We start from the raw sequence: 57671 nt of genomic DNA, 5'->3' as shown, positions 1-57671 counted from the left end.
GCCGGCCCACGATCTGGATGGCGAACAGCGAGTTCCCGCCCAGGTCGTAGAAGTCGTCGTCCGGGCCGATCGGGGAGGCACCGAGCATCTCCTGCCACACCCGGGCGACCGACTGGGCCAGTTCGTCGTCCGGCCACACCGTGGCGGGGTCCCAGTCGCCGGCCTCGCCCCGGCCGCTGCCGAGCGCGTTCGTGAAGGAGGCCGCGGTCATGCCCTGCTGGTCGGCCAGGACGTCCTGGAAGTCGGCCCGGGACACCACCAGCTGGGGCAGTCCGGCGAAGAGCGCGGCACGGGCCAGCGCGAGGCCGTCGGCGACGGGGATGCCCTGGCTCACGCGCAGCCGCTCGTACAGCTCGCGCACCTCGGGCAGTCCGGCCATCTGCAGCTCGAACCAGTCGTCCCACTCCCACTGCGACCAGTCGAGGGTGACGGTGTTGCGCCCCTGGGCCGCACCGGCGGCGGCGAAGGCGTCCAGGAAGGCGGCGGCCGCGCAGTTGTCGGCCTGGCCGAAGCCGCCGACGATGCCGGTGGTGGCCGAACCCGACAGGAAGAAGTCCAGCTCGTCGTCGGCGAGCAGCTCTTCGAGCAGCAGCGTGGAGCGCACCCGCGCCCCCAGCACGGCCTCGAAGTCGTCCCGCGACTTGAGCGCGACGAGTCCGGTGCCCCGGGCGTCCGCGCAGTGCAGGACGCCGTCGACGGCGCCCAGCACGGAGCGGGCCTCCTCGACGAGCGCCCGGGCCTGCTCCGGGTCGGCCAGGTCGGCCGCCCGGTAGGTGACGGCACCGGGACGGGCGGCGCGCAGCGCCGCGATCCGCTCGGCGCGGGCCCGCTCGGCCCCCGCGGGCAGCGCGGCCCACTCGGTCTCGGCCGGGAACCGCGGGTCCCCGACGAGCACCAGGCGGGCGCCCGCCGCGGCGAGCTCCTCGGCGAAGCTCAGCCCGGCCTCGCCGGACACGCCCGTGACCAGGTAGCCGGCGTCGGCCCGCCAGGCCCGCTCGACGGGTACGGCCGCCGGCTCGACCGGCGCGAAGGCGCGGCCCAGCCGCTGGGTGCCCCGGTAGGCGACGAGGGTCTCGGTGCCGGGACCGGCCAGTTCGGCGGTGAGCTGCCGGGTCAGACGCGTCCGCGCGGCGGTGTCCGCCGGGGGCAGCACGTCGATGCTCCGGCACGTCAGCCAGGTGTACTCCTGCGGCAGGACGGTGACCGCCCCGTACAGGGCGGCCCGCTCGGGGCGGGTCACGTCCGAGCCGTGCGCGTCCTGCAGCCGGTCGGTGAGGACGTCGACGCGCACCGGGGTGTCGGTGCCGCTCTCGCCGAGGGCCTGGGCCAGCGCGACGAGGCTGTGGAAGCCGGTGGCCACGCCGTCGGCGTAGCGGTCCGCGGCCGCGGCCGTGGCCGGGGCCGAGCCGTCCGGCCCGGTGACGGCCCAGGCGTGCACGATCCGGTCCGGAACCGACCCGTCCTGGCGCAGCTCCGCCAGGACGCGGCCCAGGTGCCCGGCGTCCGCCGGGTCGGCGTCGAAGCCGCGCTCGGAGGTGCGGGCGTAGGCCGCCGCCTTGCGCACGGTGGTGACGCTGTCGCCGCGCTCGCGCAGGGCGGCGGCCAGGTCGTCGGCCAGTCCGCGCTCGTCGGCCAGCACCAGCCAGGTGGCCGGTCCGGCCGGCTCCGGGGCGGCGGCCAGCGGCGCGCGGTGCCAGACCGGCGCGTACGTCCAGCGCGCGCTGTCGGTGCGGACGCCGGTGGTCCTGGCCGGCTTGGGCAGCAGGAAGCTGCGGCCCTGGAAGGGGTAGGGGGGCAGCGGCACCCGGCGGCGCCCGCCGCCCTCGTGCAGGGCGCTCCAGTCGACGCCGGCGCCGTGGCGCCACAGCTCGGCCAGGCCCTCGCGGACCGCGCGGTGCTCGGCGGGCGCCTCGGCGCCGGCGCGCGGCCTGCGCAGCAGGGTGACGACGGGGCCCGGCTCCGGGTGGGTCCTGACGAGCCCGCCGAGCTGGCTGCCGGGGCCGGCCTCGACGAACACGGCGGGGCCGCGCTGGGCGAGGGCGTCGATGCCGTCGGAGAACCGGACGGGCCGGCGGGTGTGGGCGACCCAGTACGCCGGGTCGGTGGCCTGCTCGTCGGTGATCCAGGTACCGGTGACGTTGGACAGGAAGGGGATCTTCGGCGCGTTCAGCGTGACCGAGCGCAGCACCTCCTCCAGGCCGGGCAGGGCGGACTCGACCAGCGCGGTGTGGAAGGCGTGCGAGGTCTCCAGCTCGCGTACGGAGGCGCCCTGGGCCTCCAGGACCCGGCGGGCCTCTGCGACCTCCTCGGGCGTGCCGGCGACCACGCAGGAGCCGGGCGCGTTGACCGCGGCGATCGTCGCGCGGCCCTCCAGCGCCCGGGTGAGCGCCTCCTCGTCGAGGAGCACCGACAGCATCCGGCCGGGCGCGAGGTCCTGCATCAGCTGGGCGCGGCGGGCGACCACGCGCAGGATGTCCTCCAGGCTGAACACCCCGGCCAGGCAGGCCGATACGTACTCGCCCAGGCTGTGGCCGGTCATGGCGGACGGCTCGACGCCCCAGGAGAGCAGCAGCTGCGCGGTGGCGTAGTCGACGGAGAAGACGGTGGGCTGGGTGTAGAGGGTCTGCCGCAGCCGCTCGCGGGTCTCCTCGCCGTCGGCGGCGAACGCCACGTCCCGGACGTCCCAGCCGAGCCGGGGCAGCAGGAGCTCGGCGCACCGGTCGAGAGCCGCGCGGAAGACGGGCTCGGTGCGGTACAGGTCCGCGCCCATGCCCGGGTACTGGGCACCCTGGCCGGGGAAGAGGAACACCACCTCGGGCTTCCCCTCGCCCTGCCCGGCGACCGCGGCGGCCACGGCGGGCCGGTCCTGGCGCAGCGCGGCGGCGGCGCCTTCGAGGCTGTCGGCCACCACGGCGCGGCGGTACGGGAGTTCGGCGCGGCCCGACTGCAGGGTGTGGGCGGCGTCCGCGAGGGCCGCGCCGCTCCCGGTGAGCGCGTCCGCGAGGCGCTCCGCGGCGGCGTCGAGGGCTTCGGGGGAACGGGCCGACAGGGGCAGGACCTGCCAGTCGCCGTCCGTTTCGGGTTCGGTGGCGACGGCGGGGGCCGCCTCCAGGACCACGTGCGCGTTGGTGCCGCCGATGCCGAAGGCGCTCACCCCGGCGCGCGGCGGGGTCGCCGTCCGCGGCCAGGGGGTGCCCTCGCCGGTGACCACGAACGGGCCCTTGTCGAGGGCGAGCCGCGGGTTGGGGGCGCGGAAGTGCGCGGTCGGCGGGATGAAACGGTGCTCCAGGGCGAGCGCGGCCTTGATCAGTCCGGCCACGCCTGCGGCCGCGTCGAGGTGGCCGATGTTGGACTTCACCGAGCCCAGGTGGACGGAGCCGACGGCCGCGTCGGGACCGAACGCCTCGGTGAGCGCCTGCACCTCGATGGGGTCGCCGAGCGGGGTGGCGGTGCCGTGCGCCTCGACGTACTGGACGGTGCGGGGCTCGACGCCCGCGACGGCCAGCGCCTCGGCGATGACCTCGGCCTGGCCGTGCGGGGACGGCGCGGTGAAGCCGATCTTGGCGGCACCGTCGTTGTTGACGGCCGAGCCGCGGATCACGGCGTGGATGTGGTCGCCGTCGGCGACCGCGTCCTCCAGTCGCTTGAGGACGACCAGGGCGACGCCGTCGCCGGAGACCGTGCCGGAGGCGTCCGCGTCGAAGGGGCGGCAGTGGCCGTCCGTCGAGAGGATCGCGCCCTCCTCGTACCGGTAGCCGCGCGGCTCGAACTCGCGCACCGCGACGCCGCCCGCGAGGGCCAGGTCGGACTCAAGGCTGAGCAGCGACTGCACGGCCAGGTGCACGCCGACCAGCGAGGAGGAGCAGGCGCTCTGCACGGTGAAGCTGGGCCCGGTCAGGCCGAGCTTGTAGGAGACGCGCAGCGCCAGCATGCCGGGGTCGTTGCCGATCGCGACCTGGATCTCGTCGGAGATCCGGCCGTCGGCGCCGGTGTCGGCGATCCGCTCGCGCAGGTAGCCGCTGCCCGAGGTGCCGGCGAAGACGCCGGTGCGGCCCTCGAAGGAGCCCGCCGGGTAGCCGGCCCGCTCCAGGGCCTGCCAGGCGGTCTCCAGCAGCAACCGGTGCTGCGGGTCCATCAGTTCGGCCTCGGAGCGGGTCACGCCGAAGAACTCGGCGTCGAACCGGTCGAACCCCTCGACGGGGAAGCCCGACTTCACGTAGGCCGGGTCGGCGAGCAGCCGCTCGGGCACGCCCGCCTCGGCGAGCTGCTCGTCGGAGTAGTCGGTGCGGCCCTCTTCGCCCGCCGCCACCATGCGCCACAGGGCGTCGACATCGCCGGCACCGGGGAAGCGGCCGCTCATCCCGATGATGGCCACGGACTGCTCGGGCAGCGGCAGATCCGCTTCGTACGTCATGCGTTCTCCCCGTGCGGGTTGGTGGTGGACTGTGCGGCGAGCAGCTGTTCCAGGGCCGCCGCGAGTTCTCGGACCGTGGGCAGGTCGAAGAAGATCCGCAGCGTCACGGCGACGCCGAACTGCTCCTTCGAACGGGCCACGACCTGGGTCGCGAGCATCGAGTGCCCGCCGAGATCGAAGAAGTCGTCGTCGAGGCCGACGCGGTCGACCGAGAGCACATCGGCCCAGATCTCCGCGAGGGCCTTCTCCACCGGGGTACCGGCGGCCTCGAAGTCGCCGCCCAGGTCGGGGCGTACGGCCTCGGGTGCGGGCAGGGCCCGCCGGTCGACCTTGCCGTTCAGGGTCAGCGGCAGGCGCTCCAGCGGGACGAAGACGTTCGGCAGCATGTACGCGGGCAGGGTGCGGCCCAGGTGCTCGCGCAACTCGGTGGTTCCGTCGGCCGGTTCCGCCCCCGCGGACACCCAGTACGCGACCAGGCGCGGCTCGCCCACCGAGTCCTCGTCGACGATCACCACGCAGTCCCGGACGTCCGGGTGGCGGGTCAGGGCGTTCTCGATCTCGCCGAGCTCGATGCGGTAACCGCGCACCTTGACCTGGTGGTCGAGGCGGCCGAGGTACTCGTGATCGCCGTCCGCGCCCCGCCGGGCGCTGTCGCCCGAGCGGTAGCGGCGGGCGCCGGGCCCGGCCGCGTCCGGGTCGGGCAGGAAGCGCTCCGCGGTCAGGGAGGGCCGGCCCAGGTAGCCCCGGGCCACCCCGGCGCCGCCGACGAACAGCTCGCCGGCCTCGCCGTCGGCCGCCCGGGTGCCGTCCGCGCCCTTCACGGGGGCGACCTGCATCGTCCAGCCCTCGAAGGCGCCGCCGATCATGGAGCCGGCCCCGGCGTCGAGGTCGGCCGAGGTCATCCGGCGGTAGGTGGAGTGCACGGTGGTCTCGGTGATCCCGTACATGTTGACGAGCTCGGGCCGGTCCTCACCGTGCCGGGCGATCCACGGCCGCAGCATCTCGGGCGGCAGCGCCTCGCCCGCGAAGACGACCAGGCGCAGGGCGTCGAGGGCGGCCGGTCCGGCGCCGGGCGGCTGCTCCTCCTCGTACCGCACCAGCTGCCGGAAGGCGGCCGGGGTCTGGTTGAGGACGGTCACCCGCTCGCGGTGCAGCAGCGCGTGGAACTCCTGCGGCGAGCGCCGGGTCTCCTCCGGTACGACGACGAGCCGCCCGCCGTGCAGCAGCGCGCCCCACATCTCCCACACCGACACGTCGAAGGCGGCGGAGGCGAACATGGACCAGACGTCGTCGGGGCCGAAGCCGAAGTGGCCCCGGGTGCCGGTGAGCAGGCTCGTCACGTTGCGGTGCTCGATCATGACGCCCTTGGGGGTGCCGGTCGAGCCGCTGGTGTAGATGACGTACGCGAGGCTCGCCGGGCCGGTGCCCGCGTCCTCGGGCGCGGTGTCCGGGTGGCCGCTCAGGTCGGTGCCGCCGGGGCCGGTCAGGACGGTGTGCGCGGCGGGCAGGCCCCGCCCGTCCCGGTCGGTGACCAGGACGGCGGCGCCGGCGTCGGCGAGCGTGAAGGCGATCCGCTCGTCCGGGCTCGCCGGGTCGAGCGGCACGTACGCGCCGCCCGCCTTGAGCACCGCGAGCAGCGCCGTCACCAGGGCGGTGGTGCGCTCCGTGCAGACGGCGACCGGCACTTCGGGGCCGACGCCGAGGGAGCGCAGGTGGTGGGCGAGGCGGTTGGCGGAGCGGTCGAGCTCGCGGTAGGTCAGCCGGCCGTCGATGCCGGTCACGGCGATCGCGTCGCCCCGCACCGACGCCTGCCGCGCGAACCAGGCGTCGATGGTGCCCGGTCCCGGGGCGGCCAGTGGGTCAGCGGTCACGGTGGGTGTTCCTCTCGGTGCCGGACACCCGGAAGCGGACCGCTGGGAGATCCAGCACGGGCCCGTCCGGGAAGGTGATTGCGTCGTGCAGCGTCTGCTCGTAGGCGGCCAGCAGCGCGGCCGGGGTCTGGGGCCCGAACAGGTCGGTGTCGTATTCGAGGGTCAGCGCGACCCCCGCACCGCTCTCCTGCACGTACAGGCTGAGGTCGTACTTCGCGGTGTCCTGCGGGCCCGTGAGGTCGAGGGAGCAGTGCTCCAGCCCGGCGAAGACGGGGTCCGACTGCTCCTTGAGGAAGCTGAACATCACCCGGAACACCGGCAGGAAGTCCCGGCTGCGCCGGGAGACCAGGGCCTCGACCAGTTTGTCGAAGGGCAGTTCCTGCTGCGCGGAGGCGTCGAGCAGCGCGGTACGGGTGCGGGCGAGCAGCTCCCGGAAGGCCGGGTCCCCGCCGAGTCCGACGCGGACCGGAACCATGTTGATGAGGCAGCCGAGGAGCTCCTGGAGCTCGGGCCGGGTGCGGCCGGCGACCGGGATGCCCACGGTGACGTCCTCGGTCCCGGACCAGCCCGCGAGCAGCGCCTGGAACCCGGCGAGCAGCGTCATGTTGAGCGTTCCGCGCCCGGCCCGGCCGAACTCCCGCAGGCGGGCGGTGAGTTCGGGGCCGAGGTCGCGGGTGACGACCGCGCCGCGGAAGGACCGGTGGCGGGGCCGGGGGTGGTCGGTGGGCACGGCGAGAGCCTGCGGGTCGTCGCCGAGCACCGCCCGCCAGTGGGCGGTCAGGGCGTCCAGGGTGTCGCCCTGGAGCCGCTCGCGCTGCCAGACGGCGTAGTCGGCGTACTGCAGCGCGGGCTCGCCGCCCGCGCCCGCTCCCGCTCCCGCTCCCGGGTCGCCGTACAGCTCCCCCAGCTCCCGGAAGAAGATCTCGACGGACCAGCCGTCGATGGCGATGTGATGGAACGTCACCACCAGGTGGTGGTCCTCGGCGCCGAGCCGCAGCAGGTGGGCCCGCAGCGGCAGGCCGGCGGCGAGGTCGAAGACGTACGCGCCCACCTCGGCGGCGATGCGCGCCGCCTCGGCCGCGGGCTCCGGCGCGGCGGTCAGGTCGGTGGACGGGAGCGGGAACTCCCCGGGTGCGGCGACGGCCTGGTGGGGCACCCCGGACGAGGCCCGGTAGGTCGTGCGCAGCACCTCGTGCCGGGCGACGAGCGCGGTCAGCGCCCGGCCGAGCCGGCCGTGGTCGAGGGCGCCGCGCAGCCGCAGCACGGTCGGCACGTTGTAGAGCGTGGTGCCGGGGTCGATCTGCTGCATGAACCAGAGCCGCTGCTGGGCGAAGGACAGTGCGGGCCGCTCCGGCCGCGCCCCCGCCCGCGGGCCGGACGGTCCGGCCGTCGCGGCTCCCGCCCCCGGTCCCGACCCCGCCTTCCTCGCCGCCATGGCACCGCGCACCAGGCGGGCCATGCCCTCCAGGGTGCCCGCGTCGAGCAGCCCAGCGGGCTCGACGCGGGCGCCGAGCTCCTCGTCGATCCGGTCGGCGAGGGTGCGTACCGCTTCCGGCCGCCCGCCGAGTGCCTGCCAGTGCGAGCCGAGCGTCACATCGGTGGCGTCGAGGATCTCGGCCCACATCTGGGCGAGCTCCTCCTCCACGAATCCCATGACCGTCATATGAGTTGTGTCCCGGAGTGAGAGTGACGCACGGCGTCCTGGAGCAGTTCGAGGAATTTCGGCGGATTGCCGCTGAAGTAGAAGTGGTCGCCCTCGAAGACGTGCACGTCGGCGTCGGCCGTCGTGTGGGCGCCCCAGGCGCCGGCCTCGGCGAGCGGCACGTCGTGGTCGCCGTCGGCGACGAACACGGTGACCGGGCAGCCGACCACGGCGCCCGCGTCGACCCGGTACTCCGCCAGGGCGCGCAGGTCGCCGCGGATGGCGGGAAGCACGAGCTGCAGCAGCTCCGGGTCCTGGCGCACTCCGTCACTCGTGCCGCCGAGGCCCATGATGCGCGCCAGCACGGCGTCGTCGGGCTCGGGCTCGGGCTCGGGCCCTGCCTCGGCCACGCCCGGGCCGGCGGTCAGCCGGTCCGTACGCACCGAGGGCGCCGAACTGGCCGAAGCGACGAGGAGGTGGGGAGCGGTGCCCCCGGCCGACTCCAGCCGCCGGGCGACCTCGAAGCCGATGAGCCCGCCCATGCTGTGCCCGAAGAAGGCCGGGCGCCGCGGCAGCCGGGTACGCAGCGCCTCGGACACGCCGTCCGCCAGCGCCGCCACCGATCCCGCGGGCTCCTCGAAGAGCCGGTTCTCGCGTCCCGGGTACTGCACGACCAGCATCTCGATGTCCGGGTCGAGCGCCGCCGACAGGTCGAAGTAGTAACTGGCCGACCCGCCCGCGTGCGGGAAGCAGACGAGGGTGTACCGGGCCGCCGGCTTCGGGTGGAAGCAGCGGATCCAGGTGGTGGGGGCCGGGGCGGTCCCGAGGACCCGCGCCGGTGTCGTCGTGGCCGTGCCGCCGTCGGGACAGTGGCCTTCGTCGGCGCCGCTCATCAGGCGTGCACCGCGTCCGCACGCAGCGCCCGGTGGGCCCGGCGCGCCTCCGCGAACTCGACGACCTGGCCGGCCATCGCCGTCAACTGCTGCTGGGTGTGCGGGTCGGAGCACCCGCCGTCCGCACCGAAGCCGGCCGTCGCGCTGTTGATCGCCACCCCCAGCGGGGTGGTCCAGCCGCGCAGGGCGTGCACGACGTCCCGGAGCGCGGCGAGCGTGGTCACCGCGCCCTGCCAGCCCATCCCGACGGACAGGCAGCCGACGGCCCGCTCCGAGAGGTAGGGCCGGGCGTCGCCGCGGAGCTCCTCCGTGTAGTCCAGGGCGTTCTTCAGGAGCCCGGACACCGTGCCGTGGTACGCGGGGCTCGCCAGCACCACGCCGTCCGCCGAGGCCACCTCGTCGAGGAGCCGGCGCGCCTGGGGCGGGCAGGCCGCCACGCGCGGGTCGTAGAGCGGCATGACGAGGTCGGCGCCGCTGACGAGACTGACCTGCGCGCCCAGCCGGGCGGCCTCCGCGAGCACCACCCGCAGCCCGAGCTCCGCGGTGGAGCCAGGCCGGGAGGACCCCCCGATTCCGACGACCTTCACGGCCTGCTGCATGAACTCCCCGTTTCGCGTGTTCCGGTCCGGAAGCCCGGCTGCCCGTGCTCGTGGCGCTCTGGGTTCCCCGGTGGTCGATCTCCCCGGTCGATCAGGACCGGCCACAGCCTTCGGCACGTCAACTTGCAGGTCAACGCCCGCTGTCCGGGGAGATCCGATGGCCCCGTTCGGACATTCCGATGGCGCTCGCGGTAACGCCCGGCGCCCGTCGGCGGCCTCGCTCCCACCCGGGCGTCCGGGCCGCCGCGACCGATCGTTCCCATTGATGGGAGCCATCGGAGATACCCGTCGGCCCGCCCTTTCCCGGGCACCCCGGATGCGCGGATCATCGGAGCGGCGCCGATCGCGCACACCGCCCCATGCCGAGCTTCCGGCGCGTACTCGAACAGGGTCATGTCCCGGAAACGACGGCCCGCACGGCCGCCGGCCGTCCGTGTTCCCTGCCCACCGCGGATCCGAGAAGCCCATGCCCCAGGTCGACGACCCCGCCGCCCCCCGCATCGCCGTCGTCGGAGCGACCGGCGCGGTGGGCGGGACCCTGCTCGAACTCATCGAGGACCGCGCTCTGCCGTACCGGCGCCTGCACCTGGTGGCCTCCGCCCGCTCGGCCGGCCGTACGATCCGCGTCGACGGCCGCGACCAACGCGTCACCGAGCTCTCCCGGTTCGCGTTCGGCACGGTGGACGCGGCCCTGTTCTGCGCCGGCGAACAGGTCAGCAGGGAGTGGGTCCCGGTCGCCGTGGCCCACGGCGCCCTGGCCATCGACAGCACCCCCGCCTTCCGGATGACCCCGGGCACCCCCCTGGTCGTCCCGCAGCTCAACGCGGCCGAGCTGGGCCGCCGTCCGGCGGGCGGGGTGATCGCGGTGCCCGGCGCCGCCACGGTGCCCGTGGTCCGCGTACTGCGGGACGTGGAGCGCCGCTGGGGGATCCGCCGGATCGTCGTCAGTACGTACCAGGGCGCCTCGGGCGCCGGGCACGGCGGTATCGAGGAGCTCCAGGACGGCTCGCGTACGGTCCTGCAGGACCCGCAGGCCACCGTGCCCTCGGCGCAGTTCTCGCCCCCGCTGGCCTTCAACGTGCTGCCCGGCATCGGCGACGTCCTGGAGGACGGCTCGACCCTCCAGGAGCGGGAGGTGGCCGACGAGGTCCGTAAGGTCCTGGGGCTGCCCGGCATCGAGGTCACGGCGACCTGCGTCCGCGTCCCGATGGTCAGCGGGCACGGCGCGGCGGTGTGGGTGCAGTGCCGTGCGGCGGTGGACCGCGCCGAACTGGTATCGCTGCTAGAAGCGTTGCCCGAGGTCGTGGTCCACGACCGCAGCGGCCCGACCCCGGCGGCGCTGGGCGACCCGGACCAGCTCCACGTGGGACGCATCCGGGTCTCGGCCACCGCCCCCGAGGGCTTCTGGCTGTGGCTGGCCACCGACAACCTCCGGGTGGGCGGCGCACTGGACGCCGTACGGATAGTGGAGGAACTGCGGGCCCGGGGTGCCCTGTGAACACGGCCCCGCCGGCCCGCCCGAAGGCGGGGCCGGCGGGGCCGCGAGGGCCCGTGGGGCCCGTGGGGCCCGTGGGGCCCGTGGGGCCTGCGGGGCTCTACGAGGGCAGCAGCCCTCAGCAGGCCACGAGCTGCCGGTCCTGCTCGGCGAAGCGGACCATCCAGTCGATGAACACCCGCATCTCACGCGTGAGGTGGCGCCCGTACCGCCACGCGATCTGTGTGTAGACCTCGAACGGAGCCTTCCAGTCCAGCACGGTCAGCGACTGCGCCTCGATCTCGGCGGCCACCGCCATCGCGGGCAGCACACTGACGCCGAGACCGGCCGAGACCCCGCGCTTGATCGACTCGATGTTGCCGAACTGCAGCAGCGGTACGGGCTGCTCGGCGCCGCCGTTGAGCTCCGCCTCGAACATCGCCCCGTACGAGCAGCCCGCCTCCGGTGCCAGGATCGGCACCGCGCGCAGATCGCTGGTGGAGACGTTGCGGGCGCCCGCCAGGACATGGTCCGGGGCGGCGACCGCGACCAGCGGCTCGGAACCGAGGATCTCGGTCCTGACCCCGGGGTGGTCGGTCTCGGCCTCCATGAGGAAGCCCAGGTCGAAGGTGCCCTGCCGGAGCGCCTCGCAGGTGTCCCGGCACAGGCTGGGCCGCAGGGCGAGCTGGAGCTGCGGGTAGCGGTGGTGGAAGTACTCCAGCACCGGCGGCATCCGGTAGGACGTGAAGCTCTCCATCGTGCCGATGGTGAGCACCCCCGAGGGCTCGCCCAGGCCGGTGGTCCGGTCCCGGGCCTCGTCGACCAGGGACAGGATCCGTTCGGCGTACGGAACGAGCCGCTCTCCGGCCGGAGTCAGCCGGATCCGCCCCCGCAGTCGCTCGAAGAGCTCCACCCCCAGCGCCACCTCCAGGCCTTTGACCTGGGCGGTGACGCTGGACTGCGCGTACTTCAGATCGGCCGCGGCCCGGGTGAAGCTGAGCAGGGTCGCGACCCGGTGAAAGGTGGTGAGCTGCTTCAGATCCATACGCTGTCCCGGCGGCGCGCCGTCTCCGTGCTGGTGGCGGCGGTCACTGCCAGCCCATGTCCGTCTTCTGGGCGTCGGTCTCAGTGGTGGGCGCGGCGGCGCCCTGCGGTGCTTCGGTGGTGGCGGCCTGCGCGGTGGCGGGCGCCATCAGCACGGCGGCACCGAAGACGACGATCGCTACGGCCTTGCCCATACGAGTGCTAAGCATGAAGAACATCCCCCTGTGTCATGCGTGTTTCTTGCAGCTCCAGCATCACCACGCGTCACAGACTCGGGAAAGGGTTTTCCGGTGGCCAGATTGGGCCCTGACCCAATCTGGCCAGCACGGGCCGAACGGGCCACACCAGAGATACTGGTCTCTGCTGACGGATGGGGGGCCGATGCTCGACGTACTGGGACTGGACAGACCGACCGAAGCCGTTTACCGGGCGATGCTGAGCCACCCGCGGGACGACGCCGAGGCCCTCGCCGGGCTGCTCGGAATCTCCGAAGAGGCCGTGCACGCGGCATGGGACCGGCTGGCCGGCCTCTCGCTCGTGCAGTACCCCGCCGACAGAGCGGCCGACGCGTCGGCGGCGCCCCGCGCGGTCAGCCCGGAGGTCGGCCTGGAGTACCTGCTGGCCCGGCGCCAGGCCGAGCTGTCCCTGGAGAAACAGCGCATCGCGGGCGCCCGGACCGCGGCCCGGCAGCTGATCTCCGAGTACGAGGACCTGCGCCCGGTCGGAACGCCGGTCAGCGTGGAGCACCTCGCCGACGTCGACGAGGTCCGCACCCGCCTCGCGGTGCTCACCGAGAACGTCCGGAACGAGGTGATGGTCTTCGCCCCCGGCGGGGCGCAGACCGAGGCGAACATGGCGGCCTCCCGCCCGCTCAACGAGCGGCTGCTCGGCCGGGGCGTCACCATGCGGACGATCTACCTCGACAGCGTGCGCAACAACCCGGCCAGCGAGGCGCACGCCAAGTGGCTGACGGAGCTGGGCGGCCAGGTCCGCACGATCGCCGTGCTGCCGCTGCGGATGACCATCGTGGACCGGACGACCGCCGTCCTGCCCGTGAACAGCGAGGACAGCGGCGAGGGCGCGGTCGCCCTCACCGGCCAGGGCACGCTCACCGCCCTGTGCACCCTCTTCGAGACGGTGTGGGAGAACGCCCGCCCGCTGGGCCGGGCCCCGCGCCGCGACGAGTCCGAACTGGACCACCAGGAGGCGGCCAGCCTGCGCCTGCTCGCCGAGGGCCACACCGACGAGGGGATCGCCAAGCGCCTCGGGGTCTCCCACCGCACGGCCCGCCGCATCGCCACGGTCCTGATGGAACGCCTGGGCGCCCGGAGCCGCTTCGAAGCCGGCGTCCGAGCGGTCCAGCGCGGCTGGCTCCCCCCGGACGCGTAACCCGGAACCGATGGCGGGCTAGCGCACGCTCAGCGGGCGCTGGTCCGTCCAGACCTCGTCGATGTGCGCGAGGCACTCCTCCTTGGTCCCGGCCACACCCGTGTCCCGCCAGCCCAGGGGCACTTCGCGCCCTTCGGCCCAGATCGAGTACTGCTCTTCGCCGTTGACGACAACGGTGAACCGCCCCACGCCGCACCTCCACGTACGCGCCGGCCCGACAGCCCGGCGACCTCATCTGCGGGCCCCAGCCTCATCGGCCCACCCCGCCACCACAACACCCACCCCATACCGGCTCCCGAACCGCGCAATCGCCCCAGCCGATCGCCGCCGGCGTGCGCCACGTTGAGTAGACGCAACGTCTAGTCTAATGTCACCGTCAGACGCAACGCACCGTCCAGTCTTATGCCGGAGGTCATCCGTGCCGAACCGAACCGACCGCGCCGACCGCGCCGACTCCCCGCCCGACGCGCCGACTTCACACGAGCCCCGCAGCCGGCTCGCGGCCGCCGTCGTGGCCTTCGCCTTCTGGATCACGATGGCGGGGACCACGGCGCCCACCGCCCTCTACCCGCTGTACGGCAAGGACTTCGGCTTCTCCCCGATCACCGTCACCGTGATCTTCGCCGTCTACGCCATCGGGGTCGTCGCCGGACTCCTCGCCTTCGGGCGCCTTTCGGACCAGATCGGGCGGCGCCCCGTCCTGGTCGCGGCGACACTGCTCTCCGCCTGCGCCGCCCTGGTGTTCCTGGCCGCCGGCAACGTGGCCGTCCTGCTCGTCGCCCGCGTGATATCCGGCTTCTCCGCCGCACTCGTCACCGGCGCCGCCACCGCCTCGCTCACGGAACTCATCCCGCAGGGCCGCAGGGTCCGGCCCGCGACGGTCGCGCTGTTCGCCAACATGGGCGGCCTCGCCTGCGGCACCCTGCTCGCCGGGATCCTGGCCGATGCCGCGCCCTCTCCGCTGCGCACACCGTGGATCGTGATGCTCGTCCTGGCGGCGACCGGGCTCGTCGGCGTGGCCTCGTCCCGGGAAACGGCCGCACACCGCTCCGGATTCACCTTCCGGTTCCAGCCGCTGCACATCCCGGCGGAGATCCGCTCGGACTTCCTGCGTTCCGCGATGGCCGCCGGGGCGGGCTTCGCGGTGCTCGGCGTCCTCACCGCCGTCACCGGCCTGTTCCTCGGCACGGTCCTCCACGAGACCAGCCACTCGCTCACCGGACTCGTCGTCTTCACCGCCTTCGCCTGCACCGCACTGGGTCAGCTGCTGGTCTGCCGGATCAAACCGGGCGCCGCCCTCTCCGTGGCCTGCCTGGGACTGATCCTCGCCGCGGCACTGATCGCGCTCGCCATGGCGGTCACCTCCCTGGTCCCGCTGCTCCTCGGCGCCGCGGTGAACGGCCTGGCCACCGGCATCGCCCTCGGCCACGGCATCGGCAGCATCACCACCCGCAGCGACCCGCAGCACCGCGGCGCGTCGGTGTCGACGTTCTTCGCGATCCTCTACTCCCTGCTCGCCGTCCCCGCGATCGGCGTCGGCGTACTGATCCGCGCCACGAGCCTGCGGCCGGCCGGGGAGATCTTCAGCGCCGTGGTCGCCCTGCTCGCGCTCACCGTGCTGCTGAGCCTCGCCCGCAGCCGCAAGACCCAGGAAGCGCCCGTGTGATCGGCCGGTCACGGCATCGATCCGGTGTGCCAGAATCGCGGCATTCGCACGGAACAAGAGGTGAACGACCATCAGCGCCGCACGGAAGACCGAAGGCCGCCGCGCCCCCTCACCCGTCGTGAGCCGCACGGGTCCGCGGCGCAGTGAAAGCATTCGCGTCGCGGTGCTGAACGCCGCCGACGACCTGCTGGTGGAACAGGGTTTCGCCGCGACGACGATCGAGGGCATCGCCGCACGGGCGGGCGTCGCCAAGCAGACGATCTACCGGTGGTGGAAGTCGAAGGTCGAGATCCTGCTCGACGCCCTGGAGGACGACGCCCTCGAAGGGCTGGCCTGGGCCGAGCCGGCCGGAACCGCCGCCGAGGACCTCACCGCACACCTGCACCGCATCGCCGACTTCTTCCAGGAGCCGGCCGGCCAGGTCCTCCAGGCGCTCCTCGGCCATGCACAACTGGACCAGGGCGCCGCCGCCTCCCTGCGCGAGGGTTTCCTGCTCAAGCAGCGCGAACGCGATCTGGCCGGCCTGGGCGCGATCATCGAGCGCCACACGGGAAAGACCCCGGACAAGGAGAACCTCGCCCGGCTCGCCGATCTCCTGCTCGGCCCGATCTACTACCGCGTCCTCGTCTTCGGCGAACCGGCCGACAAGGACCTCATCGAGTCCACCGCCCGTCTCGTACTGAAACTCGCGGTCTGACTGCACGAGGTACCCGACACAGGTGAGCCCCCGCCGGACAGGAGATACCGGGCGGGGGCTCCAACTGGCCCAGGAAATAGCAAAACCCCCAGGTCACGGCGAGTGAGTCCTGGGGGTTCTACAGAGCCGCCTTCGGGAACCCGAGACCTACGCATTACGAGGCCCCACAAGATCATCCCGGCTGGTGCCAGGCGGTGCCGCCAGATCCCGTTTGTCCGGGTCAGAGACTTCCCCTCCTGAACCCGCGTGCCGCCCAATCCACCCCGTGCCACCCAGTCCGCTCACGCACCGCTCACGCAGTACCGTCGCCCGGGGCAGACGGGCTCAGCTGCTTCTGGAGCTCCTCGATCCGGTTGTTCGTAGCAGCAGCACGCTGCTGCTGGCGCCGGAGCTGCTCCTTCGCCTTGGACAATTCGGCAGCGAGACGTGCCTGCTCCGCCTCGCTCCACGCTGCCTTCACGCCCTCGTCCGTATATGCCGGCCCGAGTCGCTTGCTGTCGACGACCCCGCGTCGCGTCTGACACTCGGGGCAATCGACCACTCGCCGGACGTAGGTGTTCTCCCGGTGCTGGATGAAGGTGGTCACGTGATCGCAGGTGAGGATCAGTTCCCAGGCATCCAGGTCCTTCTTGCGTTCCTCGGCGGAGGGAAAGGACTGGAAGAGCCGACTGAGCTTCTCGATCTGCGCCGGCCCCAGCGGCGGCGGCGGACAGCACAGACAGCAGTGAGTCACGCGCGACCCGCCGGTGCCCCAGCGGCCGCTCTTGCAGTCTGGGTGCAGCCGCCGGAAGCGCTCCTCCATGGCCTCGTGGTCGCGCTTCTCCTCTTCGGAGAGGTACATGAGCCCCGGCCAGCTCCCCAGGCCGTCATACATGGGTTCGCCACAACCTCGACAGGACACCCCGGCCTTGTACTCGTCCCAGGTGAGCTGTGTACCTTCACGCGCCCACGCTTCACGCCGCTCCGCGTCCCGGCGATCCTTCTCCTCGGCCGCAAGAGCCTCACGGCGCGCTCGCGCAGCTGCACGGTTTGCCTTCTGCTCTTCAGTCAGCTTGGCCATCGATTCCCCTCAGAGGACCAGACGCGTACAAGGGCCTACAACGCTGTCGCGCCTGCGCGGCCGACTGGGAAGGTACAGGATCGGCGGTGCAGGCCGGGGCGCAACCATTGATCCTCCACTCTCAAGCGTGATCCGACTGCCCATCAAGCCGCGCTGCTAACGGCCGGTCACCCCACCAAGGACCCAACCGGGATGTCAGACCCATCACGCAGACTGACATCGGTCGGGGGTTCGTCCTCACCACTTCGACGAACAGGGAGACACAGCGTGGACACCCAGGACATCCAGCACGCCGTCGAGGACTTCTGGCTCCGGCGGGATGCCCAGGAGAGCAAGCTGAAGGACAAGGGAAAGTCAGGCGGATCGGCCAGGGGGAACGGGCACATGAAGCCCCTCGAAGCCCTGGTAAAGAGCATCTTCGTCGACTGTGGGATCCCCGAAGACTGCATCAAGACCGGGCAGCCCTACCTTCCTGGCTACTACCGCGTCCGCAAGCAGTGGGACTTGGTCGTGAAGTACAAGGGCGTGTTGGTGGCCGCGTTCGAGTTCAAGTCCCAGGTCGGTAGCGTCGGGAAGAACTTCAACAACCGGTTCGAGGAGGCGCTGGGTAGCGCCACCGACATCGACGCCGCACAGCGGAAGAACGATCAGAGCCCGTTCGGGCAGGTACCTCCGTGGCTCGGTTACGTGTTCATGCTGCAGGAAACCCCCGAGACGGAGAAGGAAGGAAGGGTCACGCGGGCCATGTTCCCGACCGATACCACCTTCCAGGGGCTTTCCTACAACCAGCGGTACCAGGAAATGATCCGGCGCTTCATCGGAGAGCGCGTCTATGATGCCGGCTGGTTCATCACCGCGAAGCGCGCCGATGGCGAAATCACTTACGCGGAGCCCCTGGCAACGGCAACGGCGAGTGTCCTCCGCGCAGCGATCGAGGGGCGCGTCAAGGTAGTGAAGGCGATGCTGAAGGAGTAGTTGACGTCGCTCATGCCTACCACCCCCCGCACGGCCCGGGTGAGCACCCAGGCAATGATTGTCTACGGGTGCTCACCGCTCAGGCGCAACTAGCCGGGGAACCCAAGGTTCTTCAGGTAGGTGAGACGCGCGTCTATGGCAGCCGAGAACCGCAGCCAATTGAGCTTGTCGATCGGTTCGTTGGGCTTCGGGTTCGATGCCGACGACGTGATGTAGCAGGCGGCGTTGTAGAGCCGCTCGGACATCAGCCTCTGGCAGAAGACGCCGAAGCGCTCCTGGTAGGACAACCCATGCCAGATCTGCTCGACCGGCAATGCGCCCTTGGCCGGCTTGACCGGCCGACGAGACCCCTCTTCGTCCTGCATGATGAAGAAGTATCCGAGCCAGGGCTCCTCCCCCGGGTACAACTCGGCCAGGGCCGCATGGCGCAGGTCGATGGCGCTGCCCAGCGCTTCCTCGACCCGGTTGTTGTAGTTGTTTCCGAACGAGGGTCCGCCGAGTGCCTTCAGTTCAAAGGCCGCCACGAGGGTGTCCTTGTGGACGACGACCAGGTCCCACTGCTTCTGGGGCCGGTAGTAGCCAGGCAGTTCAAGGCCCTGCGACTTGGTGACGCGGATACTCTCCGGTGGATATCCAGCGTCAAGGAAGAACTTCGACAGTAGGACAGCGATGGGGTCGAAGTGCTTGCCGCCGCGTACGGAACCTGCCGTGCCGGCACCCACAGCGGCCTTGATCGTCGACAGCTCGCGCTGCAGGTCTTTGGCGCCCCAGTAAGCCGCTACGGCGTCCTCGAAGTCTTGGCGGGTGACCGTCAAGATCCGCTCCTCCTAGTCAGGCAGCTCGGCGAGGCCGTAGACACGCAAGGCAGCGGCCGTCGCGGCCTCCGCATCTCGCTTGTCGAAGGCATCAGCCAGGGCTGCCTGATCGCTCTCGCTGATCGCGGCAGGGTCGGGCACGCGGATCTTGCGGAGGTACTGAGCCTGGAAGCGGAGGGTTCCCCCTCGCATCTTGACCGCGTACGCCTCCACGAATGCCTCCGCGACCTTGGACAGCAGCAGGCCACCGAGTACGCGCATGTCCCAGACATCCGAGACGATGAAGTACAGGTTGTGGTGAGGGTACAGGCCGCCTTCGCCGCCTTCATCGAGGACTGGGTGGATCCTCAGCTTCATGTCCGGAAACAGCAGCTTCTGCCGGCGCGTGAGGTGGTGATCGACCTTGTCGATGGTCTTGTACCAGCGCTGAGGCTGCTTGACCGCGATGTACCGCTTGCGCAGGGCAGCGCTGTGCTGCTCGAAGTAGGCCTTGAGCAGGGGGTAGGCGGTGAGATCCACCAGCTCCCCATTTGCCGTCCACGGGTTGACCAGAAACGTGCCGTTCCAGTCCAACCTGCCGCTTGTGGTGTCCCGGACCATGGCCATAGGTAGCAGGCGATCTTCTTCCACCAGGCCCTTGTCCTTGGTGAGAAAGACCTTGTCGGCGCCGGAGGCGATCCCGATCCCGACTCTGGTCTCGGTCTCCTTGTCTTCCAGAAGCCTGAAGCGCTCGGTGAGATCTTCGAGGACCGCCAGCCTTGCTGGCGAGCCGGCCGGCCACGAGTCCTCCTCGGGGAACCAGTGGGGCATGCGTGCAGCCTGAAACGCGGAGGTGGTGATGGGGGTGGGTCCGTCGGACAAGTACCAGGCGGCGAACGTCTGGGCTGCCTGGGCTCCGAATGACCGAGTGGTATCCGCTGCTACGGCTTCGTCTTGATCCCTATTCGAGATGATCGTGATCGCAGGATAGGCCGAAACCTGCTCATCAAAGGCGTCCACGTCGTGCATCACCAGGGCCAGGTCCATGCTGAACTCGCTGGTCACAAGCTGGCGCAGTCGACGACCATACTGGTTCCGCATCCAGCGGTCCGCGCAAATGAAGCCCAGCTTTCCGCCAGGGTTCAGGCTCCGGAGCGCGACTTCGTAGAAGCCGACGTAGATGTCAGCGCGACCGCCCATCGTCGGGCAGGCGCTCCGGTAGGCAGCCATGCGATCGTCCGGTACGTCCTCAAGACGGATGTATGGAGGATTGCCCACGACGTAGTCGGCGCGATGGTCCGCATCGGACTGGAGGAGGTAGTCACCCTGCCCGATCCAGGCTTCGGTGACCTTCCTGGCCTCTTCCGGCCGCTGCCCGTCGTCGAGCAGCTGCTTCTCGACTAGCGCACGGCTCTCCCGCACGTTGCGTTCCAGCAGATCAAAGGCACGGACCGCGTCGAGCGCGTCCGTGATGGGGCGCTTGTGCACGTGACACGAGGCGCTGATCCGCGAAGCGATGGCGCCAAGGAACGCGCCCCCACCGCAGGCAGGCTCCACGATCTTCAGGCCGCACAGATCCTTGTCGGCCGTGTAGCCGATGAGATCGAGGATGAGATCGACCACCCAGCGCCGGGTGAAGACCTCGCCATGCTCTACCGCCTCCGCCGGGAGGTCGGAGAGGTCTGCGAGGTTATCGGGGAGGGAGAGAGTGGCCACGTTTCGACCTTACAAGGGTCGCTTGGGGCCGACGCCTCTGACCACGAACGGGTTGCTCGAAGGTGCACTCATCCTCCAGCAGTTTCGCCCAGCACCTTGTGGTGCCCCACGAAGCCGGGGTGCTGAAGCACAGGTGTAGGCAGGCCTATGTTTCCGGCGACTGCCCGTGTTCCAGGTAGGCAGTCAGGCCGCTCGTCCGGGCCTCGATGCCAGCGGCGATCCGGCGCGCGAGGCGGGGGATGGTGAGGTCTGGCACCTGTTCGGCGCGGTGGAAGTCGTAGCCGCGGAGCTCGTCCGCTTGCAGCGCGATCTGTTGGCGGTGATCTGCGTCGAGGAGGCCGCCGTCGAAGAGGTAGAGGACCTTGTCGCCCTCTCCCGGGTTCGGCGCCCAGTCGACGACGAGGAGGCGGCCGATGTGGGGCTTGATGCCCAGTTCCTCGTGGACTTCGCGCACACAAGCCTGTCGGGGCGACTCGCCCTGTTCGACGTATCCGCCGGGAAGGTCTCGGTAGTCCTTGTACGACGGCTCGACGAGGAGGACTCGATCAGCTTCGTCGAAGAAGAGAGCGCCGGCCGCCATGCGGGGGTGGGCCATCTTCGCTTCATGCTCGTTCTCGCTCACGGATTCGACTCTAGCCGCCAGCGACGATGCGGAGTCTGCGCGCCAGGTCGGCCACGGGATGGGAGGGCCGGCCTCGGGTACCGCGTATCCAGCCGATGACCAGCTCTCGGCTCATGTAGTGGTGCCGGACCTGTTCGGGGGCGGCCTGTTCGGCTTCCAGGAGTACGGCCAGGGCTTCGTCGGTCCGGTTCCAGGCACTCAGCGCCCTGGCAACTTCGAGGCTGTGCCGCACGCGCCGTTCCACTGGCATTCCGCTGGTGTCGATGCGCGCGCCGAGGTCCGCGGCGATCTGGATGTCGCCGAGTTCGCCGGCGGTGGCTACGCAGTGGATCGCGACGTTCGTCGGACCGAAGGCTGTCCACATGTGGTTGGCATCGGCGCCGAGTCGCTGCGCGGTCTCGTCGGCCTCTCGGAGGAAGGTCTGCGTAGCTGCCCGGTCCTCTGCTCGTGCGGCGGCCATCGCCCCGGTGAGGAACAGCGTGCCGTACACCGAGAGGTACTCGTCGTTTGCAGTGCCCAGTTCCGGCTGCATGACGGCTGCCGCGTCGTTCACGAGCTGGACCGCTGCCGTGAAGCGTCCGGTGGCCAGGAGGCAGTGCGTGACCGCTCGGAAGAGCGAACCTGTGACCTCGCTTCGACCGCTGTGCTGCGCGGCTGCCAGACCGCGGTCAGCGGCGATCCATGCCAGTTCGGGCTCTCCGACCTTCCCCAGCACCATGGCTGCTCCGTGGTAGGCGAGGGCGAGCAGGGCATTGGCCTCCTCCCCCTCGTACCCCGAGTAGGCGCGGGATGCGGCGAGCGCGTCGGCCAGGACGAGGGGAAGACGTCGGGTGGCGAAGCCGTAGCGGGATGCCTGGTAGGCGTCGAGGACGTCGCCCACGTTGACTCGAAGGTCTTGTAGGGCAGGTGGTTCGTCATCGGGTACAGGGCCCAGCAGGGGCGTGAGCTGCTTGTAGTCCATCAGCGCTTCGCGTAGCGCGGGGACTGTCCGGTGGCCGCTGTCGGCCGACCACTCCATGAGCGTCGGCTCGGCGAGCAGGTCTCCGAGGGAGACGTCGAGGGCGTCGGCGAGTGAGGTGATCACCGAGAGGCGATCAAGCTCGATCCGGTTGTTCTCCGCCTTGCTCAGCCAGTCCGTGGTACGGCCGACAAGGCCGGCCAGGACCTCTTGGGAGAGGCCGCGCCGCCGCCGGTACCAGGCAACGCGCTCCCCGATGGTCAGGTTCTCTGTCATCCCTCGCATGTCCTGATCATCACCTCGTGGCCGAAGTGGACCCCGGAAGGATTTTCCGGGGTGCCGCGGGGCGCCCTGGCTAATGTCGCAACAGACCGAAAACGCCGCTGGGAAATGCGTGCAACTCAATCTGCATCAACCGGCTTTGGCTAATGACGCTCATCCGTCCCACCCGTCTTCTTCAGACAGAGAGATCGGAGTTTGTCATGCGCAAAACCATCACGACTGAGGGCGGTTTCCTGTCCATCGAGACGGGCACCACCAAGCCGGACGCGACGACCATCGTGGAGCGGAAGGGACTCGGCCACCCCGACACCCTGGCCGACCACCTCGCCGAGCGGCTGTCCCGCGCTTACAGCCACTACACCGTCCAGCGCTTCGGCGCCGTGCTGCACCACAACTTCGACAAGCTCGCCCTCCTCGGCGGGGCCAGCGAGGTCCGCTACGGCGCCGGCCGGATGACGGCCCCGGTGCGCGTCCTGGTCAACGGGCGGGCCGCGCCCATGTGCGGAGGCGAGACGATCCCCGTTGAGGAGATCGTCGAGGCCGAGGTCAGGGCGTTCTTCGCCGAGCGGCTCCCGGAAGCGTCGGATCACCTCGACATCACGTTCAACATCACCAGCAACTCCAGCCCCGGCGCGGTCCTCACGGGCGACGCCGTGCCGGACCGCACTCGCTGGTTCAACCCGCGCTCCATCGACGACCTGCGCGAGCGGCGGGTGCGACTCTCGAACGACACCTCCCTCGGCACCGGCTGGGCCCCGGAGAACGCCTTCGAGTCGTTCGTCCGCAAGCTGGTGAACCACTTCTCCGGCGAGAGCGACTTCACCCTCTCCCACGCCTGGTGCGGCTCCGACGTCAAGCTCATGGGCTACTGGGACGGGGACCAGGCCGACGTCATCCTGTGCGTCCCGCAGAGGTCGCGCCACGTCGGCAGCCGCGCCGAGTACGTCCGCAACGCCGAGACCGTCCTGGCCGAGTGCTACCGCATGGCCGGCCTCCGCCTCCCCGGCGCACCGGCCCGCTTCAGGCTCAATGCCCGCGACGTCCCGGAGAAGGACGAGCTGTACCTGACGTACACCGGGAGCTCGATCGAGTCCGGCGACGAGGGCGTCGTCGGCCGCGGCAACCGGGTCAACGGGCTGATCACGCCGCTGCGGCCGATGAATCTGGAGGGCGCCAACGGCAAGAACCCCGTCTACCACGTCGGCAAGCTCTACAACATCGCCGCCCAGCGCCTGGCCGAGCGGCTGCACGAGGCCACCGACGGGCACGCGGAGGTGCACCTGGTCAGCACCACCGGCCAGCGTCTCGACCAGCCGTGGCGGATCCTGGTCCGGCTGTCCTCCCCGGACGTCGAGACCGACAAGGTGCAGGCGCTCGTGGCCGAGGCGCTGGAGGGCTTCCCGGCCCTCACGGACGAGCTGGTCTCCGACGGGATCGTGCTGAGCTGATGACGACGCAGACGCTCGGAGATGTGCCCTCGGGGTGTCGGGAGCGGCTGCTCGCGCACTACGGCCCGTCGGTCCAGGAGTGGCTGGAGGCCGCCCCGGGCCTCCTGGCCGAGGCGGCGAAGCGGTGGGCCCTCTCGCTGAGGGGCTACCACGATGCCGGGCACGCCTCGGCGGTCGCGCTCGCCGTGGCACCCGACGGGAGCCGGTTGGTTCTGAAGGCGTGGGTCGACCCCATCCGCTACCGCCACGAGATCAACGCGTTACGGGTATGGGCCGGCGGCCCGACCGCGCACGTAGCCGAAGCGGCGGATGACCTCTCGGTGGCGGCCCTGGAGCTGGTCGGCGGACGGCCCGGAGGCGTCGGTCGTCCCGCACGGGAGACGCAATCGGTGGCCGGCGCGATCCACAGGCTCCATGCCCTTGGCCGCCGGAGGCCCGGATCGGGCGTGCCCATGCTGACCGACTTCATGCGCGAGGTCGTTCTACCTCGCATCCACCAACGAGCGCAGGCGCTCGACCTCGGCACCCATGACGGACTCGTGCAGCAGGCGTGTCACGGGCTCGCCGGCCTCAGTCAAGCCGCTGACCGGACGACGGTCCTGCACGCAGACCTGTACGCGGAGAACGTCATCTTCGACGCGCGGCGGCAACCACGCCTGATCGATCCACACCCTGTGGAAGGTGACGCAGCCTTCGACTGGGCCTTCTGGAGCGTCTATTACGACCTCGAACGGGGGATGGCCGATCGGCTGGCCACCGCCGCCCGGATCTCCCGCATCCCCGTACCGGAGATCCTGCCGTGGTGCAGGGCCCTCGCTGTCGATGGCCTCCTCTACTACAGGGAGATCCGCGACCCCTCGGAACCGAAGATCGCCGCGGTCCTGTCCGATCTGATGGCTACGGGAGCAGGGAGCGGCCGATGACGACGTACATCCTCCGCCACGGCCAGACGAACTACAGCAAGCGCTACCTGGTCAACGGCGACCCGACCAAGCACATCCACCTCAACGAGGAAGGCCGGCACTCCCTCCGCCGCGCCTGGACCACACTCCCCCTGCACTCGGTGGCCACCTGGCTGACCAGCGAATTCCCGCGAGCTCGCCAGACCACCTCACTACTGATGGGCGTGCCGTCCGCCGGGCTCGTGGTCGACGCCCGGCTGAACGAACTGGACTTCGGGGAATTCGAGAGCAGCCCCTTCCTCGAATACGCCGTCTGGCTCGACACGCACGGCTCCGGCGAGCGCCCACCCGGCGCTTCCGAGTCCCAGTGCGAGGGCATCCGCCGAATGCTCGCCGGAGTGCTCGGAGCCCTGGAGCGCCCTGGGCCCCGGGTCCTCGTCGGCCACGGCCTGCTGGTCTCGGTCCTCCTCTGGTACCGCGACCGCGCCGAGGGAGAAGCCATGCCGCTGTTCTTCCCCGAGGCCCCGTACGTCGAGCCGGTGGCCATTCCCGATGACGAGCTGCCCATTCTGATCACCGCGCTCCTGGGCGATCTCGATTCGGGTGCGCGTAGGGAGATCACCGGCGCCAGTGACGCGGCGATATTGCGGATCAGCGAGGGGTCGACGGTTGCTAACGTCGATGGGGTATCCCCATCCCACTCGCTGGATAAAAAGGATCTTCCTCATGCATGACGCCCGCGCCCTGATTGAAATGGGTGCCGAAGCAGTTCGTCGGCTCGCTCGTCGCGGTTACTCCCTGGACCTGTCCCGGCTGGAAGACCTCCAGTCCCGGCGCAACCAGAGCATCCGCTCAGCCGACGAGCTGCGGGCGGAGGCCAAGCGGGTGGCCAGCGAAGTCCAGCAGACGGCCAAGCAGGGCGGCGACATCTCCAAACTGAAGGAGCGCGCCCGCGAGCTGAAGGACCAGATCCGGGACATCGACGCCGAGCAGGAGCAGGTACAGGCGGAGCTGAGCGATCTGCTCCTGACCATCCCGAACCTGCCCGACGACGCGGCCCCGGACGGCGACTCCGACGAGTTCGCGGTCGAGGTCCGCCGCGTCGGCACCCCGCCGGCCTTCTCCTTCGAGCCGAAGGACCACGTCGACCTCGGCGAGAGCACCGGCATGCTCGACTTCGCCCGGGCGACGAAGCTGTCAGGCCCCCGGTTCGTCGTCTCCCGCGGGTCGGGTGCCGCCCTGGAGCGCGCCCTGGCGACGCTCTTCCTCGACATCCACACCCGCCGGCACGGGTACGTCGAGCACGCGGTCCCGTACCTGGTTAGCCGCAAGACGATGACCGGCACCGGACAGCTGCCGAAGTTCGAGGAGGACCTGTTCAAGACCGGCGTAGCCGACCGTGAGCTGTTCCTCATCCCGACGGCCGAGGTCCCGCTGACCAACCTCTACGCCGACGAGATCATCCCGCCGGCCGACCTGCCGCTGGCCCTGACCGCGCACACGCCGTGCTTCCGGTCCGAGGCAGGCTCGTACGGTCGCGACACCCGCGGCCTGATCCGCCAGCACCAGTTCGCCAAGGTCGAGATCGTCCAGATGGTCGACCCCGCGGACGCGGACGCCACGCTGGAGACGATGGTCGGCCACGCCGAGGCGTGCCTGAAGGAGCTCGGCCTCGCCTACCGCGTCGTCAAGCTGGCCGCCGGCGACACGGGCTTCTCCGCCCAGCTCACGTACGACATCGAGGTCTGGATCCCCAGCCAGAACACGTACCGGGAGATCTCCTCGATCTCGAACTTCGGCACCTTCCAGGCCCGTCGCGCGAACATCCGCACCCGAGGCGAGGACGGCAAGCCCAAGCTCGTCGCCACCCTCAACGGCTCCGGCCTGCCCATCGGCCGCACCGTGGCCGCGCTCCTCGAGCAGTGCCAGCAGCAGGACGGCTCCCTCGTCCTTCCGGAATCTCTCTTCCCGTACCTCGGCTTCCGCCGTATCTCGGCGGACGGAACACCGGAGGCATAACGTGCTCGTCGGCGTCTGCGACTTCCCTGGTAGCTACGCCTTTCCACCCGCCGGGTACGGCGGGATCGAACGATGGCTGTGGGCGGTCGCCGTAGGCGCCCGAGCCGCAGGCGCCGACGTACACCTCCTTGGGCAGGCCTGGCTCACGGACCTGGAACACGACTGGGTCCGCAAGCCGGTCCGCCTGGAGGACATCACCGCCGGATCGCTCGCCGAGCGCGAGCTCCGCGACACCGGATACGACCTCCTGGTCGTGGGACACGAGTACCCCTCGCTCCCGGCCTGGACCCGCACCTGGAACGCGCTGGACTGCGACGTCGCCACGTTCCAGCACTCGCCCGTCTTCCAGCACGCCCCCGCCGCATTCGACGGCAAGCGGTCCCGCCTCTACTGCTACTCGCCCGAGATGATCGAGCGGTACGCCGACCACCAGCCGATCTCCGAGCTGGCCGTGCACCTCGGCCTCAACGAGGAGGAGCCGCCGGCTGTTGCGGGACAGGATCTGGTCTGGCTCGGCCGCATCGACGCCGAGAAGGCGCCGCACCTGGCCGTACGCGCCGCCCAAATCCTGGGCCGGAAGATCCGCATCGTCGGCCCGGTCTTCAATCACGACTACGTGCAGAGCCACGTCCGCCTCTTCAGCGCGGACCACGTCGAGTGGGTCGGCGAACTCGGTGGCCCCGCCAAGACGGCCGCCATCCGTGATGCCGCGGTCTTCGTGTACACGTACGCCCGTACCTACGTGGAGGCCGGCGCCGCGATCTTCGGCGAGTCCCTCCGCGCAGGCACCCCCATGGCCGCCCTCACCTGGCGCACCGGAACCTGCGCCGAAGCCGCCCTCTGCGAGCAGACCGGCGCCATCACCGTGGCCAACCCCAACGAGGACGACGAGGCGGCGGCCCGTCGGCTGGCACACGCCATCGAGCAGGCCGAGGACCTCGACCACAATCAGGTCCAAGAGATCGGCCTGCGCCGCCTCGACCCCGCACGGCACTTCTCGGCAATGGCAGCCCGATCGTGCTGACTGCGGCCAGCAGTGCGGTCGGAGACGCCCGCGCCTTGCGAATACCCACCGTGCTTCGCGCGGCGTTAGGCCCCCACTGGGAGTTCACCGTCGACGGCCCCCGCGTCAAGATCCTGCACCCGCACCGGGGTAGCCCCTACCGCCCGCCGCGCCGGCCGCCTTCGTGGAAGGAACTCCTCCACAGCCTGCAGACCGCCTTCGCCGACACCGGCGCTCCACGCGACGACTGCCTCCCGCTCCGCTGGGGACGCGACACAGAGCTCACCATCTCAGCAGTCCAGGCACTCGACCCGCTCCTCAAGGACGGCAAGCGCCAGACGTACCGCCGCGGCTTCCTCCCCCAGCCCGTCGTCCGCTTCACTGGTGAACGCGACGTCTCGGGCGCCCTGCGCGACGGCTTCCTGACCTCCTTCGTCAACGTCTCCCGAGTCCAGCCCATCGAACGACTCGACGAGTACGGCGCCATCCTCGACGGCTGGCTCTCCGTCCTCTCCCAACTCGGTTTCCACGCACGCCATGTGAGCGTCCACGGGAGCCTCACCCCCTGGCGCCGGCGCGAGGTCGCAGGCATCACCCTGCACTGCCGCCACCTCGGCCTCGGTATTGGCGACATCGTTCTCCTGTGGAACGTCGAGGACCCGACCTGCATGGCCGTAGACCTGGGAACCGGCCTGGAACGGCTCGCCTGGGCGCGCACCCAGCAACACTGGCAGTACCTGATCCACGGGTGCTTCGCTGACGTGGCACCTCCAACGACGCTAGATGCCCTTCGCACCGCCACGCTCCTCCTTGGTCACGGGATCAATCCCGCGCCCCGCGGGGCTGGGGGCGTCACACGGCGGGTCATAGGCACGATTGACCCTGATGTTGCACACCTCGGCGTCAGCGGCATCGTCCGCGAGGCGTTCGGCTACTGGTCTCTCTTCGGCGTCCTGCCTGTCCCGTGGCCGACAATTGCGTGCCTCATCGAGGAAGAGCTGCGCCGGTAGACCCCGGCGCCGATACCCGCGCCAGAAGCGCAAACCGACAACACGGCTGGCGGCCGAGTTGACATCCCAGCCGTCTGCCCGGAGGACGGCACGCAGGGCGCCCAGTACGGCGCTTGGAGCTCAGCGTCGGGGACGGTGCGGCGGGGTCGCGGGCACGGTGGGCGGCTGCGTGCCGTGTCCCGGCTGGCCGGTCCACGATGTCGTTGTGCGTCGCCGGGCGGCTTCGGCACGGGGGCCTGGCCCCGATCCGGTGTCTGAGACCAGAACTGAGACCGAGAGCACCCGCGCGGCCCGTGCACGGCGGCGGCGCAAGATCCGGTAAATAGCAAAACCCCCAGGTCACGGCGAGTGAGTCCTGGGGGTTCTACAGAGCCGCCTTCGGGATTCGAACCCGAGACCTACGCATTACGAGTGCGTTGCTCTGGCCAACTGAGCTAAGGCGGCACCGCTGGTCAGACAAGTGTTCCCTCGAAGAGGGGCTCTCATCAGCAGCGGCGCCAAGTCTACAGGGTGTGGACGGGTGCCCTGAACCAGGTTTCGCGGGGGCGGGGCGTACGTCACAGATCAGGGCGATCGCGTCATACCCGGCACGCTTTGCTACCGAGCCGGACGCGGGCCGGCAGGGGGCGGCGGCCTCAGCACTTCTTGCCGTCCTCCGGGGCCTTGCCCTCCAGGAGGTAGCGGTTGATCGCGGCGTCGATGCAGCCGCTGCCGCGCCCGTACGCCGTGTGGCCGTCGCCGTCGTAGGTGAGGAGCGTGCCCGATTCGAGCTGGCCGGCCAGCGCCTGGGCCCACTTGTACGGGGTCGCCGGGTCGCGCGTGGTGCCCACCACCACGATCGGCGCGGCGCCCTTCGCGGTCAGCTCCCTCGCCTTGCCCGTGGCCTTCACCGGCCAGTACGCGCAGTTCAGCGCGGCCCAGGCCAGGCCCGCGCCGAAGACCGGGGAGGCCTTCTCGAAGGACGGCAGCGCGGTGTCGACGGCCTCGGGGCCGCTGAAGGCCGGGGGCTGGTCGAGGCAGTTGACGGCGGCGTTCGCGAACATCAGGTTGGCGTACTTGCCGTCCGCCTCACGCTCGTAATAGCTGTCGGCCAGGCTCAGCAGGCCCGAGCCGTCGCCGTTCATCGCCGAGCTCAGCGCCTCGCGCAGCTGCGGCCAGGCGCTCTCGTCGTACAGCGCCGCGATCACCCCGGTCGTCGCCAGGGCCTCGCCCAGCGGGCGGTCCGGGTCACCGCTCGACACGGGCTGGGCGTCGGCCTTGCGGAAGAACTCCTTCAGGCGCGCCCCCACCGCGTCCGGGCCGCCCTTGCCGAGCGGGCAGTCGGGCTGCTTCGCGCAGTCCTTGGCGAAGGCGGTGAAGGCCGTGTCGAAGCCCTCCGTCTGGTCCCGGTTCAGTTCGAGCGCGGGCCGGGTGGGGTCCATCGCCCCGTCCAGGACCAGCCGGCCGACCCGGTCCGGGAAGAGGTCCGCGTACGTGGCGCCCAGGAAGGTGCCGTACGAGGCCCCGACGTAGTTGAGCTTCTCGTCCCCGAGCAGCGCGCGCAGCAGGTCCATGTCCCGGGCGGCGTCGACGGTCGCGACGTGCGGCAGGACCCGCCCGGAATTCGTCTCGCAGCCGGCCGCGAACTCCTTGAAGGCCGCCACCAGCTCGGCCCGCTCCGCCGGGTCGTCCGGCGTCTGGTCCACCTGCGTGTACTTGTCCATGGCCAGGCCCTTCAGGCACTCGACGGGACTGCTGCGTTCCACCCCGCGCGGGTCGAAGGACACCATGTCGTACCGGGCCCGGACGGCCGCGGGATAGCCGATGCCCGCGTACGCCTGGAGGTAGCCGATGCCGGAGCCTCCCGGGCCGCCCGGGTTGACCACCAGCGAGCCGAGGGGCTTGCCGGGACCGGTGGCAGTACGGCGCGACACCGCGATCTCGACGTCCTGGCCGGAGCCGGGCTTCGCGTAGTCCAGCGGAGCCTTCATGGTGGAGCACTGGAATCCGGGGACACCGCAGTCGCGCCAGGTCAGCTTCTGCTTGTAGTACGGGCGCAGCGCGGCCGCGTCGGGGGACGGCTGCGCCTTGGCCGTGCCGGACCCCGGTGGGGAGAACGCGGCGGCCCCGGGCTCCCCCAGTCCGCCGGAGGTGCACCCGGAGAGCAGCAGCCCGGCGGCTGCGATCACGGTTCCGGTGGTACGCAGCAGGCGACTGGTGTCCATCCCCGGAGCGTACGTCCTTCCGGAGGACGCGAGCAGGCGCGCCGGGACCGGACGGCCGCACGCCTTCCGTGGCACGTGCCGGGCCCGGCACGGACCGGCCGCTACCCGGCCCCGGTGGCCGGTTCGCCCGTACGGGTGAGTCGGTCAACCGGGTGTGGACCACCGCCCGGCGGCCCGGAGGCGGTCAGCCCGCGCGCAGGGCCATCGTCATCGCCTCGACCGCGAGGAGCGGGGCCACATTGCGGTCGAAGGAGTCCCGGCAGGCGATGATCGCCTCGATCCGGCGCAGGGTCCGCTCGGGGCCCGAGGCGCGGGCGATCCGCTCCAGGTCGGGCCGTATCTCCTCGTTGGCGATGGCCACGGACGAGCCGAGCTGCAGGGCCAGGACGTCCCGGTAGAAGCTGGTGAGGTCGGTCAGCGCCAGTTCGAGGGTGTCGCGCTGGGTGCGGGTGCGACGGCGCTTCTGCCGGTCCTCCAGCTCCTTCATCACGCCCGCCGTGCCGCGCGGCATCCGGCTGCCGGCGCCCGTTCCGGCGCCGAGCGCGGTCCTCAGCTCCTCGGTCTCCTTGGTGTCGACCTCCTCCGCGACCTGCTTGGCGTCCTCGGCGGCGGCGTCCACGAGCTCCTGGGCGGCCTTGAGGCAGGCACCGACGTCGTCCACCCGGAGCGGGAGCTTCAGCACCGCAGCCCTGCGCTCCCGGGCCCCCTCGTCGGTGGCCAGCCGGCGGGCGCGGTCGACGTGCCCCTGGGTGACCCGGGCGGCGGCCAGGGCCACCGACGGCTCGATGCCGTCACGCCGCACCAGCATGTCGGCGACGGCCGCGACCGAGGGGGTGCTGAGGTTGAGGTGGCGGCAGCGGGAGCGGATGGTCGGCAGCACGTCCTCCACGGAGGGCGAGCACAGCAGCCAGACCGTGCGGGGCGCGGGCTCCTCCACGGCCTTGAGGACCGCGTTGGCGGACTTCTCGTTCAGCCGCTCGGCGTCCTCGACCAGGATGACCTGCCAGCGGCCCGTGGCCGGGGACGTGTAGGACTTGCGGACCGTGTCCCGCATGTCGTCGACGAGGATCTGGCTGCCGACCGCGACGACGGTGGAGACGTCCGCGTGCGTGCCGACCATCGTGGTGTGGCAGCCGTCGCAGAACCCGCAGCCGGGCTCACCGCCGAGGGCGCGGTCGGGGCTGGTGCACTGCAGGGCGGCGGCGAAGGCCCGGGCGGCGGTGGTCCGCCCGGATCCGGGCGGACCGGTGAACAGCCAGGCGTGGGTCATCCTGGACCCCTCGGGCGGCGCGGTCCCGGCCGTGATGGCCGTGACCAGTGCGTCGGCATCGCGGGCGGCGGCGGCCAGCTGCGTCTGGACCCGCTCCTGTCCCACCAGGTCGTCCCATACGGGCATCCCGCCCACCACCTTTCACTCTCCGTGCACCCATTGTGGCGGGCGCCACCGACAATCCCGTCCCGGTCCCGTCCCCGCCGAGGTCAGCGGCGGCGGCCCGGTCGCCGTCCGCCCTCGCCACCGTCCTCGCCGTCCTCGTCGTCCCGGCGGCGGCCCAGCAGTTCGTCCGCCAGCGTCGGCAGGTCGTCCAGCGGGGTCTCCTCGGCCCAGTCCGGGCGCGGCCGACGCGGCCGGCCCTCGCCGTCGACGACGGGGAGCTCCCGCGTCCGGTCGTTGCCGGAGTCCCGGAAGATGCCCGACGGCACCCGGTCGGCCGGGTCCTCCTCGGGACGCTGGGCCGTCGGCCGCGTGGCGGACCGGGCCCGCCCGCCACCGCTGTCCTGCGCGGGCTTCGGCGACTGCGGGGCGGCCGGACGTACGGGCGGCAGCACCGCCGTCTCGTCGGCCGGACGTACGGGCGGCAGCACCGCCGTCTCGTCGACCGCGCGGACCGGCGGCAGCACCGCCGTCTCCGCGGCGGAGGCCGGGTCGATCCTCGGCACCGGAACGGTCTGGGTGACGTCGTCCGGCTGGACGACCCGCTTGACCGGCTTGGCCTCCGGAGCCGCCGGAGCGACCGGAGCCACCGGGGTCTCCACCGTCACCGCGTCGTCCGGGTGCGGCTCCGGCTCCGGCTTCTTGGTCATCCCGACCTTGGGCGCAGGAGCAGGCACAGCAGCAGGCGCAGCAGGCGCGGGGGCCGGCGGCGCGACCGCAGCAGCCTCCGCGGCCGCCACGGCAGCGGCAGCCGCGGCCTTCGCCGCCGCCTCGGCCGCCACCAGCCGGCGTGCCTCCTCGGCCTTCAGCAGGGCCTCCTCGGCCCGCCGCTGCTTCTCCAGCCGCCGCTCCTCGGCCTCGGCCCGCAGCCGGGCCTCCTCCTCGGCCTGCCGGCGCAGCCGCTCGGCCTCCGCCGCGCGCGCCTTCTCCTCGGCCTCCAGGCGCAGCCGCTCGGCCTCGGCCCGGGCCCGGGCCTCCTCCTCGGCGCGCAGCCGCTCCTCCTCCGCCCTGCGGGCGGCCTCCGCCTCGGCCTTGATCCGCGCTTCCTCGGCCTCGCGGGCCAGCCGGGCCTCCTCCTCGGCCCGGAGGCGCGCTTCCTCCGCCTTGCGGGCCGCCTCTTCCTCGGCCTTGCGCCGGGCCTCCTCCTCGGCGAGGCGCCGCGCCTCCGCCTGGGCGGCCACCTCGGCCTCCGAGAGCGGAAGCATCCGGTCCAGGCGGTGCCGTACGACGGTGGTCACCGACCCCGGGTCCTGGCCCGCGTCGACCACGAGGTAGCGGCCCGGGTCGGACGCGGCGAGGGTCAGGAACCCGGACCGCACCCGCTGGTGGAACTCCGCCGGCTCCGACTCCAGCCGGTCCGGTGCCTCCGTGAACCGCTCGCGCGCCGCCTCCGGCGATACGTCGAGCAGCACGGTCAGGTTCGGGACGAGCCCGTCGGTGGCCCAGCGCGAGATCCTGGCGATCTCCGTCGGGGAGAGGTCACGGCCGGCGCCCTGGTAGGCCACCGAGGAGTCGATGTAGCGGTCCGAGATGACGACCGCGCCGCGCTCCAGGGCCGGGCGCACCACCGTGTCCACGTGTTCCGCCCGGTCGGCGGCGTACAGCAGTGCCTCGGCGCGGTTCGACAGACCGGCCGAGGAGATGTCGAGCAGGATCGAGCGGAGCCGCTTGCCGACGGGGGTCGCCCCGGGCTCCCGGGTCACCACGACCTCGTGGCCCTTGCCCCGTATCCAGTCGGCCAGCGCCTGGACCTGGGTGGACTTGCCGGCTCCGTCGCCGCCCTCCAGGGCGATGAAGAACCCGGTGGCGGACGCCGCCTGCACGGGCTCCCCGCCGCGCAGCGCCTCGCGCAGGTCCCGCCGCAGGGGTACGCCCCGGCGGTCGTCGGCCTTGGTGAGCACGAGCACGGCGACGGGCAGCAGCAGGGCGCCGACCAGCATCAGGGTGAAGGCGGCGCCGCCGTGTGCGAAGACGACCTGGGCACCGGTCAGCCGGTGCGGGCCGATCGCCGCGGCCAGGAGGGGCGCGGCGACGGCGCCGAGCGCCACGGCCACCCGTACGACCGCCTGGAGGTGCTCGGTGATCCGGGCCCGCCGGAACTCCTCGGTCTCCTGGTCCAGCAGGGTGTGGCCGGTGTTGGCCGCGACGCCCGCGGCGGTGCCGGCGAGCAGCGAGAGGAACAGCACGGTCGCCATGTCAGGGACGAGCCCGGTCAGCAGCAGCGCGAGCCCGGTGACCGCTATGGCGAGGGCCATCAGCCGGCGGCGGGACAGGGCGGGCAGCACCTTGCCGGCCTGGGTGGCGCGGATGCCCGCGGCCGTGCCGCCGACCAGCGCGAGGACGAACAGCGCGAAGGCGGCCGGGCCACCGCCCAGGTCGAAGGCGTGCAGTACGGACACGGACACGGCGCAGGACACCGCTCCGGCGACCGCGGCGCAGCTCAGGACGAGAAGGGGGATGGCACCCGTACGGCCCTTGTCGGGCCGGTCGCCCGCCTTGGGGGTGCGCAGGCCCTCCAGCGGCGAACGCGGACGCGGGGTCGCCCCGCCGGGCAGCACCAGCGGCAGCAGCAGCGAGACCGAGGCGGCGAAGAGGCCGGAGGCCACGTACGAGCCGAGGGCGGCCTGGTTCGCGGCGAACCAGTCGATGCCGAGGCCGAGTGCCTTGCCGACCAGGGTCGCGGCGAGCAGCGCGGCCGCGGCGATCGGAAGCGCTGCGAAGGCCGTACGCAGGGTCAGCCGGCGCAGCGCGTCCAGGTGGTCCGGGAGCGGCCGTACGGTCGCCCCCTCCGGCGGCGGCGCGGGCAGCAGGGCGGGCGCCGCGCTCTCCTTGGCCAGGGTCCACAGCCGCTCGGCGGCGCCGGAGACGAAGACCGTGGCCAGCAGCGCGGTCAGCGCGTGCGCCGGGATCCAGTCGAGCCACAGCGGGGCGACGACGAAGAGCCCGAGGCGGACCCCGTCGGCCCCGATCATGGTCCAGCGGCGGTCCAGCTTGCCGCCGGCGCCCAGCAGCCCGGCCAGCGGGCCGAGGAGGACCGCGCCGAAGAGCAGGGTGGCGAGGATCCGGACCCCGAAGACGGCGGCGACGGCGAGGGCCGCGCCGCGGTACCCGCCGCCGAAGCCCCCTTCCGAGGCTGCTGCCTGGAGGGCCAGCAGCACCAGCACCAACAGGGCCAGGGCATCGCCGATGCCGCTCACCAACTGGGCGCTCCACAGCCGGCGCAGCCTGGGAGTGCGCAGCAGTGCGCGCACCGCACGCTCGCGGGAATCCGCGGCTAGGGCTTCGTCGTAGGTGGGGTTCGCCGGGGCGGTCACGACCGCCGGCTGCTCGGCTCGCGTCATCCGCCCAGCCTATCCGCTGCACTATGCGGGTGCGGAAGCCTGTGGACAAGGCCGGGTGTGACCCCGGACCCACCTTCCGGGATCCAGCCCGGCGAGCCCGGCGCCGTTGCGGGGCTCTGCCCCGGACCCCGTGCCTCAAACGCCGCCGAGGCTGAATGTGGCGGGGCGGACGCACAAGAGCCCCACGCTTCGCGCGGGGCTCTTGTCGTGACTACTCGTCCGTGGGGGCCGCGGCGGCCTTCTTGGCCACCGTCTTCTTCGCCACGGTCTTCTTGGCGGTCGTCTTCTTGGCCGCCGTCGTCTTCTTCGCGGCAGCGGCCTTCGTCGCCGTCGCCTTCTTCGCCGGGGCCTTCTTGGCGGGAGCCTTCTTCGCCACCTTCTTGGCCGGGCCCTTCGCCCGCTTCTCCGCGAGCAGCTCGTAGCCCCGCTCCGGCGTGATCGTCTCGACGTCGTCGTCCCGCCGCAGCGTCGCGTTCGTCTCGCCGTCCGTCACGTACGGCCCGAAGCGGCCGTCCTTGACCACGACCGGCTTCTCGCTGACCGGGTCGGTGCCCAGCTCCTTCAGCGGCGGCTTGGCCGCGGCCCGGCCCCGCTGCTTCGGCTGCGCGTAGATCGCGAGGGCCTCGTCCAGCGTGATCGAGAAGAGCTGGTCCTCGGTCTCCAGCGACCGCGAGTCCGTGCCCTTCTTCAGGTACGGGCCGTAGCGGCCGTTCTGGGCCGTGATCTCCACGCCCTCCGCGTCCGCGCCGACCACGCGCGGCAGCGACATCAGCTTGAGCGCCTCGTCGAGGGTGACCGTGTCCAGGCTCATGGACTTGAAGAGCGAGGCCGTCCGCGGCTTGACCGCGTTCTTGCCCGTCTTCGGGGTGCCCTCGGGGAGGATCTCCGTCACGTACGGCCCGTAGCGACCGTCCTTGGCGACGATCTCGTTCCCGCTGACCGGGTCCTTGCCGAGCTCGAACTCGCCGCTCGGCTTGGCGAACAGCTCCTCCGCGTACTCGACCGTGAGCTCGTCCGGAGCCATGTCGTCCGGGACGTCGGCGCGCTGGTGGCCCTCCGCGTCCTTCTCGCCGCGCTCCACGTACGGCCCGTAGCGGCCGACGCGCAGCACGATGCCCTCGCCGACCGGGAAGGAGGAGATCTCCCGGGCGTCGATCGCGCCGAGGTCCGTGACCAGCTCCTTCAGACCGCCGAGGTGGTCCCCGTCGGCCGGCACGACCTCGGTCGCGTCCTCCGAGCCGAAGTAGAACCGCTTCAGCCACGGCACGGACTGGGCCTCGCCCCGCGCGATGCGGTCGAGGTCGTCCTCCATCTTCGCGGTGAAGTCGTAGTCGACGAGCCGCCCGAAGTGCGTCTCCAGCAGGTTCACCACGGCGAACGACAGGAAGGACGGCACGAGCGCCGTGCCCTTCTTGAAGACGTAGCCGCGGTCGAGGATCGTGCCGATGATCGACGCGTACGTCGACGGACGGCCGATCTCGCGCTCTTCGAGCTCCTTGACCAGCGAGGCCTCGGTGTAGCGGGCCGGCGGCTTGGTCGAGTGCCCGTCCGCCGTGATCTCCTCGGCGGCGAGCGCGTCGCCCTCCGCCACCTGCGGCAGCCGCTTCTCGCGGTCGTCGAGCTCGGCGTTCGGGTCGTCCGCGCCCTCGACGTAGGCCTTCATGAAGCCGTGGAAGGTGATCGTCTTGCCGGAGGCGGTGAACTCGGCGTCGCGTCCGTCCGAGGCACGGCCGCCGATCTTCACGGTGACGCTGTTGCCGACCGCGTCCTTCATCTGGGAGGCGACGGTCCGCTTCCAGATCAGCTCGTACAGGCGGAACTGGTCGCCGGTCAGACCCGTCTCGGCCGGGGTGCGGAAACGATCACCCGAAGGACGGATCGCCTCGTGCGCCTCCTGGGCGTTCTTGACCTTGCCGGCGTAGACGCGCGGCTTCTCCGGCAGGTAGTCGGCCCCGTACAGCTGGGTGACCTGCGCCCGCGCCGCCGACACCGCGGTGTCGGACAGCGTGGTGGAGTCGGTACGCATATAGGTGATGAAGCCGTTCTCGTACAGCTTCTGCGCCACCTGCATCGTCGCCTTCGCACCGAAGCCCAGCTTGCGCGAGGCCTCCTGCTGGAGCGTCGTCGTACGGAACGGGGCGTACGGGGAGCGGCGGTACGGCTTGGACTCGACCGACCGGACGGCGAACGCGGTGTCGGCCAGGGCGGCGGCCAGAGCCCGTGCATTCGCCTCGTCGAGGTGCAGCACCTCGCTCTTGAGCTGCCCGTTCGAGCCGAAGTCACGGCCTTGGGCGATGCGCTTGCCGTCGACCGTGTTCAGCCGGGCGACCAGCGTGGAGGGGTCGGAGGCGTCACCGGCGCGGCCGGTGGCGAAGGTGCCGGTCAGGTCCCAGTACTCGGCGGAGCGGAAGGCGATGCGCTCGCGCTCCCTCTCGACGACCATGCGCGTGGCCACCGACTGGACGCGGCCCGCCGACAGCTTCGGCATGACCTTCTTCCACAGGACCGGCGAGACCTCGTAGCCGTAGAGGCGGTCGAGGATGCGGCGGGTCTCCTGGGCGTCGACCATGCGCTGGTTGAGCTCGCGCGGGTTGGCGACGGCGTCGCGGATCGCGTCCTTGGTGATCTCGTGGAAGACCATCCGGTGGACGGGGACCTTGGGCTTGAGGACTTCCTGCAGGTGCCACGCGATGGCTTCGCCCTCGCGGTCCTCATCGGTGGCGAGGAAGAGTTCGTCGGACTCGGCCAGCAGCTCCTTGAGCTTCCTGACCTGGGACTTCTTGTCCGCGTTGACGACGTAGATCGGCGCGAAGTCGTGCTCGACGTCCACGCCGAGGCGGCGGACCTCACCGGTGTACTTGTCGGGAACCTCGGCCGCGCCGTTCGGGAGGTCGCGGATGTGCCCGACGCTCGCCTCGACGACGTATCCGGGGCCGAGGTAGCCCTTGATCGTCTTCGCCTTGGCTGGGGACTCGACGATGACGAGTCGGCGGCCGCCCTTTGCGGTCTCGCTAGTCGGGGACAACTTGGCTCTTCTCTCCGGTCGGCACTCGGTCGCAGTACGGCGACGCTGCGGAGTGTGACGGTACAACCCGCCCCCGTGTCAAACGGCAGAAGCCCGCAACGGCCACTCGAACGGTAACCCGACAAGTGCCGTTTCTGCCGCCCGGATGCCGCGCCGGGGCGTTCCCGATCACCGGGCAGGGTGGCCGGGGGGCCGTCTGGCCGCGCCTTCGCACCCGGTCTCACGCCTGCTCCGACCTCGGCTTTCCGGGCCGGATCCCCGGCCGCGTCCGGTCCGCCAGGGTCACTCGAACTCGGTGCCGGAGCCGCGCGGGGCGACCCGGTCCCAGGGCCGTCGCCGCCCTCCGACGAGCCGGGCCGGCGCTGCGGCCGCGACGGGGAGCGCGCCCTCCGCCACCGGCGCACGGTGGAAGAGCACGCGCCCCCGTCAGGCTTGCAGAGCGGCCCCGAACAGCGGGAACACGGCCGCCGAGAAGATCGCCGGACCGTTTTCCGCGCCGCTTCCCCTTGCCCCCGGGTCGCTCTCGGGATCCCCCCGGATCCCCCTGCGCAGGAGACTGGCAGCCCTGTGGATACGGCGGGCGAACCCCGGGTTACATCCTGGGGCCGACTACTGCGAGGGGCCCGCCACGGGGTCCAGGAAGCCCTGCTCGACCAGCAGCCGGATGGCCTCCGGAGTGCGGTCCCGCAGCACGATCGGGTCCTCCTGGACCAGCTGCGCGATCGCGTCCAGGATCCGGCCCGCGCTCAGTGAGCCGTCACACACTCCGGCGAAGCCGGCGCCGACCGTGTCGACCTTGGTGGCGCGCCGCATTCCGCGGTTCTGCCGGAGCACGACATGTTCCGGATCCTCCGCGCCGGGCGCGCCGACCTGCTCCTGGACCACTTCCTCGGCCAGCGCGAAATAGGCCTCCAGCAGGGCCGCGTCGTCGTGCTGCCGCAGGTAGTCCTGGCGCGCGAAATGGGCCAGGACGGCCTCGCCGAGCGGCTGCTCCACCGTGTGGGGCCACTCCTCGACCACGATCGAGGGCTCGGCCGCGTCCGTCCGGCGCAAGGTGATCCATCCGAAGCCGACGGACTTGGTCCCACGGGCCTCGAACTCGTCCAGCCAGTCCTCGTACCGCCGCGTGTACTCGGCCGGGTCGGTCCGGTGGTCGCCCGCGTCGCGCAGCCACAGCTCCGCGTACTGCGTCACGTCCTGCACGTCACGCTGCACGATCCAGGCGTCGCAGCCGCGCGGCACCCAGGAGCGCAGCCGGTCGCGCCAGTCCTCGCCCTCCACGTGCTGCCAGTTGCCCAGGAACTGCGCGTACCCGCCCTGGTTGAGCCGCGCGCCGGCCTCCTGGACCAGCGTCCGGCACAGGTCGTCGCCGCCCATACCGCCGTCCCGGTAGGTCAGCCGGGCGCCGGGGGAGATCACGAACGGCGGGTTCGACACGATGAGGTCGTACGTGGCCTCGCCGACCGGCTCGAACAGCGACCCGGTGAGCAGCTCGGCCTCCGGGGCCCCGGACAGGGCCAGCGTCAGACGGGTGAATCCCAGGGCCCTGGGGTTGACGTCGGTGGCGGTGACCCGGGTGGCGTGCCGGGACGCGTGCAGCGCCTGGATTCCGGATCCGGTGCCGATGTCGAGGGCGGAGCCGACCGGGGTGCGGACGGTGATCCCGGCCAGGGTGGTGGAGGCGCCGCCGACGCCGAGGACCACGCCCTCCTCGCGGCTGCCGATCCCGCCGGCCCCGCCGACGGAGCAGCCGAGGTCGGAGACGATGAACCAGTCCTCGCCGTCCGGGCCGCCGTACGGGCGCACGTCGACGGTGGCGTGCACCTCGTCGCCCTCCAGCCGCAGCCAGCCGTCGGCCAGCGCCGCCTCGACGGGCAGCGCCTCCGCGGCGTGCACGTACGGCTCCGGCTGCTGGAGCAGGAACAGCCTGACCAGGCTCGCGAGCGCCCCGTCGCCCGGACCGCGGGTGGCGCGCAGGGCGGGGACGGTCTCGCTGCGGGCCAGCGCGGCGTAGGCGGGGGCGCCGAGCAGGTCGAGCAGCCCGTCGGCGGTGAAACCGGCGGCGAGCAGGGCGGCGCGGAGCTCGGGGGCGCGGTCGGGCTTGGGGAGGCTGGTGGTACTCACGCGTCCATTGTGTCCGCTGGGACCCGTCCTGCCGATCACACCGGGCCCACAGGTGCGAAAGGGCGGCCGCGGCCCCTTCCGAGACCCCGGCCGCCCTGAGCGGCGTACCGCGCGGAACACCGCCCGCGCGGGCCGGCCGTGCTACTGCGCGGAGGCCGGTGCCGACGCGACCTGGCAGCCCTTCTGGCCGTTGATCGCCGGGCCGAGGCCACCCGCCTTGAGCTGGGCGAGCGCGTCCTGACCGCCCTTCGTCACGTCCTTGAGCCCGCCCGCGACCTCCTTGAGGCCGTCGGCGAACTTCGCCTTGTCCTGGGGGTCGAGGGCGTCCGTCTTCGCCTTCAGGTCGGCGTAGCCCGTGGACGTCGTCTCGAAGCCCTTGGCCGCCGCCTCCTGGGTCGCGGCGCCGTTCTTGACCGGCGGAACGCCCGCCGACCGCAGGGCGGCCGCCATCGCCTTGTACGACTCGGTCATGGTCGCGAACGCCGCCGAGTCGGTCTTCTGGACCTCGTCGGGCTTGCTGCTCTCCGAGGCCACGCGCTTGATCTCGACGTTGGCGGCCTCGATCTTCTCGATCTGGGGCTGCCACTGGTCACAGACCTTCTTGGCCCATGAGCCGGCCTTCTGGTCGGTCTCGTCCCCGCCGCATCCGGACAGGACGAGCATCAGTGCCGCACCGCCCGACAACGCGGCCGCAATCTTCTTGTTCACCGGATTGGTCCCTTCGAAGGCTCTCGGCCCGGAAGATACACGCCCGCCCTCCGGCGACGCACAAAGGCGGACAGACGGCGCGTGAGTCCGCGCCGCCCATCCGCCTTTCGGGCGTACCGGCCGGCCCTGCCCGGCCCTGCCCGTACCGCTGACCGGACCTCGGGTCAGGAGACCGTCGCCGGGTCGGTCGACTGGGCCACCCGCTCGGCGGCTCCGCCTTCGGTCTCGTCGCCGACGGCGATGCCGCGGCGCTTGGAGATGTACACCGCGCCGATGATGACGCCGATCGCGAGGACCGCGACGACGGCCCGCACGACCGGGCTGCTGTCCTCGCCGTAGCTGAACTGCACGACCGCGGGGGCGATCAGCAGCGCCACCAGGTTCATGACCTTGAGCAACGGGTTGATCGCCGGTCCGGCGGTGTCCTTGAACGGGTCGCCGACCGTGTCACCGATGACGACCGCGGCGTGGGCCTCACTGCCCTTGCCGCCGTGGTGGCCGTCCTCGACGAGCTTCTTCGCGTTGTCCCACGCGCCACCGGAGTTGGCGAGGAAGACCGCCATCAGGGTGCCCGTGCCGATGGCACCGGCGAGGAAGGAGCCGAGCGCGCCCACGCCGAGGGAGAAGCCCACGGCGATGGGGGTGAGCACGGCGAGCAGGCCGGGCGTGGCGAGCTCGCGCAGCGCGTCCTTGGTGCAGATGTCCACGACGCGCCCGTACTCGGGCTTCTCGGTGTAGTCCATGATCCCGGGGTGCTCCCGGAACTGGCGGCGCACCTCGTAGACGACGGCGCCCGCGGAGCGGGAGACGGCGTTGATGGCGAGGCCGGAGAACAGGAACACGACGGCCGCGCCCAGGATCAGCCCGACGAGGTTGTTGGGCTGTGCGATGTCCAGGCTGAGGTTCATCTCCCCGGCCTTGGCACCGACTTCCCTGACCGCGGTGGCGATCGCGTCGTTGTACGAGCCGAAGAGCGCCGCCGCGGCGAGCACCGCCGTGGCGATGGCGATGCCCTTGGTGATGGCCTTCGTGGTGTTGCCCACGGCGTCCAGGTCGGTCAGGACCTGCGCACCGGCGCCCTCGACGTCGCCGGACATCTCGGCGATGCCCTGGGCGTTGTCGGAGACGGGCCCGAAGGTGTCCATGGCGACGATGACGCCGACGGTGGTGAGCAGGCCGGTGCCGGCCAGGGCCACCGCGAAGAGCGCGAGCAGGATCGACGTACCGCCGAGCAGGAACGCGCCGTAGACGCCGAGGCCGATGAGCAGAGCCGTGTAGACGGCGGACTCCAAGCCCACCGAGATTCCGGCGAGGACGACGGTGGCCGCGCCGGTCAGGGAGGACTTGCCGATGTCCCGGACGGGGCGCCGGTTGGTCTCGGTGAAGTAGCCGGTCAGCTGCTGGATCAGGGCCGCGAGCACGATGCCGATGGCGACGGCGACGACGGCCAGGATCCGCGGGTCACCGGTGTGGTTGGTGATCGCCGGGTTCTCGACGCCGACGAGCTCCTTGTAGGTGGCCGGCAGGTAGGCGTAGACGGCGATCGCGACCAGCGCCAGGGAGATCACGGCGGAGATGAAGAACCCGCGGTTGATGGCGGTCATGCCGCTGCGGTCGCTGCGGCGCGGGGAGACCGCGAAGATGCCGATCATCGCGGTGATGACGCCGATCGCGGGCACGATCAGCGGGAAGGCGAGGCCCAGGTCGCCGAAGGCGGCCTTGCCGAGGATGAGCGCGGCCACCAGGGTGACGGCGTAGGACTCGAAGAGGTCCGCCGCCATTCCGGCGCAGTCTCCGACGTTGTCGCCCACGTTGTCGGCGATGGTCGCGGCATTGCGCGGGTCGTCCTCCGGAATGCCCTGCTCGACCTTGCCGACCAGGTCGGCGCCGACGTCGGCGGCCTTGGTGAAGATTCCGCCGCCCACGCGCATGAACATCGCGATCAGGGCGGCGCCGAGACCGAAGCCCTCCAGGACCTTGGGGGCGTCGGCGGCGTAGACCAGGACGACGCAGGAAGCGCCGAAGAGGCCGAGGCCGACCGTGAACATGCCGACGACGCCGCCCGTCCGGAAGGCGATCTTCATCGCCTTGTGGGAGACCTCGGTCAGGTCCTTGGCGGGCTCCCCCTCGGCCGGGGTGGCCTCGCGTGCGGCAGCGGCGACACGGACGTTGGCGCGGACCGCCAGGCGCATGCCGATGTAGCCGGTGGCGGCCGAGAAGATGGCGCCCACGAGGAAGAAGGCGGAGCGCCCGCCCCGCTGCGTCCAGTCGTCGGCGGGGAGCAGGAAGAGCAGGAAGAAGACCACGACGGCGAAGATGGCGAGGGTGCGCAGCTGACGGCCGAGATAGGCGTTGGCGCCTTCCTGGACGGCTGCGGCGATCTCCTTCATGCTGTCGGTTCCCTCGTCGGCGGCGAGGACCTGGCGGACCAGGATCTGCGCGACGACGAGTGCGGCGAGTGCCACGGCCGCAATGACGATCACGATGAGCCGATTGTCATCGGTGAGTACTGCGGCTGCCAGATCTGTGGTGCGATCCGGCGCGTTAGGGGTGAAGAGCCCCGTCATTCGTCCTCCTTGACGTGATGAGCTCAAGATGTGGACGGATTGTAGGGAGCGCGCCCCGATCAAAACAGTGCGCAGGAAACGTAATTGGCGTGCTCTCGCTCCTCAGCAATAGATCGCGTCACTCCATTACCCTCGAAAGTGGTAATGGGGCAAAGGCATTGACGCCTCATCATTGATCTAGGGAAATGAAAAAGGCCCTGCTCAGCAGGGCCTTGATAAAGATCGGAAGATACGAAGGATTGCGCGCGGGGCGGATCGCGACGGATCTCAGGGAAGCTCGGAGACTCCGGAGACGGGCCAGCTCATCCGGATGGTCCCGCCCGATTCCCCGCTGCTGACCTCGACGTCGTCGACGAGCCCGCTGATCACCGCGAGACCCATCTCGTCCTCGGTCTCGCCCTCGGACTCCAGGACGGCGGTGATGCCGGACACCGCGTCGGAGGCGCTGCCGGACGGCCCGGGGACCTCGTCGCCGACCTCGATGGAGAACACCTTGTCCTCCTCGCTCAGCACCACCCGGACGGGCGCGGTCAGTCCGTTGCTCCGATGGAGTCCGACGGCACGCGAGCAGGCCTCACCCACGGCGAGGCGGACCTCGTCGAGGACGGCTTCCTCCACGCCGACCCGGCGCGCCACGGCGGCCGCGACGAGGCGGGCCGTCCGGACGTGTTCGGGCTGGGCGCTGAAGCGCAGTTCAACGGTGGCCATGCGCATCCCCCTCGGACTACGGGCGTGCCTTGACAGGGGCCCGGGCCAACCATGGCCCGGTACCCCCGCTCTCCTTGTCGGCTCCCCGCCGCCCGGAGGCTGCAGGGGGCCGCGCGGAGCCGTCAGTCGGTGGCGTTGACTGCGTCTTCCACCGTGGTGTGGATCGGAAACACCTTGGTCAGACCGGTGATGCGGAAGATCTTCAGGATGCGCTCCTGGTTGCACACCAGACGGAGCGAGCCCTCGTGCGCACGGACGCGCTTGAGGCCTCCCACCAGGACACCAAGGCCGGTGGAGTCGAGGAAGTCCACCCGCTCCATGTCGACAACCAGGTGGTAGCTGCCGTCGTTCACCAACTCGACCAACTGCTCGCGCAGCTTGGGCGCGGTATACACATCAATCTCGCCACCGACCTCCACGACCGTACGGTCGCCGACAGTGCGAGTCGACAGGGACAGGTCCACGGATCCTCCAGCACCTTGCTATCGAGCGACGCCCCCTCACCCGAAGGTAGGCGAGGGATTGGCTGCCGCGATGGCATTCAATCACTTACCGGCAGGCGCGCACGACGCCTTCGGACCATTGTCCCGCACGCCGGTGACACACTCGGTTCCGATGGCCAACACATCTGGTCCCGGACGGCCCACGGCACCCGCGGACCCACGACCCACCCCCGACGCGGTCCTGGACCGCCTGTCACGGGGGCCTTCCCGTGCTGCGCGCATCACCCATACGGAGCACTTGCCCCCTCGGGCGGGTCGTCATGCAGTCTGGCCGGACCGCATCCGAACAGACGTCGTAGCCGCGATCGGATCGGCCGGAATCGACCATCCGTGGGAACACCAGGCCGCGGCGGCCGAGCTCGCCCTCGATGGAAAATCCGTGGTCGTGGCCACCGGAACCGCCTCGGGCAAGTCCCTCGCCTACCTCGCGCCCGTGCTCTCCGCCCTCGCGGACGGCGCCGAGGCCCCGAACGGCAGGGGCGCGACCGCCCTGTACCTGGCCCCCACCAAGGCCCTGGCGGCCGACCAGCGGCGCGCCGTGCGGGAACTGGCCGCCCCGCTGGGCAACGCCGTACGCCCCGCGGTCTACGACGGGGACACGCCCGTCGAGGAACGCGAATGGGTGCGCCAGTACGCGAACTACGTCCTGACCAACCCCGACATGCTGCACCGCGGGATCCTCCCGGCCCACCCGCGCTGGTCCTCCTTCCTGCGGGCCCTGCGCTACGTCGTGATCGACGAGTGCCACACCTACCGCGGGGTCTTCGGCTCCCATGTGGCACAGGTGCTGCGCCGGCTGCGGCGGCTGTGCGCCCGCTACGGCGCGGAACCCGTCTTCCTGCTGGCCTCCGCCACCGCGAGCGACCCGGCGGCGGCCGCGTCCCGGCTGACCGGCGTACGGGTGATCGAGATCACCGACGACGCCTCCCCTCGGGGCGAGGTGGTCTTCGCCCTCTGGGAGCCGCCGCTGCTCACCGAGCTGCGCGGCGAGAAGGGCGCTCCCGTACGCCGTACGGCCACCGCCGAGACGGCCGACCTGCTGACCGACCTGGTGGTCCAGGGGGTCCGTACGGTCGCCTTCGTGCGCTCCCGGCGCGGCGCCGAGCTGATCTCCGTGATCACCCGGGAACGGCTCGCGTCGGTCGACCGGTCACTGGCCCACCGGGTCGCCGCCTACCGGGGCGGCTACCTCCCCGAGGAGCGCCGGGCCCTGGAGCGGGCCCTGCACTCCGGCGAGCTGCTCGGACTGGCCGCCACGACGGCCCTGGAGCTCGGTGTGGACGTCTCCGGCCTGGACGCCGTCCTGATCACCGGCTACCCGGGCACCCGGGCCTCCCTGTGGCAGCAGGCGGGCCGCGCGGGGCGCTCGGGCCAGGGCGCCCTGGCCGTGCTGATCGCCCGGGACGACCCGCTGGACACCTACCTCGTCCACCACCCGGAGGCGCTGTTCCAGCGGCCGGTGGAGGCCACCGTCCTGGACCCGGACAACCCGTACGTCCTCGCCCCCCACCTGTGCGCGGCGGCGGCGGAGCTGCCGCTGACCGACGCGGACCTGGAACTCTTCGGCCCGGCGACCGAGGACCTCCTTCCGCAGCTCGAAGCGGCGAAGCTGCTGCGCCGCCGGGCGACCGCCTGGCACTGGACCCGCCGGGAACGGGCCTCGGACCTGACCGACATCCGGGGCGGCGGCGGCCGCCCGGTGCAGATCGTCGAGGCCTCGACCGGCCGGCTGCTGGGTACGGTCGACGAGTCTGCGGCCCACACCGCCGTCCACGAGGGGGCCGTCCACCTCCACCAGGGCCGCACGTATCTCGTGAAGCACCTGGACCTGGAGGACGCCGTGGCCCTCGTGGAGCAGGCGGACCCGCCCTTCTCCACCACGGCCCGTGACACCACCTCCATCTCCGTCCTGGAGACCGAGACCGAGATCCCGTGGGGCTCGGCCAGGCTCTGCTTCGGCTCCGTCGAGGTCACCAACCAGGTCGTCTCCTATCTGCGCCGCAAGCTGATCACCGGCGAGGTGCTGGGCGAGGCCAAGCTCGACCTGCCGCCCCGCACCCTGCGCACCCGGGCCGTGTGGTGGACGGTGACCGAGGACCAGCTCGACGAGGCCCGGATCAACCCGGAGATCCTCGGCGGCGCCCTGCACGCCGCCGAGCACGCCTCCATCGGCATGCTTCCGCTGTTCGCCACCTGCGACCGCTGGGACATCGGCGGCGTCTCCGTGCCGCTGCATCCCGACACCCTCCTCCCCACGGTCTTCGTCTACGACGGCCACCCCGGCGGCGCCGGCTTCGCGGAGCGCGCCTTCAGCACCGCGCGCGCCTGGCTGACGGCGACCCGCGACGCGATCGCGGCCTGCGAGTGCGAGGCCGGCTGCCCTTCCTGCATCCAGTCCCCCAAGTGCGGCAACGGCAACGAGCCCCTGCACAAGCGCGGCGCCATCCGCCTCCTCACCCGCCTCCTCTCCGAATCCCCGGCCGCCCCGGCCGCACCCCCCGCCGAGGCCTCCGAGGCCTGACCGGACGCGACGCGGCCTGGCGGACCCGACGCAGCCTGGGGACCCGACGCGGCCCCGGCCCCCGGGGCCTCAGCCCCGCGGCCCGGGCGGGCCTGACCGGGCCTGGATCGTCGCCGTGAACGGGCCTGCCGCGACCCGGGCGGTGACCTCGGCGACCTCACCCCGGAGCAGGCACCCGCCGAGCGCCGCGCCTTGTGCCCGGGCCACCCGAAGGGCCGCCGCGCACGCCGTCTCCGGCCCGTGGGCCCAGGTGGCCGCCGCCGCGAGCGCCGCCAGGTCGGCGGCCGCCGCCGCCCGGTGGCGGGCCACGACGGCCTGGCCGAGCAGCAGCACCCCGCCGAACACCGCACCCAGCACCGTCGCCACCAGCGCCGCCCAGACCGTGGCCGAACCCCGGTCCCGGCTCACGGCGGCGGCCCCACGCTGTCCTCGGCCAGAGCCACCGCCTGCGCGCCGAGCCGGACCGGCAGCCCGCCCGGCCCGGGCGCCTTCGCCGCCACCTTGACCCGCCAGAGGTCGCCCTCCCGCTCCAGCTCCACCCGCGCCCCCGGTGGGGCGGCCGCCCGGGCCGCCGCCTCGGCCACCTCCAGCGGCTCCGACCTGGCCGCCGCCCGGGCTCCGGCCCGGGCCGCGTCCACACACCGGATCTGCGCGGCCGCCGCCATCAGGGCCCACACCAGCAGCGCCGCGAACAGCACCAGCGCCGGAATCACCAGGGCGGCCTCCGCCGTCACATATCCCCGGTCCGACTTTCCCCGGGCGCTCCGTGACCCACCCTCAGAACGGCGCATCGAGCGCCTTTCCGATGGTCGACTGGAGGGCCGTGGCGACGACTTCACTTGTCACCACCTTGTAGAGGACGGCCGCGAATGCGCAGGCCGCGATCGTGCCCATCGCGTATTCCGACGTGGACATCCCCTGGTCGCCCCCGCGTCCCCTCAACGCCGTCCGCACACGAAACCAGATGATCCTCATGACAACCTCCTGTGTATTTCCGCTGTTGATGCGTGTGGTCAATGCGACTTCAGGTGTTCGAGAGAAGTCCCGAGGCCATACCGATCACCACCGGCGCGACCCCGGTCGCGAGAAAAGCGGGGAGAAAACACAGCCCCACCGGTGCGGTGACGAGGACCGCCGCCCGCTGCGCCCTCGCTCCCGCCGTGCGGGCCCGGTCCTCCCGCAGCCCGGACGCGAGCCGGGAGACCGGCTCCGCCGCGGGCGCCCCCGTCCGCGCGGCCCGTTCCAGGCAGTCCGCGAGCGCCCGGGCACCCGGTATCTCCGCCAACCTCCCCCACCCGGCGCCCGGTTCGCCGCCGAGCCGCAGCTCCGCCCCGGCCCTGGCCAGCCGGTCGCCCACCGGGCCCCCCAGCGACTCGCCCACCACCTCGGCGGCCTCCACCGGGCCCGCCCCGGCCGCCAGGCACGCGGCCAACAGATCCGCGGCGAACGGCAACTGACGCTCCGCCTCCCGTGGGTCCACTCCGGCCGGCGGCCGCGTCCTGGCCTGCCACCACCGCACACCGAACGCGGCCAGGCCACCGGCCGCCACACCCGTCACCCCGCCCACGAGCACCCAGCCCGCCAGCAGCGCCCCGGCCGGCCCGGCCCATGCGGCCACCGCACCCCTCAGCGCGGAGCCGACCACCGGTGCGCGGAGCCGCGGTCCGGCTCCGAGCAAGGCCGCGGTCCTGCGTCCAACCGCCCGCGTCCGGACCCGCGCCGTCACCGCCGACACCAGCCACAGCGCGACCACGGCCAGGCAGACGGGGATCCCCAGCCTGTGGACGAGGAAGCCGCCCATCACCGCTCCCCCGCCCGAACGATCCGCCGGCACCACAGCAGCCCGAGCGCCTCCAGCACCCCGCCGGCCAGCAGGCAACCCCATCCCATCGGCGTGTGCAGCAGCACCCGCAGCGGATCCGCGCCCAGCCCGGTGCCGATCAGCAGTCCCACCAGCGGCAGCAGGGCAAGCACCAGCACCGTCGACCGGGCCCCCGCCAACTGGGCCCGGAGCGACTCCAGCCGGTCCCGCTCGGCCCGCAGGGCCCCCTCCAGCCGTTCCAGTCCGGCGGCCAGTCCCGCACCGCCGTCCACCGACACCCGCCAGCAGGCCGCCATCCCGGCCAGTCCCTCCGCCCCGGGCTCCCGCGCCGCCTGGCGCAACGCACCGGGCACGTCCCCGCCGAACGCCGCGGCGGCCAGCACGCCCGTCTCCGCCGCACCCGGCCCGCCGGGCCCGACGGCCGTCCTGCGCATCGCGGCCGTCAGCGCCTGCCCGGGCTGAGCGCCCGCCCGCAGCTCACCCACCACCGCCCCGCACAGGGCCACCACCTCGGCGGCGCGCGCCGCCCGGGCCCGCTCCCGCTCCCTCACCCGCAGCCACCGGCGCACCAGCGGCACCGCCGCCGCCCCCGCCAGCAGCGGGATCAACGACCCGCCGAGCACCGCGACCACCAGCCCCGCAGCGAGGCAGACCCACTCCCGCCACCGCGCCGCCCGCACCCGTACGGCGATCAGCAGCCGCTCCCGGCGCAGCGGACCGACCGGAACCAGCGGACCGCCTCCGGCGAGCACCACCTGGACCCGCCGGGACACCCGGTCGCCGCCGGCCAGCCCCCAGGCGGCCGCCCCGGCGCACAGCACCCCGGCGAACAGCGGCACCGGCAGCCCCGCTCCCGCGCTCACCGGACGCCTCGCAGCAGCGGGCGAAGCCGTTCCCAGCCGCGCTCCCGTACGAAGCCCCGAGCGGCCCAGCGCAGCGCCGGTACGGTGACCACCAGTCCGGCGGCGTCGCGCTCCAGCACGTGCACTTCGGCCAGCCGGCGCCGTCCCTCCCGGTCCCGGACCAGGTGGAGCACCAGGGTCAGCGCCGCGGCCAACTGGCTGTGCAGGGCCGCCCGGTCGAGCCCGGCGGCCGTCCCGAGCGCCTCCAGCCGGGCAGGGACATGGGCCGCGGCGTTGGCGTGGACCGTCCCGCAGCCCCCCTCGTGGCCGGTGTTCAGGGCGGCGAGCAGGTCCGCCACCTCGGCGCCCCGCACCTCGCCCACCACCAGCCGGTCGGGCCGCATCCGCAGCGCCTGGCGGACCAGGTCCGCAAGGGTGACCAGACCCGCCCCCTCCTGGTTGGCGGGCCGGGTCTCCAGCCGCACCACGTGCGGATGGTCGGGTCGCAGCTCGGCCGAGTCCTCGGCCAGCACGATCCGCTCGCCGGGACCGACCAGCCCCAACAGGGCGCTGAGCAGGGTGGTCTTGCCCGTTCCGGTGCCGCCGGAGACGAGGAACGACAACCGGGCCTCGACCATGTCCCTGAGCAGCCGGTGCCCGCCCGGCGGCAGTGTCCCCGCTGCGACGAGCTCCTCCAGCGTGAACGCCCGCGGCCGCACCACCCGCAGCGAGAGGCAGGCCGAGCCGACCGAGACCGGGGGCAGCACGGCATGCAGCCGGGTGCCGTCGGGCATCCGGGCGTCCACCCAGGGCCGGGCGTCGTCCAGGCGCCGCCCCGCGACGGCGGCCAGCCGCTGGGCGAGCCTGCGCACGGCCTCGGGGTCGGCGAAGGTCACTCCGGTCAGCTCCAGCCCGCCACCGCGGTCCACCCACACCCGGTCGGGGGCCGCCACCAGCACATCGGTGACCTCCGGATCGGCGAGCAGTGCCTCCAGCGGGCCTGCGCCGACCAGCTCGGACCGCAACTCGGCCGCCACACCGAGCACTTCGGCGTCCCCCAGCAGCCTGCCCTGGGCCCGCAGGGCCGCCGCCACCCGCGCCGGGGTCGGTTCCGCCCCGGTCTCGGCGAGCCTCCGGCGCACCGCGTCCAGGAGCACCGCGCTCATGCCGGCACCCCCTGGGCGGAGCCGAGTGCGCGCTGCCAGAAGCCGTCGCAGAAGCGGGCCAGCGCACCCTTCGCCTGCGTCCCCGGCGGTTCACCCTCGGCCACCCGCCCCGGGAGTCCCACCTCGACCGGCACCTCCCCGGCCAGCGGCGCCCCCAACAGGTCGGCCACGGATTCCGGTTCGAGGCCGCCCGGGCAGCGCCCCCGTACGACGACCCGCACGTCCCGGGCCACCATCCGCACCCCGGCGGCCACCCGGCCGGCGGCGGCCACCGCCCGCAACTCGCCCGGCACCACCATCAGCACCAGGTCGAGCTGGGCCAGCACCTCGGCCACGGGTTCGTCGACCCGCCGCGGGAGGTCGACCACCACCACTCCGCCCCGGCGGCGCGCGGCGGCCACCACGGACCGGATCGCGGCGGGCGGCACCACCACCCGGTCGCCGCGGTCCCAGCTGAGCACGCGAAGGTCGTGCAGCTCGGGCAGGGACTCCTCCAGCGCTCCGGCGCCGACCCTGCCCCGCGAGGCCGCGAAGTCCGGCCAGCGCAGACCTTCGGCGCTCTCGCCCCCGAGCAGGACGTCCATGCCGCCGCCCAGCGGGTCGCCGTCGATCAGGATGGTCCGTTCCCCGGCGCGGGCGGCCCGTACGGCGAGCGCGCAGGCGAGGGTGGAGGCTCCGGCGCCGCCGCTGCCGCCGATCACCCCCACGGCGAGGGCTGGCCGCCCGGCCCCCTCCACGACATCGGCGATGCGGTCGACGAGCCGGCTCTCGGCGTCGGGGAGCCGCAGCACCTCCTCGGCGCCGATCTCCACCGCCCGCTGCCACACATGGGGGTCGTCCAGGTCCCGGCCGACGAGGAACACCCCGGCCCTGCGCGGTGCCCCGCGCACCCGTCGGGCGGCGTCGTCGCCCACCAGCACGAGCGGTGCGGACTCCCATCCCGCGTTCCCCGCCTCCACGCCCGTCCCGACGGCCCCGCCCTGCCCGGGAACCGTGTGCCGCACATGCGGTTCGGCACCCGCCGCGGCACACAGCCTCAGCAGATCGTCGAGCAGCAGCGGGTCCTCGGTGATGATCAGCGGCCGCCCGCCACCGGGTGCGGATCCGGCCATGGATCCGGGTCCGGGGCCCGCCCCGAGGCCTGTCCCCCTTCCGCCGACCACGGACTCCGGCGATTCACACGACTTCGATCGCGCCACGATCTCCGCCCCCTTCTCACTGCAAATGCTTCCGCCACGGACTTCGCGGCTGGAATCACCGTGCAGCGATCAGGAAAAACAAGTGGATCTTGTTGGATAACTGTGGACAACCCATCGGTTGTGAATAACCCGGTCACCCTCTCAGGTGAGTTCCGGAGCGCGGCGGAACCACTACGCACCGTCACGAATCTGATGTGGTGAGGGCCTTCGCCGCGTCGGCCCCGCGCAAGAGGAAGGGCCGGAGGATGGTTACTTGGGGCCGAAGGCAGGGACGCGAACCGCGTCCGGACATGCGACGACCCCCGCCGGGGGGGAGAGCGGGGGTCGTCCCCACGGTCCGACTCGGGGGGGGGAGGAGCCAGACCGGGTTAGCACGGTCGCGAACGATCCGTGACTTCCATGGTGTACCCGAGAGCCTTCTCAGGCAAACCCACGCGCCACACCTTACGCCGAATGGTGGGCGCATATGCTCGGGGCGTGGAAAATCAGCCCTTGCCGCACTCCTCGCCTCGCACCGCAGCCTTCTTCGACCTGGACAAGACGGTCATTGCGAAGTCGAGCACCTTGACGTTCAGCAAGTCCTTCTACCAAGGCGGCCTGATCAACCGGCGAGCCGTGTTGCGCACCGCGTACACGCAGTTCATCTTCCTGGCCGGCGGCGCCGACCACGATCAGATGGAACGGATGCGGGAGTACCTGTCCGCCCTCTGCAAGGGGTGGAACGTGCAGCAGGTGCGGGAGATCGTCGCCGAAACCCTGCACGACCTCATCGACCCGATCATCTACGACGAGGCCGCGTCCCTGATCGAGGCCCACCACACCGCGGGCCGCGACGTGGTGATCGTGTCCACCTCCGGCGCGGAAGTCGTCGAGCCTATCGGGGAGATGCTCGGCGCGGACCGGGTCGTCGCCACCCGCATGGTCGTGGGTGAGGACGGTTGCTTCACCGGCGAGATCGAGTACTACGCCTACGGGCCCACCAAGGCGGAGGCGGTACGCGAGCTCGCGGAGTCCGAGGGGTACGACCTCACCCGCTGCTACGCCTACAGCGACTCGGCCACCGACATCCCGATGCTCGAAGCGGTCGGACACCCGCACGCCGTCAACCCCGACCGGGCGCTGCGGCGGGAAGCCGTGGCGCGCGAGTGGCCGGTCCTGGTCTTCAACCGGCCCGTCCGGCTGAAGCAGCGCCTCCCAGGGCTGTCCATGCCGACCCGGCCCGCCCTGGTCGCCGCGGCGGCCGTGGGCGCGGCAGCCGCCACGGCCGGGCTGGTCTGGTACGCGAGCCGGCGCCGCGCCAATGCACTGGCCGCGGCCGGCTCTGCCCGAATGTCCTGACCTGCACGGATAAGGCCTGTCCGGTTCGCCCTCGGTCGTCCCGGAAAGTAAAAAGTGGAGCTAGGGGTTTCGCTTGGCTCCGAAGCGGAGTACAAATAAAGCAACGGCCCGCGAGACCAAAGAACATCCGAGAGGATCATCTTTAAAACGCAGTAAGGCCCACGGACCGAAGCATGAGCGCCGAGCACCCACGCGACGTCGACCCGTCGATTACGGGCCAGCCGCACCAGGTAACGGGCAAAGACCCCGACCTGATGGGCAACTATCGAGGACGCTTGGTAACTGGGCGTAAATGCCAGCGGCGACACCAAAGCAAGACGGTGTCGCCGCAACCCATGTCCGGGGTCCGAAAGTCTCGGATCACGGGGCCCAACGGGTGGAACAGGCGGCTCAGGCCGCGCCGCGCTGCAGGGCTTCGCAGACCGCCGTCGACTCACGGACACCCAGCTCGACCGCCCGGCCGCAGTGCGCGATCCAGGCGGACATGCCCTCCGCGGTCCCGGAGACGTAGCCCCCGAAAGCGGCCAGGTAGGCATCGCTCCCCTGCTCCGCGTGACCGACCTCCGCCGGGCAGATGGCCTTCGGGTCCAGACCGCTGTTGATCAGGACGATCCGCTCGGCCGCCCGCGCGACCAGCCCGTTGTACGAGGCGAACGGACGCAGCGCCAGCAGTTCGCCGTGCACCACCGCGGCCGTGATCAGGGCCGGGGCGGAGCCGCCCGCGATGATCAGGCGGGACAGCCCGTCGAGGCGGCCCGCCACCTCCTCGGCGCTCGGCAGCGGGAGTCCGACCAGGGGTTCGGTCACCGGCTCGCCCGCCAGCCGGGGGCGGCCCACCACATCGCCGTCCGCCGTCGACCCGCACGCCACCAGGTGCAGCCGCGCCAGGACCCGCAGCGGCGACTGCCGCCAGATGCTCAGCAGCTGGCCGGCCTCCGCCGTGAGCCGCAGCGCCGCGCCCACCGTCAGCGCCTCCGGCTCCGACCCGAAGTCGGTCCGGCGGCGCACCTCCTCCAGCGCCCAGTCCGCACCGGACAGCGCCGCGCTCCCGCGGGCGCCGCGCAGGGCGGCCTCCGAGGTGATCTCACCGCTGCGGCGACGCATCACCCGGTGCCCGTAGACGCGGTCCACGGCCTTGCGTACGGAATCCACGGACTCGGCGACACCAGGCAGCCCGGCCAGGGGGGCCAGCGGATCAGAAGCGCTACTCATAAGTAGGGAGCCTACGCACTGCGCACCCATAGCACCGACCCCTCCTTGGAGTGGTCTTCTTCACTCACCTTGACAACACAGTGCTATCGAGCCGCTACGCTTGGTGAACATGAAGATCGCTTTCGTAGGAAAGGGCGGCAGCGGCAAGACGACCCTGTCCTCCCTCTTCATCCGCCACCTCGCCGCCAATGAAGCCCCTGTCGTCGCGGTGGACGCCGACATCAACCAGCACCTGGGCGCCGCGCTCGGGCTCACCGAGAAGGAGGCCGCCGAACTGCCCGCCCTCGGCGCGCACCTGCCGCTGATCAAGGAGTACCTGCGGGGTTCCAATCCGCGCATCGCGTCCGCCGACACGATGATCAAGACCACCCCGCCCGGCCGCGGCTCGCGCCTGCTGCGCGTCACCGAGGACAACCCGGTGTACGAAGCCTGCGCGCGCACGCTCCTGCTCGACGGGGAGCCCGTACGGCTCATGGCCACCGGGCCGTTCACCGAGTCCGACCTGGGCGTGGCCTGCTACCACTCCAAGGTCGGAGCGGTCGAGCTCTGCCTCAACCACCTGGTCGACGGTCCCGACGAGTACGTGGTCGTCGACATGACGGCAGGCTCGGACTCCTTCGCCTCGGGCATGTTCACCCGCTTCGACGTGACCTTCCTGGTCGCCGAACCGACCCGCAAGGGCGTCTCCGTCTACCGCCAGTACAAGGAGTACGCGCGGGACTTCGGGGTCGCGCTCAAGGTCATCGGCAACAAGGTGCAGGGACCCGAGGACATCGAGTTCCTCCAGGACGAGGTGGGCGAGGACCTGCTGGTCACCGTAGGGCACTCCGACTGGGTGCGGGCGATGGAGAAGGGCCGGCCGGCCCCCTTCGAGCTCCTGGAGGCGTCCAACCGGTTCGCCCTCCAGGAGCTCCAGGACGCCGCCGACGACTCGTACGCGCACCGCGACTGGGCCCGGTACACGGAGCAGATGGTGAGTTTCCACCTCAAGAACGCGGAGAGCTGGGGCAACACCAAGACCGGGGTCGACCTGGCGGACCAGGTCGACCCCGGCTTCGTCCTGCGCGAGGGGGCCGAGGCGCTCGTCAGCCCTCGTCCGCACTCCCCCCGGCCGGCTCCGCAGCCGGCTTGACGCCCGCGGGGGCGGCCGGCACCGCCGGCGGCCCCGCGGTCAGGAACTTCGCCCAGCCCTCCTTCGGCGCCTCGCCGACGTCGAGGGTGCGCATCCACTCCAGGGCCTTCGGGTCCTGCGCGTCCAGCCAGTCCGCCAGCTCCCGGAACGGGACGCAGCGGACCTCCTTCTGGGTGCACATGGTCTGGATGGACTCCTCGACGGCGCGCATGTAGGTGCCGCCGTTCCAGGACTCGAAGTGATTGCCGATGATCAGCGGCGCGCGATTGCCCTGGTAGACGCGGTCGAAGGCCTCCCGCAGGCCGTCGCGCATCTGGTCACCCCAGTAGGCGTGCTGGGAGGGGTCACCCTGTGAGGTGGTCCCGGACTGGTTGACCATGTAGTTGTAGTCCATGCTCAGGGTGTCGAAGGCACGCCCCGGCATGGGCACCAGCTGGAGCGGGATGTCCCAGAGCCCGTCGGTCTTCTTGGGCCAGATCTGCTTGCTGATGCCGCTGGAGTCGTAGCGGAAGCCCATGTCCTTCGCCGCCAGCATGAAGTTCTTCTGACCTTCGAGGCAGGGCGTGCGGGCGCCGATGAGCTCCTTGTCGTAGTTGAAGGGGAGCGCCTCCTGGTCCTTCAGGCCGGAGTTGGTCTTCCAGTTCTTGACGAAGGACTTGGCCTGGTTGATCTCGCTCTTCCACTCCTCCACGGACCAGGTGCCGACGCCGCCGTCGGGGCCGCAGAAGTGCCCGTTGAAGTGGGTGCCGATCTCATTGCCCTCCAGCCAGGCCGAGCGGACCTGGGTGGCGGTGTCCTTGATGCCCTGGAGGTCGCCGAAGCCGATGTCGGAGCGGCCGGGCTCGTGCTGGGGCGCCGTATAGAGGGAACGTTTCTCCTCCGGGAGCATGTAGACGCCACTGAGGAAGTACGTCATACGGGCGTTGTACTTCTTGCCGACCTCGCGGAAGTGCGAGAAGAGCTTCTGGCTGTCCTCGCCGGCCCCATCCCACGAGAACACCACGAACTGTGGCGGCTTTTCGCCGGGCCCCAGCTTCTGCGGCTTCTGCACGTTCGGCTGCATGCCGGTGAACGCGGTCGAACCGTCACCGATGGGCCGGTTGACGCTGCCCGGAGCCTCCGGGGCGGCGGCCCCCTTCAGCGCGTTCGGGGCTCCAGGAGCCGGAGACTTGGCGGGTTCCGAGGCGCTGCACCCGGCGGCTCCCAGGGCCAGCGCCGTGGCGACCAGGCCGCCGGCGATCTTCTTCGTGGCGGCGATCATCCGCCCCACCTCTCCCTCGCAGTTCCATCGCAGGACTTCCGCGCCGCAACGTCCCATGCGGTCCGCTCGAGAGGAGATATGACAAGCC

The 57671-nt window shown here is 71.8% G+C and carries 46 protein-coding genes and 1 tRNA gene (1 of these 47 cut by a window edge); 14 read left to right on the top strand and 33 right to left on the bottom strand.

Annotation, left to right across the window (positions count from 1 at the left end):
* The 5 genes in view from ACFY04_RS07240 to ACFY04_RS07220 are tightly spaced (at most 5 nt apart) and all read right to left on the bottom strand, a layout consistent with a single transcriptional unit that may run on beyond the window.
* Positions 1-4414 carry the 5' portion of a beta-ketoacyl synthase N-terminal-like domain-containing protein gene (locus ACFY04_RS07240; RefSeq protein WP_389114686.1) on the bottom strand. Its footprint begins 188 nt before the window's first position, so 4414 of the gene's 4602 nt are visible here — the first part of the coding sequence; it begins with the start codon at positions 4412-4414; its stop codon lies beyond the left edge, outside the window.
* The gene (locus ACFY04_RS07235; protein WP_389114685.1) at positions 4411-6285 is read right to left on the bottom strand and encodes an amino acid adenylation domain-containing protein; all 1875 of its coding nucleotides are present in this window, start codon (positions 6283-6285) and stop codon (positions 4411-4413) included. The genes ACFY04_RS07240 and ACFY04_RS07235 overlap by 4 nt, the downstream gene beginning before the upstream one ends.
* Positions 6275-7939, bottom strand: a complete 1665-nt coding sequence (locus ACFY04_RS07230; RefSeq protein WP_389114683.1) for a condensation domain-containing protein — start codon at positions 7937-7939, stop codon at positions 6275-6277. The genes ACFY04_RS07235 and ACFY04_RS07230 overlap by 11 nt, the downstream gene beginning before the upstream one ends.
* Before the next feature lie 5 nt (positions 7940-7944).
* Positions 7945-8820 carry a thioesterase II family protein gene (locus tag ACFY04_RS07225; RefSeq protein ID WP_389114681.1) on the bottom strand — a complete coding sequence of 292 codons (876 nt, stop codon included), beginning with the start codon at positions 8818-8820 and terminating at the stop codon, positions 7945-7947.
* On the bottom strand, positions 8820-9419 hold the full coding sequence (locus ACFY04_RS07220) for an NADPH-dependent FMN reductase (protein ID WP_389114680.1): 600 nt from the start codon (positions 9417-9419) through the stop codon (positions 8820-8822). The genes ACFY04_RS07225 and ACFY04_RS07220 overlap by 1 nt, the downstream gene beginning before the upstream one ends.
* A 466-nt stretch (positions 9420-9885) precedes the next feature.
* On the opposite strand from ACFY04_RS07220, the gene ACFY04_RS07215 reads away from it, so the two are divergent.
* Entirely contained in the window at positions 9886-10917 is a 1032-nt protein-coding gene (locus ACFY04_RS07215) for an aspartate-semialdehyde dehydrogenase (RefSeq protein WP_389114679.1), read from the top strand.
* 115 nt (positions 10918-11032) lie between these two features.
* On the opposite strand, the gene ACFY04_RS07210 is transcribed toward ACFY04_RS07215, so the two are convergent.
* Both ACFY04_RS07210 and ACFY04_RS07205 read right to left on the bottom strand, forming a co-directional pair.
* On the bottom strand, positions 11033-11938 hold the full coding sequence (locus ACFY04_RS07210) for a LysR family transcriptional regulator (RefSeq protein WP_389114677.1): 906 nt from the start codon (positions 11936-11938) through the stop codon (positions 11033-11035).
* A 43-nt stretch (positions 11939-11981) separates the two neighbouring features.
* Positions 11982-12146, bottom strand: coding sequence for a hypothetical protein (locus tag ACFY04_RS07205; protein ID WP_389114676.1), 165 nt, complete (start codon positions 12144-12146; stop codon positions 11982-11984).
* A gap of 172 nt (positions 12147-12318) precedes the next feature.
* On the opposite strand from ACFY04_RS07205, the gene ACFY04_RS07200 reads away from it, so the two are divergent.
* Positions 12319-13326, top strand: coding sequence for a helix-turn-helix domain-containing protein (locus ACFY04_RS07200; RefSeq protein WP_389114675.1), 1008 nt, complete (start codon positions 12319-12321; stop codon positions 13324-13326).
* Between the two features lie 18 nt (positions 13327-13344).
* Here the strand turns inward: ACFY04_RS07200 and ACFY04_RS07195 are convergent, their stop codons facing one another.
* Entirely contained in the window at positions 13345-13515 is a 171-nt protein-coding gene (locus ACFY04_RS07195) for an MbtH family protein (protein WP_189743929.1), read from the bottom strand.
* 229 nt (positions 13516-13744) lie between these two features.
* Between ACFY04_RS07195 and ACFY04_RS07190 the strand changes: the two genes are divergently transcribed.
* Both ACFY04_RS07190 and ACFY04_RS07185 read left to right on the top strand, forming a co-directional pair.
* On the top strand, positions 13745-14992 hold the full coding sequence (locus ACFY04_RS07190; protein ID WP_389114674.1) for an MFS transporter: 1248 nt from the start codon (positions 13745-13747) through the stop codon (positions 14990-14992).
* Positions 14993-15155: 163 nt separating this feature from the next.
* Positions 15156-15689 carry a TetR/AcrR family transcriptional regulator gene (locus ACFY04_RS07185; protein WP_389114673.1) on the top strand — a complete coding sequence of 178 codons (534 nt, stop codon included), beginning with the start codon at positions 15156-15158 and terminating at the stop codon, positions 15687-15689.
* A gap of 292 nt (positions 15690-15981) precedes the next feature.
* Here the strand turns inward: ACFY04_RS07185 and ACFY04_RS07180 are convergent, their stop codons facing one another.
* Complete coding sequence (locus ACFY04_RS07180) at positions 15982-16749, bottom strand: hypothetical protein (protein ID WP_389114671.1); 768 nt, start codon at positions 16747-16749, stop codon at positions 15982-15984.
* A gap of 267 nt (positions 16750-17016) precedes the next feature.
* Between ACFY04_RS07180 and ACFY04_RS07175 the strand changes: the two genes are divergently transcribed.
* Positions 17017-17724 (top strand): PaeR7I family type II restriction endonuclease, encoded by a 708-nt coding sequence (locus ACFY04_RS07175; RefSeq protein WP_389114669.1) that lies wholly within the window; start codon positions 17017-17019, stop codon positions 17722-17724.
* Between the two features lie 89 nt (positions 17725-17813).
* Here ACFY04_RS07175 and ACFY04_RS07170 read toward each other — a convergent pair whose 3' ends face one another.
* From ACFY04_RS07170 to ACFY04_RS07155, 4 genes are all read right to left on the bottom strand, one after another.
* On the bottom strand, positions 17814-18539 hold the full coding sequence (locus ACFY04_RS07170; RefSeq protein WP_389114668.1) for a PaeR7I family type II restriction endonuclease: 726 nt from the start codon (positions 18537-18539) through the stop codon (positions 17814-17816).
* A gap of 12 nt (positions 18540-18551) precedes the next feature.
* Positions 18552-20234: an Eco57I restriction-modification methylase domain-containing protein gene (locus ACFY04_RS07165; RefSeq protein WP_389114666.1), complete on the bottom strand. Its 1683-nt coding sequence runs from the start codon at positions 20232-20234 to the stop codon at positions 18552-18554.
* A 145-nt stretch (positions 20235-20379) separates the two neighbouring features.
* Complete coding sequence (locus ACFY04_RS07160; protein WP_389114664.1) at positions 20380-20856, bottom strand: NUDIX domain-containing protein; 477 nt, start codon at positions 20854-20856, stop codon at positions 20380-20382.
* Between the two features lie 10 nt (positions 20857-20866).
* Positions 20867-22090 carry a helix-turn-helix domain-containing protein gene (locus tag ACFY04_RS07155; protein ID WP_389114662.1) on the bottom strand — a complete coding sequence of 408 codons (1224 nt, stop codon included), beginning with the start codon at positions 22088-22090 and terminating at the stop codon, positions 20867-20869.
* Between the two features lie 206 nt (positions 22091-22296).
* Between ACFY04_RS07155 and ACFY04_RS07150 the strand changes: the two genes are divergently transcribed.
* The 6 genes from ACFY04_RS07150 to ACFY04_RS07125 are packed head-to-tail and all read left to right on the top strand — an operon-like array spanning position 22297 to position 28478.
* A complete protein-coding gene (locus ACFY04_RS07150) occupies positions 22297-23544 on the top strand; it encodes a methionine adenosyltransferase (protein ID WP_389114660.1) in 1248 nt (415 codons plus the stop codon).
* A complete protein-coding gene (locus ACFY04_RS07145; RefSeq protein ID WP_389114659.1) occupies positions 23544-24467 on the top strand; it encodes an aminoglycoside phosphotransferase family protein in 924 nt (307 codons plus the stop codon). Before ACFY04_RS07150 ends, ACFY04_RS07145 begins: the two co-directional genes overlap by 1 nt.
* The gene (locus ACFY04_RS07140) at positions 24464-25180 is read left to right on the top strand and encodes a histidine phosphatase family protein (protein WP_389114657.1); all 717 of its coding nucleotides are present in this window, start codon (positions 24464-24466) and stop codon (positions 25178-25180) included. Before ACFY04_RS07145 ends, ACFY04_RS07140 begins: the two co-directional genes overlap by 4 nt.
* The gene (gene serS / locus ACFY04_RS07135; RefSeq protein ID WP_389114656.1) at positions 25173-26465 is read left to right on the top strand and encodes a serine--tRNA ligase; all 1293 of its coding nucleotides are present in this window, start codon (positions 25173-25175) and stop codon (positions 26463-26465) included. Before ACFY04_RS07140 ends, serS begins: the two co-directional genes overlap by 8 nt.
* 1 nt (position 26466) lies before the next feature.
* Positions 26467-27489: a glycosyltransferase gene (locus ACFY04_RS07130; protein WP_389114655.1), complete on the top strand. Its 1023-nt coding sequence runs from the start codon at positions 26467-26469 to the stop codon at positions 27487-27489.
* Between the two features lie 50 nt (positions 27490-27539).
* The gene (locus tag ACFY04_RS07125; protein WP_389114653.1) at positions 27540-28478 is read left to right on the top strand and encodes a hypothetical protein; all 939 of its coding nucleotides are present in this window, start codon (positions 27540-27542) and stop codon (positions 28476-28478) included.
* 370 nt (positions 28479-28848) lie between these two features.
* On the opposite strand, the gene ACFY04_RS07120 is transcribed toward ACFY04_RS07125, so the two are convergent.
* The 11 genes from ACFY04_RS07120 to bldG form a co-directional block, all read right to left on the bottom strand.
* Positions 28849-28922 (bottom strand) — tRNA-Thr (locus ACFY04_RS07120).
* 191 nt (positions 28923-29113) lie between these two features.
* Positions 29114-30682: an alpha/beta hydrolase gene (locus tag ACFY04_RS07115; protein WP_389114652.1), complete on the bottom strand. Its 1569-nt coding sequence runs from the start codon at positions 30680-30682 to the stop codon at positions 29114-29116.
* A 184-nt stretch (positions 30683-30866) separates the two neighbouring features.
* On the bottom strand, positions 30867-32078 hold the full coding sequence (locus ACFY04_RS07110; protein WP_389114650.1) for a DNA polymerase III subunit delta': 1212 nt from the start codon (positions 32076-32078) through the stop codon (positions 30867-30869).
* 83 nt (positions 32079-32161) lie between these two features.
* Positions 32162-35455 carry a dTMP kinase gene (gene tmk / locus ACFY04_RS07105; protein ID WP_389114649.1) on the bottom strand — a complete coding sequence of 1098 codons (3294 nt, stop codon included), beginning with the start codon at positions 35453-35455 and terminating at the stop codon, positions 32162-32164.
* A 211-nt stretch (positions 35456-35666) separates the two neighbouring features.
* On the bottom strand, positions 35667-38480 hold the full coding sequence (gene topA, locus ACFY04_RS07100) for a type I DNA topoisomerase (protein ID WP_389114648.1): 2814 nt from the start codon (positions 38478-38480) through the stop codon (positions 35667-35669).
* A gap of 282 nt (positions 38481-38762) precedes the next feature.
* Positions 38763-38897, bottom strand: coding sequence for a hypothetical protein (locus ACFY04_RS07095; RefSeq protein ID WP_389114646.1), 135 nt, complete (start codon positions 38895-38897; stop codon positions 38763-38765).
* A 192-nt stretch (positions 38898-39089) separates the two neighbouring features.
* Positions 39090-40604 carry a methyltransferase gene (locus tag ACFY04_RS07090; RefSeq protein WP_389114644.1) on the bottom strand — a complete coding sequence of 505 codons (1515 nt, stop codon included), beginning with the start codon at positions 40602-40604 and terminating at the stop codon, positions 39090-39092.
* Between the two features lie 141 nt (positions 40605-40745).
* A complete protein-coding gene (locus tag ACFY04_RS07085; RefSeq protein ID WP_389114643.1) occupies positions 40746-41312 on the bottom strand; it encodes a small secreted protein in 567 nt (188 codons plus the stop codon).
* Positions 41313-41476: 164 nt separating this feature from the next.
* A complete protein-coding gene (locus tag ACFY04_RS07080; protein WP_389114641.1) occupies positions 41477-43879 on the bottom strand; it encodes a sodium-translocating pyrophosphatase in 2403 nt (800 codons plus the stop codon).
* A 267-nt stretch (positions 43880-44146) separates the two neighbouring features.
* The gene (locus ACFY04_RS07075) at positions 44147-44587 is read right to left on the bottom strand and encodes an ATP-binding protein (RefSeq protein WP_314242592.1); all 441 of its coding nucleotides are present in this window, start codon (positions 44585-44587) and stop codon (positions 44147-44149) included.
* A 122-nt stretch (positions 44588-44709) separates the two neighbouring features.
* A complete protein-coding gene (gene bldG, locus ACFY04_RS07070; RefSeq protein WP_008743037.1) occupies positions 44710-45051 on the bottom strand; it encodes an anti-sigma factor antagonist BldG in 342 nt (113 codons plus the stop codon).
* A gap of 70 nt (positions 45052-45121) precedes the next feature.
* Here bldG and ACFY04_RS07065 point away from each other — a divergent pair, with 70 nt between their 5' ends.
* Positions 45122-47611: a DEAD/DEAH box helicase gene (locus ACFY04_RS07065; RefSeq protein WP_389114640.1), complete on the top strand. Its 2490-nt coding sequence runs from the start codon at positions 45122-45124 to the stop codon at positions 47609-47611.
* 69 nt (positions 47612-47680) lie between these two features.
* Here ACFY04_RS07065 and ACFY04_RS07060 read toward each other — a convergent pair whose 3' ends face one another.
* From ACFY04_RS07060 to ssd, 7 genes are read right to left on the bottom strand one after another with little or no spacing between them, the layout of a single operon-like run.
* Complete coding sequence (locus ACFY04_RS07060; protein WP_389114639.1) at positions 47681-48019, bottom strand: Rv3654c family TadE-like protein; 339 nt, start codon at positions 48017-48019, stop codon at positions 47681-47683.
* Entirely contained in the window at positions 48016-48402 is a 387-nt protein-coding gene (locus ACFY04_RS07055) for a TadE family type IV pilus minor pilin (RefSeq protein ID WP_389114638.1), read from the bottom strand. The genes ACFY04_RS07060 and ACFY04_RS07055 overlap by 4 nt, the downstream gene beginning before the upstream one ends.
* Positions 48389-48586, bottom strand: a complete 198-nt coding sequence (locus tag ACFY04_RS07050) for a DUF4244 domain-containing protein (protein WP_389114637.1) — start codon at positions 48584-48586, stop codon at positions 48389-48391. The genes ACFY04_RS07055 and ACFY04_RS07050 overlap by 14 nt, the downstream gene beginning before the upstream one ends.
* Before the next feature lie 49 nt (positions 48587-48635).
* Positions 48636-49412, bottom strand: a complete 777-nt coding sequence (locus ACFY04_RS07045; protein WP_389114636.1) for a type II secretion system F family protein — start codon at positions 49410-49412, stop codon at positions 48636-48638.
* Positions 49412-50296 carry a type II secretion system F family protein gene (locus ACFY04_RS07040; protein WP_389114635.1) on the bottom strand — a complete coding sequence of 295 codons (885 nt, stop codon included), beginning with the start codon at positions 50294-50296 and terminating at the stop codon, positions 49412-49414. Before ACFY04_RS07040 ends, ACFY04_RS07045 begins: the two co-directional genes overlap by 1 nt.
* A complete protein-coding gene (locus ACFY04_RS07035) occupies positions 50293-51441 on the bottom strand; it encodes a TadA family conjugal transfer-associated ATPase (protein WP_314242609.1) in 1149 nt (382 codons plus the stop codon). Before ACFY04_RS07035 ends, ACFY04_RS07040 begins: the two co-directional genes overlap by 4 nt.
* On the bottom strand, positions 51438-52553 hold the full coding sequence (gene ssd / locus ACFY04_RS07030) for a septum site-determining protein Ssd (RefSeq protein WP_389114633.1): 1116 nt from the start codon (positions 52551-52553) through the stop codon (positions 51438-51440). Before ssd ends, ACFY04_RS07035 begins: the two co-directional genes overlap by 4 nt.
* A gap of 540 nt (positions 52554-53093) precedes the next feature.
* On the opposite strand from ssd, the gene ACFY04_RS07025 reads away from it, so the two are divergent.
* Complete coding sequence (locus ACFY04_RS07025) at positions 53094-53978, top strand: HAD-IB family hydrolase (protein WP_314242613.1); 885 nt, start codon at positions 53094-53096, stop codon at positions 53976-53978.
* A 390-nt stretch (positions 53979-54368) separates the two neighbouring features.
* Here the strand turns inward: ACFY04_RS07025 and ACFY04_RS07020 are convergent, their stop codons facing one another.
* Complete coding sequence (locus tag ACFY04_RS07020) at positions 54369-55190, bottom strand: oxidoreductase (RefSeq protein WP_389114631.1); 822 nt, start codon at positions 55188-55190, stop codon at positions 54369-54371.
* Between the two features lie 109 nt (positions 55191-55299).
* Between ACFY04_RS07020 and ACFY04_RS07015 the strand changes: the two genes are divergently transcribed.
* On the top strand, positions 55300-56322 hold the full coding sequence (locus tag ACFY04_RS07015) for an ATP-binding protein (RefSeq protein ID WP_389114630.1): 1023 nt from the start codon (positions 55300-55302) through the stop codon (positions 56320-56322).
* Here ACFY04_RS07015 and ACFY04_RS07010 read toward each other — a convergent pair.
* Positions 56276-57583: a hypothetical protein gene (locus ACFY04_RS07010; RefSeq protein ID WP_389114629.1), complete on the bottom strand. Its 1308-nt coding sequence runs from the start codon at positions 57581-57583 to the stop codon at positions 56276-56278. The genes ACFY04_RS07015 and ACFY04_RS07010 overlap by 47 nt on opposite strands.
* Positions 57584-57671 lie beyond the last annotated feature (88 nt).

Origin of the sequence: Streptomyces sp. NPDC001549 (assembly GCF_042894025.1) — a bacterium.
Taxonomy (GTDB): domain Bacteria; phylum Actinomycetota; class Actinomycetes; order Streptomycetales; family Streptomycetaceae; genus Streptomyces; species Streptomyces kutzneri.
Note: the sequence above shows the minus strand (reverse complement) of the source record. Positions and strands in the feature narration are given on the sequence as shown.

Bases quoted from the DNA above. Each gene is read 5' to 3' on its own strand.
- ACFY04_RS07230 (WP_389114683.1), bottom strand. From the start codon at position 7,939: ATGGGATTCGTGGAGGAGGAGCTCGCCCAGATGTGGGCCGAGATCCTC.
- ACFY04_RS07225 (WP_389114681.1), bottom strand. From the start codon at position 8,820: ATGAGCGGCGCCGACGAAGGCCACTGTCCCGACGGCGGCACGGCCACG.
- ACFY04_RS07220 (WP_389114680.1), bottom strand. From the start codon at position 9,419: ATGCAGCAGGCCGTGAAGGTCGTCGGAATCGGGGGGTCCTCCCGGCCT.
- ACFY04_RS07215 (WP_389114679.1), top strand. From the start codon at position 9,886: ATGCCCCAGGTCGACGACCCCGCCGCCCCCCGCATCGCCGTCGTCGGA.
- ACFY04_RS07210 (WP_389114677.1), bottom strand. From the start codon at position 11,938: ATGGATCTGAAGCAGCTCACCACCTTTCACCGGGTCGCGACCCTGCTC.
- ACFY04_RS07205 (WP_389114676.1), bottom strand. From the start codon at position 12,146: ATGCTTAGCACTCGTATGGGCAAGGCCGTAGCGATCGTCGTCTTCGGT.
- ACFY04_RS07200 (WP_389114675.1), top strand. From the start codon at position 12,319: ATGCTCGACGTACTGGGACTGGACAGACCGACCGAAGCCGTTTACCGG.
- ACFY04_RS07180 (WP_389114671.1), bottom strand. From the start codon at position 16,749: ATGGCCAAGCTGACTGAAGAGCAGAAGGCAAACCGTGCAGCTGCGCGA.
- ACFY04_RS07155 (WP_389114662.1), bottom strand. From the start codon at position 22,090: ATGACAGAGAACCTGACCATCGGGGAGCGCGTTGCCTGGTACCGGCGG.
- ACFY04_RS07150 (WP_389114660.1), top strand. From the start codon at position 22,297: ATGCGCAAAACCATCACGACTGAGGGCGGTTTCCTGTCCATCGAGACG.
- ACFY04_RS07145 (WP_389114659.1), top strand. From the start codon at position 23,544: ATGACGACGCAGACGCTCGGAGATGTGCCCTCGGGGTGTCGGGAGCGG.
- ACFY04_RS07140 (WP_389114657.1), top strand. From the start codon at position 24,464: ATGACGACGTACATCCTCCGCCACGGCCAGACGAACTACAGCAAGCGC.
- serS (WP_389114656.1), top strand. From the start codon at position 25,173: ATGCATGACGCCCGCGCCCTGATTGAAATGGGTGCCGAAGCAGTTCGT.
- ACFY04_RS07115 (WP_389114652.1), bottom strand. From the start codon at position 30,682: ATGGACACCAGTCGCCTGCTGCGTACCACCGGAACCGTGATCGCAGCC.
- ACFY04_RS07110 (WP_389114650.1), bottom strand. From the start codon at position 32,078: ATGCCCGTATGGGACGACCTGGTGGGACAGGAGCGGGTCCAGACGCAG.
- tmk (WP_389114649.1), bottom strand. From the start codon at position 35,455: ATGACGCGAGCCGAGCAGCCGGCGGTCGTGACCGCCCCGGCGAACCCC.
- ACFY04_RS07080 (WP_389114641.1), bottom strand. From the start codon at position 43,879: ATGACGGGGCTCTTCACCCCTAACGCGCCGGATCGCACCACAGATCTG.
- ACFY04_RS07075 (WP_314242592.1), bottom strand. From the start codon at position 44,587: ATGGCCACCGTTGAACTGCGCTTCAGCGCCCAGCCCGAACACGTCCGG.
- ACFY04_RS07065 (WP_389114640.1), top strand. From the start codon at position 45,122: ATGGCATTCAATCACTTACCGGCAGGCGCGCACGACGCCTTCGGACCA.
- ACFY04_RS07055 (WP_389114638.1), bottom strand. From the start codon at position 48,402: ATGCGCCGTTCTGAGGGTGGGTCACGGAGCGCCCGGGGAAAGTCGGAC.
- ACFY04_RS07050 (WP_389114637.1), bottom strand. From the start codon at position 48,586: ATGAGGATCATCTGGTTTCGTGTGCGGACGGCGTTGAGGGGACGCGGG.
- ACFY04_RS07045 (WP_389114636.1), bottom strand. From the start codon at position 49,412: ATGGGCGGCTTCCTCGTCCACAGGCTGGGGATCCCCGTCTGCCTGGCC.
- ACFY04_RS07035 (WP_314242609.1), bottom strand. From the start codon at position 51,441: ATGAGCGCGGTGCTCCTGGACGCGGTGCGCCGGAGGCTCGCCGAGACC.
- ssd (WP_389114633.1), bottom strand. From the start codon at position 52,553: ATGGCCGGATCCGCACCCGGTGGCGGGCGGCCGCTGATCATCACCGAG.
- ACFY04_RS07025 (WP_314242613.1), top strand. From the start codon at position 53,094: ATGGTGGGCGCATATGCTCGGGGCGTGGAAAATCAGCCCTTGCCGCAC.
- ACFY04_RS07020 (WP_389114631.1), bottom strand. From the start codon at position 55,190: ATGAGTAGCGCTTCTGATCCGCTGGCCCCCCTGGCCGGGCTGCCTGGT.
- ACFY04_RS07015 (WP_389114630.1), top strand. From the start codon at position 55,300: ATGAAGATCGCTTTCGTAGGAAAGGGCGGCAGCGGCAAGACGACCCTG.
- ACFY04_RS07010 (WP_389114629.1), bottom strand. From the start codon at position 57,583: ATGATCGCCGCCACGAAGAAGATCGCCGGCGGCCTGGTCGCCACGGCG.